Source organism: Pseudomonas sp. BNK-45 (assembly GCF_047456255.1).
Lineage (GTDB): Bacteria > Pseudomonadota > Gammaproteobacteria > Pseudomonadales > Pseudomonadaceae > Aquipseudomonas.
In genome coordinates this window covers 2880509-2938179 of the sequence record NZ_CP179909.1, presented here as the reverse complement: position 1 = coordinate 2938179, position 57671 = coordinate 2880509, and the positions used below count along the sequence as shown (strand labels likewise).

Genomic DNA, 57671 nt, shown 5'->3' with positions numbered 1-57671 from the left:
TGGGCAGCCGGCGCTTCCGCCGCCCGGGGCCGTTCGCCCTGGCCGCCGCCGAGGTCGAGCACTGGCCCCAGGCCCTGGATCACCTGTTGCGCGGGGTGATCGTCACCTGGGCCGAACAGGCCGGGGTGTCCGCCCGGCACCTGGCCGGCCTGCGCCAGGTGGCCCAGCACCCGGAGCTGGAAGACGACACCCGGCTGATGCTGGCACTGAAGCTGCTGAACCCGGAAATGCCGCTGATCCTGGGCGGCGAGATCGTCACCCCGGGCTGGCTGCTGGAACATCCCCTGGACGGCTACCGGTTGATCAGCGGCCCGGCCCCGGACCTGCTGGAACGCCTGGAGAGCGACCACTGGCTGCTGCGGCTCAAGCTGCGGGCCGAGCAGGTGCGCCAGCGCGCCCAGCACCAGGCCATCGAACTGGACGAGGAGCAGTTGCGCATCTACCTGCTCTCCAGTTCCCGCGCCCGTCTGGCCGCGCAATGGGAGGAACGCCAACGCCTGCTGCCGGACAGCGAGCACCACGGCATCCTGTCCCTGGCCGACCGGCGCACCATCAGCGAAGAAGACCTGATCGTGCTGCTGAGCGCCGCCATCGGTCAGTTCCGCGCGGTGGACGCGATCCTCGAAGAAGCCGCCACCCTGGCCCGCGAAGCCGTGGTCCTGAGTTTCGACACCGACAGCGCGCGCACTCTCCTGGGGTTGCCGCGCCCGACCCTGTATCGGGAGATCGACGAACGCATCAGCGGCTTCGCCCGCTGCGGCGTGCCGAGCGTCGATGAGTGGGCCGAGCAGTTCCGCCTGGAACGGCGCATGCCCCTGGCCAGGGCCCTGGTGCTGCTGGCCATCGCTGCCGAACAGTGGCTGGAGCCGCAAAAGCAGCATTACGTTGCGCAGATCCTCGACTTCTTCGAGAAGAAGGTCGCCAGCGGCGTGCTGCGCGGCCCGCTGGTGCGCATGAGCATCGGCAAGACCACCGCCCGGGTCGACCTCAACGAATTGCACTCCGAACGCAGCCCGGCCCCGGCGCTGCTGGATCACCTGGTGGCACGCAACGCCCAGCCCATCCACCTCGACCCGGCGTGTTTTGCCGAGCATCCACTGCTGGATGCGCGGCTCAACAGCCTGTACCGCCAGAGTTCGCTGTACCAGCGCGACACCGGGATCGACGGCCTGTACCTGGGCTTCCCCTTCCTCCTGACCCGGGACCCGCGAGGCACCACCCGCACCCGCATCGCGCCGTTGCTGCTGTGGCCGGTCAAGCTGCTGCTGGAAGTCGGCAGCCGCGGCAAGGTGGCCCTGGTCTTCGACAGCGAGCGTGAAGAGGTGCGCCTCAACCCGGGCCTCGACACCCTGCTGGGCATCGAGGCCGCCAAGCGCTGGCGCAAGGCCGCCGACGAGTTGCTGGGACGCTCGGCGCTCAAGGCCGCCGATGTCATGGACGCCTTCGGCATGCTGGCCACGCCGGGCTCCCGAGTACTGGGCAACCTGCCGCCGGCCAGCACCGAAGTGCCGCCCTACCAGGATCAACTGGCCTGCGCCGCCGTGCTGTTCCATGTCGCCTTCATGGGCCAGGCCATTGGCGAAGACCTGCGCCAGCTCAAGGCCCTGCCGCCCGGCGGCACCGGGCTGGAAACCGCCCTGCGCCTGAACCCGACGGAGCAGGACAGCGGCGACAGCGCGGCGGTTGCGCCCGCACCGGAGCTGCAACGCTTCTTTACCGTGGCCAGCGACCCGTCCCAGGAAGCCGCGGTGCTCCAGGCGCGCCAGGCCCCCGGGCTGCTGGTGGAGGGGCCTCCCGGCACCGGCAAGAGCCAGACCATCGTCAACATGGTGGCCGACGCCATCGGTCGCCAGCGCAGCCTGCTGATCGTCTGCCAGAAGCACGCGGCCCTGGAAGTGGTGCACAAGCGCCTGGTGGCCGAGGGCCTGGGCAACCGGGTGGTGATGCTCAACGACATCAACCGTGACCGCGAACCGGTGATCCGCAGTGTCCGCGAACAGCTCGAAGCCCTGTTCAAGGACGATGCCGCCCCGCAGCCCTGGCTGCACCAGCGCGAACGCCTGGCGGCGCGCATCGAGGCCCTGGAGGGCGAGCTGGATCGTTTCCACCAGAGCCTGCACCGCGTCGATGAACACTGTGGCCTGAGCTACCGCCAGTTGATCGGTGAGCTGATCGGCCTGGAACAGGGGCCTGCGGCACTGGACGTCCCGGTATTGCGCCAGCACCTGGCGGCCCTGGACATCGCCGACCTGACGCGCCTGGAAGAAGCCTGCGCGCCACTGATCCGTCTGTGGCTGCCGGCCCGCTATGAACAGAGCGCCCTGGCCCAGCTCCAGCCGTTTCCCACCGATGCCGCCACCCTGCAAGCCTTCAACGACGGCTTCGAACGCCTGTGGCGCTGCGAGGAGCAGCGCCTGGAAACCCTGCAGGCGCACCCGGCCGACTTTGAAGTGGACGACCCGGCGCCCTACCGCGCCTGGCTCGAACAGCACGTGCACAGCCTGCTGGGCCTGGACGATGAACGCCGCCAACGGCTGGCCCGCTGGCTGCCGCTGTTCCGTGGCCACCCCGGGCAGGCGGCGCAAGGCGACGGGCTGATCCAGACCCTGCAGGCCCTGGCTCAGCAACTGGAGCAATGCGACGCGGCGGCCCATCAGGCCGATCTGGCGCCAGGCCTCAGCGCCCTGCCCGCGGCCCAGCTGCGCACCCTTCAGCACCGCGCCCGCGCCGTGATCCAGGGCCGCTCCTGGCTGGCGCGCCTCAACCCGCTGCGCCTGATCCGCCAGCGCCAGTTGCTGGCCTTCCTTGCCGAACAGGGCGCCGCGGCCGAGCCGCAGCGCCTGCCGGAACTGCTGGCGGCGGCCCTGCTGGAAAGCCAGTGGCGGCCCTTGCGCAACCAGTTGCAGCAACTGCATCAACAACTGGGCCTCGCGCAAGTCGCCGACGATTGCGGCCCGGGCCTGCTGCCGCAGGTGCGCCAGGACCTCGGGCAACTGCAAGAGATGTGCGCCCTGGCGCTGGCCCTGGCCCAGGCTCCCCGGGTGGAACAGCTGGACGCGGTGGTCCTGACCGGCCAGCGGCAATCGTTGGACAGCCTGCTGGCCGGTTACGACGCCGCCTTTATCCGTCACAGCGTGCGCCAGGACAGCCTGACTGCCCTGCAACGCCTGAATCAGTGGCTGCAACCCGAGCTGCTGGACCAGCTGCGGCAGCGCGTGGAGCTCAACCAGAGCAATCAGTTGCCCCTCAACCGCCTGCGCGAAGCCTTGCCGACCCTGAGTGCCTACCAGGCGTTCCGCGCCCGGGCCGGCCAGCTGTCACCGGCCGACCTGCAATGGCTGGCCATCCTGCGCGATTACCAGGACGCCCTCGACGCCATTCCCGCCGAGCAGCTGGAAGCCGTGGTCCGGCGTATGCTCAACCGCGAAGCGCGGCTGGGCTGGAAGCGCCAGATGGAACAGCGCCAGCCCGAGCTGATGCTGGAGCACAGTGAAACCGCAGCGAAGATCGCCAGCCTCGGACAGGCCGACACCCAGATGCGCAACCTCAACCGCCAACTGCTCAGCGAAGGCATCGACCTCTCACGCCTGGGCACCCGCAAACAATGGGAAGACGTGACCCGCCTCACCGGACGGCGTTCGCGCCGCTTGCGCGAATTCATGGAAATGGGCGCCGGCCTGGGGCTGATGAGCCTGCGCCCGGTGTGGCTGATGAACCCGGACGTGGCCAGCCGGGTGCTGCCGCTCAAGCCCGGGCTGTTCGATATCGTGATCTACGACGAAGCCTCGCAGATGCCGGTGGAATTCGCCCTGCCGACCCTGTACCGGGGCCGGGTCACGGTGGTCAGCGGCGACGAGAAGCAGATGCCGCCCACCGCCTTCTTCTCCAGCCGCGTGGAAAGCGACGAGGCCGAACTGTTCGAGGGCGAGCAGCCCGATGCCGACGCCGACGAAGAGCAACGCGAGGCCTTCGAGGACACCTGGAACCGCCGCGAAATCAAGGACTGCCCGGACCTGCTGCAACTGGCCCGCAGCGCCTTGCCCGCCACCACCCTGCAGATCCACTACCGCTCGGCCTACCGCGAGCTGATCGGTTTTTCCAACGCTTCGTTCTATGGCAACCGGCTGAGCATTCCGGTGCGTCACCCAGAGGCCAATATCCTCGCCATCAAGCCGCTGGAGCTGATCCGCGTGGACGGCGTCTACCAGCAGCAGGTCAACCCTGACGAAGCGCAACGGGTGGTCGACTACCTGGCCGAGCTGTGGCGGACGCCCTACGCCGAACGGCCTTCGGTGGGGGTGGTGACCTTCAACCGCAAGCAGGCCGACCTGATCGAGGAACGCCTGGAACTGCGAGCCGAGCAGGACCCGCTGTTTCGCGCCGCCTACAGCGAGGAACGCGAACGCAGCGAGGACGGCGAAGACATGTCGGTGTTCGTCAAGAACGTCGAGAACGTCCAGGGCGACGAGCGCGACATCATCGTGTTTTCCTCGACCTTCGGGCGTAACAGCCAGGGCAGCTTCCGGCGCAACTTCGGGGTGCTGGGGCAGACCGGCGGCGAACGCCGGCTCAACGTGGCGGTGACCCGGGCCCGGCGCAAAGTGGTGATGATCACCTCGATGCCGATTGCCGATATCTCCGACATGCTCACCACCCAGCGCCCGCCCGCCAGCCCGCGGGACTACCTGCAAGGCTACCTGGAGTACGCCCGCGCCCTGTCGTCCGGGGAGTTCGCCAGCGGCCACAACCTGCTGCAGCGCCTGGTTACCGAGCGCCAGGACGCCCGGGCCCGGCCCACCGCCCACAGCGACGGTTTCACCCAGGCGGTGGCGGCGTTCATCCGCTCCCTGGGCTGGAGCCCGGTCAGCGCCAACGAAGGGGATGCCTTCGGCCTGGACTTTGCCATCGAGCACCCCGATACCGGGCTCTATGCCCTGGGCATCGAATGCGACACCCCGCGCCACGGGCTGCTGGCCCGCGCCCGCTCCCGGGAGATCTGGCGCCCGTCGGTGCTGCGCCGGGCCATTCCCCACCTGCACCGGGTCTCGTCCCAGGCCTGGTACCAGGACCCCCACAGCGAACGCGCACGCCTGCAGGCCGCCATCGAGCAGGCCCTGCAACCGTTGGCCGGCAGCGCAGCGCCAACGCCACCTCAAACCCTGGCTGACACGGAGCAAACCCCATGAGCGGCCCGAAAGTGGTGCGAATCGTCACCCGCGAAGAAATCCTCGACATCTGCGCCGGCCACCTGCGGCGCCTGGAGCAGGCGATCGCCCGCTGGGAAGCACAGGCGCAACGCCTGGGGCAACTGAGCGAAGAGGAACGAGCCGCGACCCACGGCCGTTTTCAACAGTTGCGCCAGTTGATCGAAGCCGATCGTCTGCTGGATCTGCAGAAACAGGTGCCGATCGAAATCGACTTCCTCAAGGACGATCTGCAACAACGGGAACACCGCGCCGTGCAGCAGGTCGCGCAACAGCGCCAACTGGCCCGCCGTCAGCGGGAAAACGCCGCCACCCTGCTGGGCGCGCTGCAAGGCAAAGCCCTTCCAGCCGAGTGGCTGCAACAGTTGCAGGCGATTGCCGAAGGCCAGCCCGTGGCGGCGGTCGAGTCGATCCTGGCCCAGGGTTTCGCCAGCCTCGGTGCCGCAGCCGAAGAACAGGGCCTGAGCGAGACACAGCGGCAACTGGCCCAACGCCTGCAAGGCGACAGTCCCTCCCAGACCCTGGCCCAATGGCGCGCCGCCCATGAACAAAAGGAACCCAGGCTGGAACGCATCGAGCAGCACATTGCCCAGTTGCTGACCCTCGATGATCAGGCCAGCGCCGAACCCTACCTGGCCACCTTGCGCCTGATCGACGCCGAAACCCGCGAGCCACGGCGCAACCTGCTGCTGGACAGCCTGGTGCTGGAACTGGCCCAGGCCACCCGCGACAGCCAGGAGCGCCGCGCGCGCCTGGCGCACCTCCAGGCACTGGCCAGCGAAGTGGCGAGCGTGTGCCCCGCTGCCGCCGAGGAAGAACTGTCCCGGGCCGAACAATGCAGCCTGGCCAACATGGCGCCAGTGGATGAGCTGATTGCCCGCTTCAGCGCGCTGATCGAAGCCGAACTGCAACAGCGCGCCGCCCTGGCCCGTCGTCAGGCGGTGCTCGAAGGCCTGGCTGGCCTGGGCTACGAAGTCCGCGAGGGCATGGCCACCGCCTGGGCCAAGGATGGCCGGGTGGTGCTGCGCAAGAGCGCCACGCCGGGGTACGGCGTGGAAGTCGGGGGCAACGCCGACAACGGCCGCCTGCAGGTGCGAGCGGTCGCCCTCAGCGCCCAGCGCGATACCCGGCGCGACAAGGACATCGAGACCATCTGGTGCGGTGAGTTCCAGCGGCTGCAAGCCCTGCTGGCCACCCAGGGCGACGACCTGAGCATCGAAAAGGCCCTGGCCGTCGGCGCCGTGCCGCTCAAGGAAGTGCTGCTGGACGACGCCCAGCAGGAATACCGGGAGCAGGCGCAACAGCGCACCTGACCCGCCGCGCCCTGTGGGGACCGGCTTGCCGACGAAGGCGATCTCGCGCGCCTTTTCGCTGGCAAGCCAGCTCCTACAATCCGCCTCTTCGTAGCAACCGGGGATCGGGCGGTGGTCAGAAGCCGGGGGCGATCTGGCCCTTGTAGCGAGTCAGGATGAATTGGCGCACGGCGTCGGAGTTCAGCGCCTTGGCCAGTTTCTGGATCCGCGGGTCGTCGCGGTTGTCCGCACGGGCCACCAAAAACTCGATGTACAGGTCCTTGCCCTTCTCCACGATCAGCGCGCTGTTGGTGTCGATCCCGGCCTCCAGGGCGTAGTTGGCGAAGACGAACGCCAGGTCCACCTGGCTCACCGAACGGGCCAGCAAGGCGCCTTCCAGCTCACGGATCTTCAGGTGCTTGGGGTTGTCGAGGATGTCGCGCTGGGTGGCCAGGGTGTTGCTCGGGTCCTTGAGCTTGATCAGCCCGGCTTCGTGCAGCAGCACCAGGGCGCGGCCGGTGTTCACCGGGTCGTTGGGAATCGACACCGTGGCGCCGTCCTTGAGCTCGGCAATGGTCTTGATCTTGGTGGAATAGGCGCCGAAGGGCTCGATGTGCACCCCCACCACCGGCACCAGGTCGGTGTGCCGGGTCTTGTTGAAATCATCGAGGAACGGCCGGTACTGGTAGTAGTTGGCGTCGAGGTTCTTCAGGGCCAGTTGCTGGTTGGGCTGGATGAAGTCGGTGAAGACCTTGATGTCCAGGTCCACGCCTTCCTTGGCCAACTCGGGTTTGACGAATTCGAGGATCTCGGCGTGGGGCACCGGGGTGGCCCCCACCACCAGCTTCTCGTTGGCGTGGACACTCAAGGACAGTACGGCGGCCAGGATGGCCAGGATCTTGTTCATGGGTTGCTCCTAAGGCAGATACGGACAGCCGTCGTGGGGTGCACGTGAGGCCGGTTTTTTCAGGTTGTGAATACGTCGGGTCAACGTCGGCTGTAGTGCGCCACCAGGCGGTCGCCGGTCATCTGCAGGCCCTGCACCAGCACCAGGAGCAGGATCACGGTGACCAGCATCACGTCGGTCTGGAAGCGCTGGTAGCCGTAACGGATCGCCAGGTCGCCAAGGCCGCCGCCACCGATCACCCCGGCCATGGCGGTGTAGTCCACCAGCACGATGGCGGTCACCGTGACCGCCGCCAGCAGGCCGCCCCGGGCTTCGGGCAACAGGGTGTGGCGGATGATCTGCCAGGTGCTGCCGCCCATGGCCTGGGTCGCTTCCACCACCCCGTGGTCCACTTCCCGCAGGGCGGTTTCCACCAGCCGGGCGAAGAACGGCGTGCAGCCCACCACCAGCGGCGGGATGGTCCCCGGCACGCCGAGGGAGGTGCCCACCAGCAGGGTGGTCAGGGGAATCAGCACGATCAGCAGGATGATGAAGGGCAAGGAGCGCAGCACGTTGACGATCAACGACAGCAGCCGATACAGGCCAGGGGTTTCGTGCAGCTGGCGCTTGCCGGTGAGAAACAGCAACACCCCCAGGGGCAGCCCCAGCAACACGGTGAAGCCCAGGGCCGCCCCGAGCATGCTCAGGGTGTCGAGACAGGCCTGGGCGATGTCGGCCCAGTAGAGGTGCTTGAACCATTCGGCCATGGCGTCAGGACCAGTCGTGACGCGGCGGCTTGATGCCGTTGAGCAGCCAGTTGCCCACCACGTGGTACTTCCAGCGCACCGGGTCATGCAGGGTGTGGACCCGGGCATTGCGCCAGTGGCGGTCGAAGTTGTGGCGCTTGAGGGTCGAGCGGGTGCCGCCCAGTTCGAACAGCTTGTTGCTGGCCTCGATGGCGATCTCGGTGGTCAGCACCTTGGCCCGGGCCACCGCTACGGAAGCCAGGGCGACATTGTCTTCATCGGGGGCCGGACGCGCCGCGTCCAGGGCCAGACCAGCGCGCTCCAGCAAGGCTTCGGCGGCCTCCAGGCGAATGTCCAGGGCCCCCACCTGAATGATGGTCAGCGGATCGTCGCCGGCCTTGTCCACCCCGGCATCGATCCATGGCCGGGCGTGCTCGGTGACGAAGTCGACGGTGTCGCGCAGCGCCGCCCGGGCAATCCCGGCGTCGATGGCCGCCGTGGTCAGTTGGGCGAAGGGCCCGGCCAGGGTCGGACGCTCATAGGAGCGGTAAGTGGGGAACACATTGAAGGCCGGCACCTTGAGGTCTTGTGCCAGCACCGTGCCGCTGGAGGTGGTGCGCTGGCCGATGCTGTCCCAGTCGTCGAGCACCGCCAGCCCCGCGCTGCCCCGGGGCACGAAGGCCAGCTGACCCCGGCCCTGTTCATCCAGGGCCAGCACCGCCAGCCAGTGGGCATACAGCGAGCCGGTGCAGTAGCCCTTGCGGCCGTTGATCACATAACCGTCACCTGAACGACGGATGCTGGCCTGGATGTCCTGCACGTTCTTGCCGCCGGTTTCCGACAGCGCATTGGCAAAGCGATGGCCTTGCAGGGCCAGGGCGAAAAAGTGCGCCTGCTGCTCCGGGGTGCCCTGCAGGCGGATGTCTTCCAGCAGGCAGTAATGGTTCTGCGGGATCTGCCCCAGGGACGGATCGGCGGCGGAAATGATCGCGATCACCTCGGCCAGTACCGCGTAGGACACCTGGGCGCCGCCGAACTCCCGCGGCACGCTGATGCCCCACAGGCCACTGTTGGAATACAGGTCAAGCAGTTCCACCGGCACCTGGCGACTGCGGTCGCGTTCGGCGTCCTGCTCCAGCAGGACCGCCGCCACTTGCCGGGCCACGGCCAGGGCCTCGGCGCCATCGCGGATCACCTGGGCGGCGGGAGTGTGCAGGGGATAAAAGGCGGATTCAGGCAAAGAAGACATACAGCGCTCTCGGGCGGATGAAGGTTGCGGGCTGTCATTGCAGCTTCTGTGCCGAAAGATCGGGCCTTTGAATTCAAGGGTTTACCGGCCGTAGCAGGGGATTGCCCAGCGGGCCACCGGACAAATTGCTGGAGCACTGTTGCCGGGCCAACAGTGAAATGCTGTTGCCCGGACGACACCTCGTCGGTCCATGCCAGTGCCGGGGATACCCGGGTATAGAGTGAAAGCGGCTCGATCCGGCGACGGACCGGTTTGCCCCAGACAACATCAAGGAGAACCCCAGATGAGCGTCAAACCCATTCCCGAAGGCTTCAGCGGCGTCACGCCGTACCTGGGCATCAAGCGCGCCGCCGAGGCCATCGAGTTCTACAAGCAGGCCTTCGGCGCCGAGGAAAGCATGCGCCTGGACATGCCCGACGGTAGCGTTGGCCATGCCGAACTGCGCATCGGCGGCTCGGCCATCATGCTCGGCAGCCCCTGCGAACAAACCCCGATGGACAGCCCGGACACCCACAAGACCTCGGTCGGACTGCACCTGTATGTGGAAGATGTCGACAGCAGCTTCGCCCGGGCGATTGCCGCCGGCGGCACCGAGGTGTCGGCGGTCAAGGACCAGTTCTACGGCGACCGCAGCGGCAGCCTGCGCGATCCGTTCGGCCATGTGTGGTTCCTGGCCAGCCGCAAGGAAACGCTGAGCGCCGAGGAAATCGCCCGGCGGGCGCGGGAGATGTTCCAGCAACAGGCCGGCTGAGCCTTCCAGCCAGCCAAGGCCTGTAGGAGCCGGCTTGCCGGCGAAGGCGCCCTTGCGGGCCACTTCGCGGACAAGCCCGCTCCTACAGGGCCACGGGCATTGGCCAAATCGGTAAAACAGCGGCTTTCACCAGGTTTTCCCAGCTTCGTAACATTTACTTTCATATCGCCTTTCAGGATTCACGATTCTCATTCGTCTTAATTAGATGCAGCAGGCCGCGTTGGCCACGGCTATGCCCCGGGTGTTTTGCCCCGGGGCCGGCCGAAGGTTCCAGTGCCGCTCCACTCCTCGAATCAAGACGCCCACTCCATGTCGAAGAAGTCCCGTTCAAAAATCTGGTTTCTGGTGCACAGCTGGCTGGCCCTGCCCATCTGGTTCTTTGTGCTGATCGTCTGTGTCACCGGCACCCTGGCGGTGGTCAGCCAGGAGATCGTGTGGCTGGCCAATCCGGATATCCGAGCCAGTAAACGCAGCGATGATGCCCAGCCGCTCAATTACGACCAGATCGTGGCGGCCATCAAGCAGGCCGACCCCAGCACCCGCATCGATACCATCGTGACCCCGGACGAAAGCCATTTCGCCCTGAGTGTCAGCGTCAGCTACCCGGACGGCCGGTCCCCAACGCTGTACGTCAACCCCTACACCGGGGCGATCCAGGGCACCAGCCCAGTGTTCGACTTCCAGGGCTTCACCCGGGCCCTGCATGGCTGGTGGCTGGTGCCCTTCACCAACGGCTACAGCTGGGGTTGGTACCTGGTGTCGTTCCTCGGCCTGCCGCTGCTGATTTCGTTGATCACCGGGCTGGTGGTCTACAAGAAGTTCTGGAAGGGCTTTCTCAAGCCGACCCTGCGCCTGCGCCATGGGGCACGGATCTTCTGGGGCGACTTCCACCGCCTGAGCGGCATCTGGTCCATCTGGTTTATCACGGTGATCTCGATCACCGGCATCTGGTTCCTGATCGAGGCCGTGCTCGCCGACAACCACATCAGCATTTCCAGCCAACCCATTGTTCCGGTCATCGCCCGGGAGCAGGTGCCGACCACCACCGACGGCAGCCCCGCGCCGATGATCGGCCTGGACCAGGCCATCGGCATCGCCACCCAGAAGATCCCCGGTTTCGACATCAGCTTCGTCAGCCTGCCAAGCAATGCCTACAGCCACCTGTACGTAGGCGGTCGTGGCTGGTACCCGCTGATGTACCAGACCGCCAACATCAACCCCTACACCGGCTCCCTGGACACCTCTCACCTGCTGGGGGACCGCAACACCCTGGAGTTCGTCACCGAGTCCATGCGCCCGCTGCACACCGGAGATTTTGGCGGGATCTGGGTCAAGCTGATCTGGTTCTTCTTCGGCCTGGTGCTGAGCATGATGGTCCTCAGCGGGCTGTTGATCTGGACCAAGCGCACCGCCCTGGCCACCGCCAACGCCCTCAAGCGTGAGGAGAAGGCCGCCCGGGCGCGTCCCGCGAGCAAACCCGTACCGACGCCCACCCCGGCCATGAGCATCGAAACTTCGGAGAGCCACCCGTGAGCCAGACCCACAGCGCAACCGCGCCTTCGCAGCTGAGCCGGCTTTGGCATAAATGGCGCTTTCACCTGAACATCCTGCTGTTGCTGATCCCCCTGGGCTTCATGCCCAAGTACCTCGCCGATGCCTCGTTGTTTCGCGGCGACAGCGGCCTGGGGGAACGGGAGATCGGTGAAATCCAGGTCGGCCCCTGGAGCCTGCGTCTGGCCGAGATGCGCAACGAAGCGCCCCGCAGCGATGGCCCCGCCGGCTACCTGAAAAGCTTCAACGCCGCCCTGTGCCAGGCCTGCATCGAACCGGTCAAGGCGACCTACCTGCGCATCGGCAAGCCCCGCAGCCTGCGGGCCGCCGGGGTGATCTTCTTCGGCAGCCCGTACCGCATGGGCGCCAGCCTGCCGATTCCGGAAAAGACCAAAGCCGACGCCGAGCTGTGGATCACCCTGGAAGGCTGGGACGGCAGCATGCACCAGGCATCCATTCCCCTGAGCCAGGCCTCGCCCGCCACCGTGGCCTGGCTCGAAAAACAAGGAGGCACACGATGACCCGCGCAGTCCCCCCCGGCGCCTTGGCGCCCTGGCCCTGTTGCTGCTGGCCGGCGCCTTCAGCCACAGCGCCCTGGCCCACAACCCGATGTGCGAATGCAAGGCCATCGACGCCGAGCAGATCCGCTGCACCGGCGGTTTTTCCGATGGCAGCGGCGCGCCGGGAGTGACCCTGGACGTGATCGGCTACGACGAAACCATCCTCGTGCCGGGCAAGCTAGGCAGCGACTCGACCCTGACCTTCAAGAAGCCATCGAGCGAGTTCTACGTGCTGTTCGATGCAGGCCCCGGCCACGTGGTCGAGATCGACCAAGCGGATATCGAGGCCCCATGACTCCTGCCACCACCCAGGTCGTGCGCCCCGCCGGCGCCGGCCACGAAACCCTCTACGTCCTGTTGCTGTGCCTGCTGATTCTGTGTGTCGCCGGCAGCGTGGTGCTGTGGCGCGGCGAAACAGTCGAAACCGCCAGCGTCGCCAGCCACCAACTGGACGCCCGTCGCGACCTCAGCGCCGGCGAGCAAGGGATCTATGCCGACCTGCGGGTGACCCTCGACGAGATCCACCTGCTGCACGCCGAACACCAGAGCCTGCCGACGCCCGAGGAACTGGCCGCGGAAGGCTTCGCCCCCTTCGCCCAGGACGCCAGTTCGATCAGCCGTGGCGGCCACGCCTGGCAATTGCACGAACAGGCCTACCTGGGCCTGAGCCAGAACCCGCAAGTGGCCGGCTCCTTCCTGATGCGCCTGGATACCGAGAATCAGGCCAAGGTGGACATCTGGCTCAACCGCAACCCGTCCGTCCCCCTGCCTGTCGATCTCAGCGACGCCAGGCTGGCCGCCGCCGGCTGGCAACAGGTGGTCGCGCAATTCGATGCCGGAGTGACCCGCCAGCATCGCCACTGAACCCATTCCGAGAGAAGAACGCTTGCCCATGTCCATTTCATCGCAACGCCGTCCCTTTCTGCGGGGGCTGCTGATCGGCCTGCTGGCCCTGACGCTCAGCCCGCTGGTCAGCGCCGATCCAGCCAAACGCCTGCGCATCGGCATCACCCTGCATCCCTACTACAGCTACGTGACGAACATCGTCGGCGACAAGGCCGAGGTGGTGCCGCTGATTCCCGCCGGCTTCAACCCCCACGCCTACGAGCCTCGGGCCGAGGACATCAAGCGCATCGGCAGCCTGGACGTGATCGTCCTCAACGGCGTGGGCCACGATGACTTCGCCGATCGCATGATCGCCGCCAGCGAGCGCCCGAACATCCCACTGATCGAAGCCAACGAGAACGTGCCGCTGCTGGCCGCCACCGGGGTCGCCGCCCGGGGCGCCGGCAAGGTGGTCAACCCGCACACCTTTCTCTCCATCAGCGCGTCCATCGCCCAGGTCAACAACATCGCCCGCGAGCTGGGCAAGCTGGACCCGGCCAACGCCAAGACCTACACCCAGAACGCCCGGGCCTACGGCAAGCGCCTGCGCCAGTTGCGCGCCGACGCCCTGGCCAAGCTGACCCAGGCGCCCAACGCCGACCTGCGGGTGGCCACGGTGCACGCCGCCTACGACTACCTGCTGCGCGAGTTCGGCCTGCAAGTCACCGCGGTGGTGGAACCGGCCCACGGCATCGAGCCCAGCCCCAGCCAGTTGAAGAAGACCATCGACCAACTGCGCGAGCTGGACGTCAAGGTGATCTTCTCGGAGATGGACTTCCCCTCCACCTACGTCGACACCATCCAGCGTGAGTCCGGGGTCAAGCTCTACCCGCTGTCGCACATTTCCTACGGCGACTACAGCGCCGACAAGTACGAGAAGGAAATGCAGGGCAACCTCGACACCGTGGTCCGGGCCATCCAGGAGGCCGGGGCATGACCGCCATCGAAACCCTGCTGCGCGGTCCGGCCGTCGAGTTCAACCAGGTCGGCCTGACCCTGGGCCGCACCACCATCCTCGACCGCGTGACCTTCCAGGTGCAGCCCGGCAGCGTGCACGCGCTGGTGGGCCCCAACGGCGGCGGCAAGAGCTCGCTGATCAAGACCCTGCTGGGGCAGATGCCGCACCAGGGCCAACTGCGCCTGCAATGGCCCGGCGCTCCCGGCACCATCGGCTACGTGCCCCAGGCCCTGGAATTCGACCGTGGCCTGCCGATGACCGTGGACGACTTCATGGCCGCCATGTGCCAGCGGCGCCCGGCCTTCCTCGGCCTGAGCCGGCATTTCGCCCAGGCGATTGGCGACGCCCTGGAACGGGTCGGCATGCAGGACAAGCGCAAGCGACGCATGGGCGCCCTGTCCGGCGGTGAACGCCAGCGGGTGCTGCTGGCCCAGGGGCTGATCCCGGCCCCGCAACTGCTGGTGCTGGACGAACCGATGTCGGCCTTGGACGAGGCCGGGATCCAGGTCTTCGAACGCCTGCTCCACGACTGGCGCCAGAGCGGTATCACCCTGCTGTGGATCGAGCACGACCTGGAAGCCGTGGGCCGCCTGGCAGTCCGGGTCACCGGCCTCAACCGCCGGGTGCTGTTCGACGGCCCAGCGCAACAGACCCTGACCCCGGAGCGCCTGCTCAGTCTGTTCTCCACCCATCCACGAGCCGCCGGGAGCGCTGCCTGATGACCTATGAAGCTTTTCGCCTGATGGTCCAGGGCTGGGCCTCGGCCGGCTACCTGCCCGAAGCCCTGGCCTACGGGTTCGTGGTCAATGCGCTGCTGGCCGGCCTGCTGATCGGGCCGGTGCTCGGTGGCCTGGGGACCCTGGTGGTGGTCAAGCGCTTCGCCTTCTTCTCCGAAGCCGTGGGCCACGCGGCACTGACCGGGGTGGCCATCGGCATCCTGCTGGGCGAGCCCTACACCGGTCCCTACGGCAGCCTGTTCGGTTACTGCCTGCTGTTCGGCATCCTCCTCAACTACCTGCGCAACCGCACCGGGCTGGCCCCGGACACCCTGATCGGGGTGTTTCTCTCGGTGTCCCTGGCCCTGGGCGCCAGCCTGCTGCTGATCTTGGCCGGCAAAATCAACGTGCACATCCTGGAGAACGTGCTGTTCGGCTCGGTGCTCACGGTCAACGGCAACGATCTTTTGGTGCTGTTGATCGTCGGCGCCCTGGTGCTGGGCCTGAGCCTGCCGCTGTACAACCGCATCATGCTGGCCAGCTTCAACCCGCAGCTGGCGGCGGTGCGCGGGGTGGCGGTGAAGACCCTGGACTACCTGTTCGTGATCCTGGTGACCCTGATCACTGTGGCGGCGGTCAAGGTCATCGGCGCGATCCTGGTGGGCGCGCTGCTGGTGATTCCGGCCGCTGCCGCCCGCCTGCTCAGCCAGTCGCTCAAGGGCTTTTTCTGGATCTCGGTGAGCATCGCCACTGTCAGCACCCTGTGCGGCATCCTGCTGCCGATCGTCTTCGACCTGCCGGTGCCCTCCGGCGCGGCCATCATCCTGGTGGCCGGCGTGGCCTTCGCCCTGGCCGCCATCGCCCGCGGCACCGTCCCCAGCCTGAAAGGGAATATCGGATAAATGCACAGTTCACTGCGTCACTTGTCATTGCGTCAGCTGAGCCTGGCCCTGATCCTCGGCGGCCTGATCAGCACCCCGGCCCTGGCCGAGCGCGACCACTTCGAACCAATGCGCGTGGTCGCCAGCCATGGCATGGGCAATACCGCGCTGCACAGCGCCGCCTCGCAGAAACCGCTGACGGTGCTGGCCTCGCTGCCGGTGACCTTCGGCCTGGGGCAGATCCTGCTGCAAGGCACCCCCATCAAGCTGGAGCGGGCGGCCCCGGCCAACCTCCCCGGCTCGCGGCAGACCGCCTATTTCACCGGGCGCGGCGCCCCGGCCCTGAGCAAGCTGGCGCTGGATGCCGACGCGGTGATCGGCTTGCGCTCGATCTGGCCGGACGACCCGCTGTACCCCAACGCCCGGCGCAGCAACATCCGCATCGTCGAGATCGATGCCGCCCGCCCGGTGGATGGCGCCCTGCCCGGGGTGGCCCTGCAACCGGGCAAGAGCGACGGGCTCAACGCCCAGCCCTGGCTGTCCAGCAACAACCTGGGGCGCATGGCGGATGTGCTCGCCGCCGACCTGGCACGCCTGGCCCCCGAAGCCAAGCCCCAGATCGAGCGCAACCTGGCGGGGCTGAAACAACGCCTGCTGAAACTCAGCGCCGACAGCGAAGCGCGCCTGGCCGAGGCCGACAACCTCAGCGTGCTGAGCCTCTCCGAGCACTTTGGCTATCTGGTCAGCGGCCTGAACCTGGAGCTGGTGGAAGTCGACGCCCGCGCCGACAACGAATGGACGCCCGAAGCCCTGCAGAAGCTGCAAGCCCGGCTCAAGGACAACGACGTGGCACTGGTCCTGCACCACCGCCAGCCGTCCGAGGCACTGAAAGCCGCCATCAGCGCCGGTGGCAGCCAGTTGCTGGTGCTGGAAACCGACAGCGCCGACCCGCTCGGCGAACTGGAAGGCAACCTGCAAAAAGTCACCCAGGCCCTGGCCTTGTAGCCGCTGCCGCAGGCCGCGAACGGCCCGCAGGGACGCGGCGTTCGGCGGGCGATAGCCAGGCAAGGTCCTGCGGATCTTTGCGCAGCTTCGCCATGGCTCAGCAGCGGCTACAGCATCCATCTCGATCCGGGCTGTTGTAGCCGCTGCCGCAGGCTGCGAACGGCCTGGGCGGCACTCCGGCGCAGGGACGCGGCGCTCGACAGACAATCGCCAGGCAAGGTCCTGCGGACCTTTGCGCAGCTTCGCCATGGCTCTGCAGCGGCTACCGCCGCATCAGGGGCCGCTTACATATTTGCTCAAGATTGTGCTCATTGCCCGGTGCTAGTCTGCGCTTCGCAAAAATGCCCAGACAGGACACCCACGCCATGAGCGAATACCTGACACTCAACAAGACCAATTGGGACGAACGCGCGCCCTTGCACGCCGCCTCGGCGGATTACGCGGTGCAGCGCTTCGTCGATGACCCGCAGTTTCTCTCCGACGTGGTGCAGTTCGACCGCCCCCTGCTGGGCGACATCCAGGGCCTGCGCGGTGTGCATCTGCAATGCCATATCGGCACCGACACCCTGTCCCTGGCCCGCCTCGGCGCGCAGATGAGCGGGTTGGATTTTTCCTCGGCGTCCCTGGCTGAAGCCCGGACCCTGGCCCAGCGCTGCCATACACCCATCGACTACCACGAGTCGGACGTGTTCCTGGCCGCCGAGGTGTTGCCAAAGGGCAGCTTCGATCTGGTCTACACCGGCATCGGCGCGCTGTGCTGGCTGCCGAGCATCGAGCGCTGGGCACAGACCGTCGGCGCCCTGCTCAAGCCCGGTGGCCGGCTGTTTATCCGCGAAGGGCACCCGATGCTCTGGGCCCTGAATGAAGATCACAGCGACTCGCTGCGGGTGGAATACCCCTACTTCGAACGCAGCGAGCCGCTGGTCTGGGAAGACGAAAACACCTACGTGCAAACCGAAAGCAGCCTCAAGGCCACGGTGACCCACGAATGGAACCACGGCCTGGGGGAAATCATCAGCGCCTTGCTGGCCCAGGGCCTGGAAATCACCGGGCTGGTGGAGCACCAGAGCATTCCCTGGGAGGCCCTGCCCGGGCAGATGGTGGTGGATGAACGCGGCGAATGGCGACTCAAGCAAGCGCCATGGCGCCTGCCACTGAGCTACACCCTACAGGCCGTCAAGCGCAGTGCCTGATCGCCGGGCATGAAAACCCCGTCAAGCTCAAGACGCCAGCGCCTTTGTAGCCGCTGCCGAAGGCTGCGAACGACTCCGTAGGAGGCGCTGCTCTTGAGATCGCTGAAGGGCCTGCGGCCCTTTGCGCAGCTTCGCCGTGGCTCAGCAGCGGCTACAGCAACAATCTCGATCCGGGTTTTGTAGCCGCTGCCGCAGGCTGCGAACGGCTCCGTAGGAGGCGCCGCTCTTGAGAACGCTGAAGGGCCTGCGGCCCTTTGCGCAGCTTCGCCGTGGCTCAGCAGCGGCTACAGCAATAATCTCGATCCGGATTTCTGTAGCCGCTGCCGCAGGCTGCGAACGACTCCGCAGGAGGCGCTGCTCTTGAGAACGCAAAAGGGCCTGCGGCCCTTTGCGCAGCTTCGCCGTGGCTCAGCAGCGGCTACAGATCAGCCGGCCACGGGCTGCTGGTCCATCTTCTGGCGCAGGCTCAGGGGGCGCATGTCGGTCCAGACTTCTTCGATGTAGGCCAGGCACTCCTTCTTGAAACCGCTCTTGCCCACGGTGCGCCAGCCTTGCGGCACGGCCTTGTAGTCGGGCCAGATCGAGTATTGCTCTTCGTGGTTGACCACCACCTGGAACAGGATGTCCTCGCGGTCGAATACGGAAGTCATTGCTTGTCTCCATCGCTGATTAGGGACGCCGCACCCCAGGCGCGGCGGTTGTGTAGAAGGAACGAATCAGGGCCAAAAAAAATTAGAGGCTGGCCACCGCGGCGGCCACTGCCTTGCTGAAGATGTCCGCCACCTGATCGATCTGCGCCGCGCTGATGATCAGCGGCGGCAGGAAGCGCACCACGCTGCCATGGCGCCCGCCCAGCTCGAGGATCAGGCCGCGCTTGAGGCATTCACGCTGCACCAGGGGAGCCAGGCGCAAATGCTGTGGCGGATGGCCCTGGGCGTCCGGCGCGCCGGCCGGGTCCACCAGTTCCACGCCGAGCATCAGGCCACGGCCACGGACATCCCCCAGTTGCGGGTAGTCGCGCTGCAGGATCAGCAGGTGCTCGCGCAAACGCTGCCCCATGGCCGCCGCGTGTTCGGGCAGCCGCTGTTCCTTGAGGTAGCGCATCACCGCGGAACCGGTGGCCATGGCCATCTGATTGCCGCGGAAGGTGCCCGCGTGCGCCCCCGGCTGCCAGGTGTCGAGCCAGTCGCGATAGACCATCACCGCCAGCGGCAGGCTGCCGCCGATGGCCTTGGACATCACCACCACATCGGGAATGATCCCGGCGTGCTCGAAGGCGAACATCTTGCCGGTGCGACCGAAGCCGCTCTGGATTTCATCGACGATCAGCGCCACCCCGGCCTGCTCGGTGATACGCCGCAACCCTCGCAGCCAGTCCAGGTCCGCCGGGATCACCCCGCCCTCGCCCTGCACCGCCTCGACGATCACCGCCGCCGGCAGGGCCACGCCCGCTTCAGGATCGTTCAGCAGGTTTTCCAGGTAATGCAGGTTGACCTTGACCCCCTCGGCGCCACCGAGCCCGAACGGGCAACGGTAGTCGTAGGGGAACGGCAGAAACTGCACACCGTTGTTGAGCAAGCCGGCCAGGGCCCGCTTGGGCCCCAGGCTGCCCATCAGGCTCAGCGCGCCCTGGCTCATGCCGTGGTAACCGCCCTGGAACGACAGCACGGTGCTGCGCCCGGTGGCGGTGCGCACCAGTTTCAACGCGGCTTCCACGGCGTCGGTGCCGGTGGGGCCGCAGAACTGGATCCTGGCTTCGGTGGCCAGGGCCTCGGGCAACAGGCCGAACAGGTCCTGGACGAACTGGTCCTTGACCGGGGTGGTCAGGTCCAGGGTCAACAGCGGCAGTTCATCGGCCAGTACCTGCCGGATCGCGGCGATCACCACCGGGTGGTTGTGGCCCAGGGCCAGGGTCCCGGCACCGGCCAGGCAATCGATGAAACGCCGGCCTTCGACATCCTCGACATGAATGCCACTGGCCCGCTTCAGGGCCAGGGGGATGCGCCGTGGGTAGCTGCGGGCATTGGATTCCTGACGGTTCTGACGGGCCAGCAGGGGCGACTCGTCGAACTGGTAAAGCGTCTCGGCCGGGATGGCGGCAAGGGCCACCGGCTGATCGTCCATAAGGCTGGTAACGGCTGACATGTCTCGAACCCTCGCGCTGCAATTTGAGCAAAACGGCCACCGGCCGAATGCGCAGCCCAAGCGCGGGTGCACACTGACAGGTTTTCCTGTTCTAAAAACGCACCAGCGATGTCGGGATTTACACCCCAGGGCGAGGAAATTGCACATACCGCCCCGTAGGAGCCAGCTTGCTGGCGAAGGCGATCTCAAGGGCCTCTTCGCTGGCAAGCCAGCTCCTACGGTGGACAGGCGGAACGTACAAGGCCCTGTAGGAGCCAGCTTGCTGGCGAAGGCGGTCTCAAGGGCCCCTTCGCTGGCAAGCCAGCTCCTACGGTGGGCAGGCGGAACGTACAAGGCCCCGTAGGAGCCAGCTTGCTGGCGAAGTCGGTCTCACGGGCCCCTTCGCTGGCAAGCCAGCTCCTACGGTGGGCAGGCGGGACGTAAAAGGCCCTGTAGGAGCCAGCTTGCTGGCGAAGGCGGTCTCAAGGGCCTCTTCGCTGGCAAGCCAGCTCCTACGGTGGGCAGGCGGAACGTACAAGGCCCTGTAGGAGCCAGCTTGCTGGCGAAAACGGTCTCACGGGCCCCTTCGCTGGCAAGCCAGCGCCTGCGGCGGGCGGTGATGGGTCAGGCGGGGTGGGCAGGCAGGGTCAGTTCGACCCGCAGGCCGTCAGGACGGCTGTCGAAGTTCAGCTCGCAGCCGCAGCGCTGGACGATGGCCTGGACAATCGCCAGGCCCAGTCCGCACCCCGTGCTCTGGCTGTTGCGCCAGAAGCGCTGGGTCAGGTGCTGCAGGTCTTCCTGGGCAATCCCCGGGCCATGGTCACGCACCTGGAAACGCAGGCGACCGGCCACCAGCTCCAGGTTCAACTCCACCGGGCAGTCTTGCGGGGTGTGGCGCAGGGCGTTGTCCAACAGGTTGCGCAAGGCGGCAATCGCCAGGGTCGAGGGCATGGCCACCGGGGCCTCGGCGGCGTGCTCTCCCAGGTGCACCTTGACCCGCTGCCGGGCGCCCACGGCGGCATCCTGGATTGCCAGGCGAACCACTTGCTCGGCATTGCAGTGCACGCCGTCATCAAACGACAGGCTGCCCTCGACCCGAGCCAGCAACAGCAGTTGTTCCAGGGTCCGATGCAGGCGGTCGGCGCCCTCCTCGGCCCGGGCCAGGGATTGATCCCGGGCCGCACCGTCGGTCATGCGCGCCACCTGCAGGTGGGTCTTGATCGCGGTCAGCGGGCTGCGCAATTCATGGGCGGCATCACCAGTCAGCCGGCGTTCGCGCTCGATGGTCTTGGCGATGCGCTGGAACAGCTGGTTCTGGGTGTCCACCAGCGGCCGCAATTCGCTGGGCATGGGCCGGATCTGCAACGGTTCCAGGGAATCGGCGCTACGGCGCATCAGCGCGTCGCGAATCCGGTTCAGCGGCGCCAGGCTCTGGCCGATGCCCAGCCACAACAGCCACAGACAGCCCAGCAAGGCCACCCCCACCGGCACCGAAGCGGCCAGCAGCACCGACATGTTCAGGGCTTCGCGTTCCACCTGGCGGTCGGCGGTGGTGATGCGCAGATCACCGCGCACCAGGGTGAAGGTGCGCCAGGGCGCGCCGTCGATCATCTGGTCGTGAAAGCCCAGCTTCTCGGCTTCCAGGGTGTGTTCAGGCGTGCTGTGGCTGCGGGCCAGGACCTGCCCGCGCAGGGAGCTGACCTGACAGGCCATGCCCCCGGGAATGGTCAAGGCCGCGCTGGCAATGGGATGGGCGTGGGTGTCGGAAGGCAGCGCCGGCATCTGTTCCAGCAGGCCGGCCACCATGCGCGCCGAGGCCACCAGGCGTTGGTCCAGGGAAAACATCATCTGATTGCGCAGATCGCTGAGCATCCAGGCCGCGGCCAGGGTCCAGATCAGAATGAAGGCGGCGCCCAGGGTCACGCTCAGGCGCAGGCGCAGGCTCCTCACTTATGACTTCTCCTGGCTATCGGCCGGCCCTAGGCGATAGCCCAGGCCGCGCACCGTCTCGACGATGCCGTTGCCGAGTTTGCGCCGCAGGTGGTGGATGTGCACGTTGAGGGCGTTGCTTTCCAGCTCATCGTTGAACCCGTAGACGCTGTCCTTGAGCTGTTCGCTGGACAGCACCCGGCCGCGGTTGTGCAGCAGGGCCTGGAGCAGCGCCTGTTCGCGCCGGGACAGGTCCACCGGTTCGCCGCCCAGGCGGGTTTCCCGGGTGCTGGGGTCGTAGGTCAGGCGCCCGTGCTCGATCAGGTTGACGCTGCGCCCCGCCACCCGACGCAACAGGGTGTGCAGGCGCGCCGCCAGTTCCCGCAGGTCGAAGGGCTTGAGCAGGTAATCGTCGGCCCCGGCCTGCAGGCCGTCGACCCGATCGGTCACCGAGTCGCGGGCGGTGAGGATCAGCACCGGAATCTCCAGGCCCTGCTGGCGCTGTTGCTTGAGCAACTTCAAACCATCTTCATCCGGCAGGCCCAAGTCCAGTACCATCACGTCGAAATCGGCCACGCCGAGCATCGCCCGTGCCGCTGAGGCAGAGGCCACATGCTCGACCGTCAGGCCCTGGGCCGTGAGGCCGGCGACTATTCCGCTGGCAATCAGCTCATCATCTTCACAGACAAGTACGTGCATGGTCGGTCCTGTAACGAAAGGCGTTGATTAGGCAGGCAGCGGATTAAGCGGACATTATGCCCGGCGCCGCCCTGCAACAACCCAAGTATGGTTAATCATCGGTTAATCAGGACCCGCCATTGTGCTTCCCACTTGCACCGGTTTAAGGCTTGACCATGCGTCGATTGCTCATCTTGCTGTTTATGCTGTTCACCACCCTGGCAGAAGCCGGCAACAATCCGTTCGAGGTCAAGCCTGACTTCCTGCCGGTGGACAAGGCCTTCACCTTCACCTCCGAGCGCCTGCCTTCCGGGGAAACCCAGCTGTTCTGGCAGATTGCCGACGGCTACTACCTGTACCAGAAACGCCTGAAGTTCGACGGCCTGGCCCAGGACCATCAGCCGGCCCTGCCGGACGGCGAACACCACAGCGACGAGTTCTTCGGCGAACAGACGGTGTATCGCCAGGGCCTGGAAGTGAAGCTGCCGGCAGCCGCCAGCGGCAAGGTCAAGCTGGGCTGGCAGGGCTGCGCCGACGCCGGCCTGTGCTACCCGCCACAGACCCTGGAAGTCAACCTGGGGGGCGCCCCCGCCGTTGCTGCCGGCAACAGCGCCGCAACCGGCAACGGCACGGCCCAGGACCAACTGCTGGCCAACGACCTGCAACAAAAATCCTGGGGCCTGGGCCTGCTGGCCTTCTTCGGCTTCGGCCTGCTGCTGGCCTTCGCCCCTTGCTCACTGCCGATGCTGCCGATCCTCGCGGGGATCGTGGTCGGCAGCGGCGCCAGCCCGCGTCGGGGCCTGGCCCTGGCCTCCAGCTACGTGCTGTGCATGGCCCTGGTGTATGCCGGCATGGGGGTGATCGCCGCCCTGCTGGGCAGCAACCTGCAGGCCTGGTTGCAACAGCCCTGGGTGCTGGGCAGCTTCGCCGCGCTGTTCGTGCTGCTGGCGCTGCCGATGTTCGGCTTCTTTGAACTGCAAATGCCGGCGTTTCTGCGCGACCGCCTGGAGGGCGCCAGCCGCCAGCGCCAGGGCGGCAGCCTGATCGGCTGTGGCGCTCTCGGCGCCCTGTCGGCGCTGTTGGTGGGCCCGTGCATGACCGCGCCCCTGGCCGGTGGCCTGCTGTACATCGCCCAGACCGGCAATGCCCTGTTTGGCGGCCTGGCGCTGTTCGCCCTGGGCCTGGGCATTGGCCTGCCGCTACTGTTGCTGGTGACCCTGGGCAACCGCTTCCTGCCCAAGCCGGGGCCCTGGATGAACCTGCTCAAGGGTGTGTTCGGCTTCCTGTTCCTGGGCACCGCTATCTATATGTTGCGCCCGGTGCTCGACACCAGCCTGTGGATCGGTCTGTGGGGCGCCCTGGCCCTGGTACTGGCCTATTGCGCCTGGCAGCAACGGGCCATCGCCGGGCGCCTGCTGCACCTGTTCGGCGCCGCCGCCGTGCTGTTCGGCCTGTGGGGCAGCGTGCTGCTGGTGGGCGCCGCCGGTGGCAGCGATGACCTGTGGCGACCGCTGAAGGTCTACAGCGGTGGCAGCGTGGCCAGCAGCGCCACCGCCCACGATGCCTTCACCACCGTCAAGTCGCCCGGCGAGCTGCAACGTGCCCTGGACAGCGCCCAGGCCCAGGGCCAATGGGTGCTGCTGGACTACTACGCCGACTGGTGCGTGTCCTGCAAGATCATGGAGAAAACCGTGTTCGACCAGCCCCAAGTCCTCGACGCCCTGAAGGACGTGCGCCTGCTGCGCCTGGACGTGACCCTGGACAACGCCGACGGCCGCGAACTGCTGGGCCGCTACAAGGTGCCGGGGCCACCGAGCATGCTGTGGATCGGCCCGGACGGCAGCGAACGCCGCAGCCAGCGCATCACCGGTGAAGTGGATGCCAACACCTTCCTGCAACGCTGGACCCAGACCCGGGAAGCCCGTTGATGCTGACCTTTACCATCGGCACCTTCGCCATCGCCCTCAACCACCTGCTGCTGATCAGTGCCCTGGCCCTGGCCACCCTGGTGGGCTGGCGGGTGGCCAAGCGCGGCGGCGACAACCCGGAATCGGTACTGTTCATGCTGTTCCTGCTGGGCATGCTCGCGGCGCGGATCTGCTTCGTCATCGCTTACTGGAAGCACTACCAGCACAACCTGTGGCTGATCATCGACCTGCGCGACGGCGGCTTCCTGGCCTGGCCGGGGGTCATCTTCATGCTCCTGGCGGCCCTGGCCTGGGGCTGGAAACGCCCACCGCTGCGCCGCCCGCTGGGCGCCGGTATCGCCAGCGGCCTGGCCTTCTGGCTGCTGGCCAGCCTGTCCCTGACGCTCTACGACCAGGGCACCCGCCTGCCGGAAATGCCCCTGCGCAATGCCACCGGCGACACCGTGCAACTCACCGACTACCAGGGTGGGCCACTGGTGATCAACCTCTGGGCCACCTGGTGCCCGCCGTGCCGGCGAGAAATGCCGGTCCTGGAGCGCGCCCAGCAGCAACGTCCGGACCTGACCTTCCTGTTCGTCAACCAGGGCGAAAGCATGCAAAGCGTGGCCACCTTCCTCGCCACCCAGGAACTCAACCTGGACAACGTACTCTTCGACAGCGGCGGCCGCCTGGGCCAGGCCGTGGGCTCCATGGCCCTGCCCACTACACTGTTCTACAGCGCCGACGGCCGCCTGCTGAGCAGTCACCTGGGTGAACTCTCGGAAGCCAGCCTGGCCCGCGCCCTGGAAAACTTCGACGACGCCCATCCGACCCCGGTCGCCCCTGCAAGGAAACTGCCATGCCCTTCATCCGCCACCTGCTGAGCCTGTCCCTGGGCGCAGCCCTGCTCAACGCGCCGCTGCTGCAGGCCGAAGAACTGCCCGCACCGATCCGCAAGATCGAAGAAAAAGGCGCCAAGATCATCGGCAGCTTCGATGCCCCGGATGGCCTCAAGGGCTACGCCGCGCAGTACCAGAACCGTGGCATGACCCTGTACCTGACCCCGGACGGCAAGCACGTGCTGCTGGGCAACCTGTACGACGCCGACGGCAAGGACCTGAGCGCCGAACCCTTGCAGAAGCTGGTCTACGCACCGATGGCCAAGGAAGTCTGGAACAAGCTGGACAAAAGCAACTGGATCGCCGATGGCAAGGACGACGCACCGCGCATCGTCTACCTGTTCAGCGACCCCAACTGCCCCTACTGCAACATGTTCTGGGAGCAGGCCCGGCCCTGGGTCAAAGCCGGCAAGGTGCAGCTGCGGCATATCATGGTGGGCATCATCCGCGAAGACAGCCCGGGCAAATCCGCCGCCCTGCTGGCCGCCAAGGACCCGCAACAGGCCCTGCAAGAGCATGAGAAAGCCGGCAAGGGCAGCGCCCTGAAACCCCTGGCGAGCATTCCCGCGGCCGTGCAGGCCAAGCTCGACGCCAACATGAAACTGATGGAAGAACTGGAGCTGTCGGCGACCCCGGCGATCTTCTACCTCGACGACAAGGGCGACTTGCAACAACAGCAGGGCGCCCCGGCCCCGAGCAAGCTGACGCAGATCCTCGGCCCGAAATAAATCCCCGCCCCTGTAGGAGCCGGCTTGCCGGCGAAAGCGTCCTTGCGACGGGCGCCTGGCTTGCGGGCTCCTTCGCTGGCAAGCCAGCGCCTACGACAGCAGGTGAACACCTCGCCATTGGGCAGCCTCTGTAGGAGCCGGCCTGCCGGCGAAAGCGTCCTTGCGATGGGCGCCTGACTTGCGGGCCCCTTCGCTGGCAAGCCAGCTCCTACGACAGCAGGTGAACACCTCGCCATTGTGCAGCCTCTGTGGAGCCGGCTTGCCGGCGAAAGCGTCCTTGCGATGGGCGCCTGACTTGCGGGCCCCTTCGCTGGCAAGCCAGCTCCTACGACAGCAGGTGAACACCTCGCCATTGTGCAGCCTCTGTAGGAGCCGGCTTGCCGGCGAAAGCGTCCTTGCGATGGCCGCCTGGCTTGCGGGCTCCTTCGCTGGCAAGCCAGCTCCTACGAGGGAAGAATCGGGCTTCAACCGTGGCGCTGTAAAAACGCCAGCAAGGCTCGGGTCACGAATTCCGGATTCTCACGGCTGGAAATATGCCCGGCCTCGGGCACCAGCTGGTAAGGGCAGCCGATGCGTTCGGCCATCTCGATGGTTTCCGCCGGCGGCCGCGGCTGGTCCTGGTCGCCACACAGCAGCAAGGTGTTCGGCCCATCCAGGTGCTGCAGCTGATCCAGCACATCCGCCCGGCTGAAGGTGATGCGCCCCATGGGTATCACGCTCTGGCGCAGGCGCTCGGCCGGCAGTGCGGCGAGGCTGGCGCGAAAATCCTGATACAACGCCGACTGCCGATCGATACCTGGGCGGAAGAAGATCGGCACCACGATATCCAGCAGCGCTTCGGCGATCAGGCCGCTGTCCTCGATCTGCTGGAACAGGGAAAAGTAGTATTGCCGGGTCGGCTCCGGCTCAGCCCCCAGGTAGGTGTCCATCAGCACCAGACCGTCGATGCGCTGCGGCGCCGCCAGGGCCAGACGTGCACCCCACATGCCGCCCACCGACAAGCCCACCAACGTCACCCGCTCAATGTGCAGATGATCGAGCAAGGCCAGCATCTGCCGCGCCACATCGTCCAGCGACGCGGTGCCTTGCGGCAACGGCCCGGACTGGCCATGGCCCCACAGGTCCACCGCAATCACCCGGTACTGCGCCGACAACGCCTCGATCTGCGGCGCCCACATGCTGGTGTCCCACAAATAACTGCCGGCCAGGAACACCACCGGCCCCTGGCCCTGGTCAAGGTAGTGCAACGGTTGTCCATCGAGGGTCACGAAAGGCATCGGCTAGCTCCTGTAGGGAATGACGAAAAAGGTCCGACAGACTGTGCCGTGAACCAGGCTCAGTCAATCGGACCGGGGCGACAAAAACGTATCAGGAAATGCCCGGATTCAGGGCTCGCGCTGGCCGTCGAGCAAGGCCTCCACCACCGCGCGGGCCATCTCCACCGAATGCACCATGGACCAGATCAGCCCGCGCTCCAGGCCGCTGCCCTGCTGGGTGATTTCATCGCAGACCTCTTCGGCGCATTTGAGCAACAACGCCACATGCACCAGGGCCTCTTCGGCGCTGACGCCTTCGCGCACGCTGAACAGCGAGTCGGGGGAAACGGCTTTGGCTTGGGTTGTGAGCTGGAACAGAGCGGAGTCCAGCGGTTGCTGAGCCAGGGCCACGCGCAGGGTGGCGTTGGCGGCCTTGAGTTCGGGATCGCGATAGGACGTGGGGGGATCGGGGACGAGCTTTTTCATGGTCAAACTCCTGGTAATGACAAGGAGCTGACACCGTTCGCTTGCACACGAATAAGGTGGCAGCCGTACGCGGGTGTGCAAGACCGAGTTACCAGAACCCCGGCAGATCCGAAGATCTCCCGCGCACGGCCGCCATAACACGGCGAACATGAAATCGCTCAGGCATGACTGAGCGCTTATGCGTCTGGTAACGGTCGGACTTGCACATCCGAGCCATCGATTGGGCGATGGCTCCGGAACCCTAGCCCGCCCACCAGGCGCATTCAAGCGGCCCGCAGTTTCTCGGATTTGCCTTACAAAAGAAAGCGACTAAACACCGTTCCAGCGACCTTCCAGCCCGTTTCCGAAACCACCTTGCCCCGATCGGCATTGGCCTGTGGACCTATGGAATTGTTGCCCTGTGGCCGCTGCTGAGCCTTGGCGAAGCTGCGAAAAGGCCCGCAGGACCCTGCTTGGCGATCTCCCGTCAAAGACCTGAGGCGGCCTTGAAATCGCCGCGTCTGCTGCGCAGCCGTACGCAGCCTGCGGCAGCGGCTACAAAAAACCGATTGGCATCAGCCGCAAGCATGACTCAGCGGTATTCTTCCGGCGCCTCGCGTTCGAGGATTTCCTCCAGATCGCTCAGGCCTCCGCGCGCCTTGAGGATGCCGCTGACCTGTTCGATCCACTCCTGCTCCGAAGCAATCCCCGCCCACGACTGGCTGCCGAAGCCGTGATACGGCCGATCGTCGAAGGTGCTGATCAGCAACTGGTTGAAGCGCCTGGTGTCCAGGTTGTTGCGCTGGACCTGCACTTGTAGCGCCCCCAGCACTTTCTGCTGCTCTTGCGGGTTGGGGCGATAGTGGTAGAGCCGCGGCGTGCTGAGCACCAGGAACTCCGGTGGCAGGTTTTCATCGATGGCCGCCTGCAGGCGGTAATGACCGTCGAGGATCAGGTGGCAGTTCAGGCCGCTGACGTACCACAGCAGGATCGGCGGCAAGCTGCCTTCGCGGGCTTTTTTGCGCCACCATTTCAAGCGTCCGGAATGGGGGTCCACGGCATGCAGGCCGACCACCGCCCCGCCGCCCTCGTACAACTCGACCCAGCGCGCCGAGCCGGGCTGCTGGTTGTCGAGGATGTTGCGGCCGTAGATCGCCCACTGCGGCATATGGCTCTGGGCGTCTTCGCCGCCCTTGAAGTACCAGGCTTCGGTGCCGCTGAGCAGCGGCCGCATGGGTTTCTGGGACGCCGGGCGCAAGGCCCGCACCAGCCAGGAGCCGGGGTAGAAGAAGTCCGGCTGGTGCTGCATCAGTTGCTCGACGAAGAAGCGGCTCCAGGCCTTGAGGCGCAGGGCCGGGTCGAGGCGCGCCTGTTGTTCAACCTGAGGCGACTCGATGGGGCCCACCAGGGTTTGCGGCAGTTGCTCCGCCAGGTCATTGCGCACCAGCCACACGCCATAGCGGCAGTGCGACATGGTGCCCCAGAGCAGGGCCTGGTCCCCCAGCACCAGCTGCATGCGGCGGTTGTTGCCACTGAGCAGGCACAGGTTGGGCTTGCCGCTGGCCGGGCGTTTGACGTCCACGCCGAGGCCGTTCCACTGGCCGGCCAAATCCTCGATATCACGCCAGAAAAGCTGTTCCACGATTGTCCCTAATCCTTTTTCAATGACCGGCCCTGCGGCGGGCGGGCGCGAATATAGCAGAGTGTTTGGGGACCTGTTCGCCGGCAAGCCGGCTCCTACAAGCAGCCCCCCCTGTAGGAGCCGGCTTGCCAGCGAACACGGCCAGCGCCCTATCCACGCCGGGCAATCACCGCCTCCATCTGGTCCTCCAGCCCTTGCCCGCTAAGGCACTGGAGCACCTCGTCACACCACTGCGATTGCGGCTCGTTGCCGGCCCAGGCCGGGGTAGCGCTGCGGTATTGCGGCCGGTCATCGAACGCCTGGATCAGCACCCGGTTGAGGTGCTCGGTGCTCAGGGCCGGGTTTCGCGGCACCGCGTCGCCGCGCTTGCGCAGTGAATCCATGACCCGCTGCTGATGCTCCAGGCTCGGCGTGAAGTCGCGCTCGCGGGTGGCGCTGAGGACGATGAATGATGGCGCGAGGTTTTCCGCGATGGCCGCCTGCAAGCGGTAATGCCCATCGATGACCACATAGGAGGCCAGCCCGCCGACGTACCACAGCAGAATCGGCGGCAGGCTGCCTTCCCGGGCCTTCTTGCGCCACCATTTCAAGCGCCCCGCTTGGGGATCGACCCGGTGCAGGCCGATGAGCTTGCCGCCGCCGTGCCACCAGTCGATCCACTCCAGGGTCTGGGGTTGCAGGTTGTCGAGAAAATCCTCGCCGTACAGGTGCCAGCTGGGCACGTGGGTCAAAGGATCGATCACCGAGGTGAAGCGCCAGTGGTCCAGGCCGTTCGCGGTGCTGGAGGGCTCCGGCAGCAGGCTCTGGGCCAGCCAGAAACCGGGGGTGAGGAAGTGCCGGGCGCTTTCGCTGAGGCGGCTGACGAAATAGCGGCTCCAGGCCTTGATCCGTAGCTCAGGCGCCAGGGCTGCGTACTGTTGGACTGTGGGTGAATCGATGGGGGCCAGCATTCGGCATTCGGCGCCTTCCGCCAGCGGGTTGCGCACCAGCCAGACGCCGCCGTGATCCCAGGCGAAGGTGGCCCAGAACAGTGGCGTGTCGCGGTGCATCAGCTTGATCCGGGCATTGTTGCCGGTGCGCAGGTGCAGCGGCGGCCTGTCCGAGGCACCCGCTTCGACCTCGACACCGAGGCCACTCCAGTTGCCCAGGGTGTCTTCGATGTCGTGCCAGTAAAGCTGTTCTGCCATGGTTCCGGTCCTTGAACTGTCTGAAACGACAAAGCCCGACAGGGCTGCTGTCGGGCAATGCGCGGCGGACTATAGCAAGGATCAGCGGACAGGCCGAAGCCACCTTGTGGCGAGGGAGCTTGCTCCCGCTCGGGCGCGCAGCGGCCGTAAAGCCTGAATCCGCGAGCTTCCTGGAGCAAGGAGGTGGCAGCCATTGGGGCGGCTGCGCCACCCAGCGGGAGCAAGCTCCCTCGCCACAGGAAGGCATTACGACCGCTCGGTTGTGCAGCGGCCGTAAAGCCTGAATCCGCGAGCTTCCTGGTGCAACGAGGTGGCAGGCTTTGGGGTGGCTGCGCCACCCAGCGGGAGCAAGCTCCCTCGCCACAAAAGCTTACAAGCCCTCCAACTCGGCCATCAGGTCACTCAGGCGGTCGACCTTCTCCTCGCTGATTGCATTGGCGCCCAGTCCTTCGATGTACGCGGCCAACTCCTGCACCGTGCTGCATTCGAACATGGCCCGCAGCGGTACGTTGCGTTGCAGGGTTTTCTGTACCCGCGAGGCGATCTGCGTGGCCAGCAGGGAATGCCCGCCCAACTCGAAGAAGTTGTCGCGCACGCCCACCCGTTCGACCTTGAGCACCTCGGCCCAGATATCGGCCAGGGTCTGCTCCAGCTCGCTGCCCGGGGCTTGGTAGTCCTGGCTCTGCAACTGGCCGATCTCCAGGGCCGGTAGGGCCTTGCGATCAAGCTTGCCGTTGGCGTTGAGGGGCAGGCGCGCAAGCCACAGCCAGTGCAGCGGCACCATGTATTCCGGCAGTTCGGCGCGTAGACGCGGTTTGATCCGCTCCAGGCATTCGCTCGGGCTCAGGCTTGAGTCACTGGCCACCAGGTAGCCCACCAGGTGCTTGCCGTTGACCCCTTCCTGCACCGCCACGGCGGCATCGCGCAGTTCCGGCTGTTCGTGCAGGCGCGCTTCGACCTCCCCCAGCTCGATGCGGTAGCCGCGGATCTTCACTTGATGGTCGATCCGGCCGACGTATTCCAGTACGCCGTCGCTGCGCCGGCGTGCCAGGTCGCCGGTGCGGTACAGGCGTTCGCCCGCCGCACCGAACGGATGGGGCACGAAGGCCAGCGCGGTGCGCAACGGGTCGCCGACGTAACCGCGGCCGACCCCGGTGCCGGCCACGCACAACTCGCCGACCGCGCCCAGGGGCACCAGCGCCTGGGCTTCGTCCATCAGGTACAGGCGGTTGTTATCGGTGGGCGTGCCGATGGGCAGATAGGTACCCCGGGTCGAAGCCAGGTCCACGCGGAAGAAGGCCACGTCATCGGAACATTCCGCCGGACCGTAGGCGTTGACCAAACCGATCTGTGGATAACGCAGCAGCCATTGGTGCGCCAGTTCCGGCGGCATGGCCTCGCCGGTGGGCAGCATCCAGCGCAGGCCATCCAGGGCGATGGCGTCCTGGGCGAGCATGCCCTGGATCAGCGACGGCACGCTCTCCAGCACGGTGATGCCCTGCTCCTGGACGTGAGCCAACAGGCCCTGGGGATCGTGAGCGATGGCGTTGGGCACGATGTCGACCCGAGCACCGAACAGCGGCGCGGCAAGGAACTGCCAGACCGAAATGTCGAAGCTCTGGGACGCGGTCTGGGCGATCACGTCAGCCTCGCTCAAGTGCAGGTACGGCACCTTGCTCAGCTGGTTGTTGAGCATGCCGCGCTGCTCCACCATCACGCCCTTGGGCAGGCCGGTGGAACCGGAGGTGTAGATCACGTAGGCCAGGTTGTCCGGCGCGCTGTAGCGGCCCGGGTTGCTCTCGGCATGCCCGGCGCCTTGCAGTTCTTCCCAGACCAGCAACCGCGGCCGTGCGGCACAGGCAAACTCGTCCAGCAGGGCCTGGGCCTGTTCGCGGCAGGCCGCGGTGCAGACCAGGATCGGCGTGCGGCTGAGCTCGATGATGCGCCCCAGGCGCTGGCTCGGCAGGCCCGGGTCCAGAGGCAGGTAGCCGGCCCCGGCCTTGAAGCTGCCGATGATCATGCCCAAGAGTTCCAGGCCGCGCTCGGCCAGCAAGGCCACCGGTTGGTCAAAGCCCACGCCGTTGGCAATCAAGGCATGGCCCAGGCGGTTACTGCATTGGTTCAACTCGGCATAGCTGTAGCGCCGCTCCAGGCAACTGGCGGCGATGCGCTGCGGATGGGCCGCCACCCGGGCCTCGAACAGCTCCACGTAGCTGCGCTCCAGCGGGTACTCATGCTGGCTCTGGTTGCAGCCGGCCAGCAGGAAATCCTGCTCCTCTTCACCCAGCAGCGGCAGGTCGGCCATGTCGCCATGCAAGCCCTGCATCAGCGCCAGCAGCAGGCGCTTGAACTCGCCGAGCAGGCGCTCGATGGTCGCCTGCTCGAAGTAGCGCTGGTCGTAGGACAGGTGCAGGCCCAGGTCATCCCCCGGGTAGCACACGGCGGTGATCGGAAAGTTGGTGTGGGTACGGCCGGAATCCGAACTGGCGTTCAGGCTCTGGGCGCGGTCCAGCACCGAGACTTCCACCGGGGCGTTTTCGAACACGAACAGGCTGTCGAACAGCGGCTGGCCCTTGGGCAGCTCGCTGCATTCCTGAATCGCCACCAGCGGCAGGTATTCGTATTCACGCAGTTGCATGTTGCGGTCGAGCAGGTCGCCGAGCCACTGGCGCACGCTGCAACGCTGGCCCTCCTCGGGCAGCTTGACCCGCAGCGCGATGCTGTTGATGAACAGGCCGACGGTGCGTTGCATCTCCGGCATCTGCACCGGGCGCCCAGCCACGGTGACCCCGAACAATACGTCGCGATCGCCGCTCATGCGCCGCAGCACCAGGGCCCAGGCCGCCTGGGCGAAGGTGTTGACGGTCAGCTGATGCTGCTGCGCCAGCTCGCGCAGTTGCGCGCCGTCCCGGGCATCCAGGCGGGTGTAGCAATCGCCGACGATCATGCCGCCGCTGTCACCGGCGTGTTCGCGCAGGAACGGCCGGTCGCTGGGGATCGGCGTGGTGCGTTCAAAACCTTCAAGGTTCTGCCGCCACCACTGCCGCGCCTCCGACAGGCTCTGGTGTTGCAGCCAGCCGATGTAGTCGCGGTAGCGCGGTGGCACCGCCAGTTGCGCCTCGCGGCCTTCGCCCAGGGCGGTGTAGATCTCGAAGAAGTCGTTCATCAACAGCGAGCGGCACCAGGCATCGATGAGGATGTGGTGGTTGCTCATCATGAACCAGTAGCGCGCGGCGCCGACCCGGATCAGCCGCAGGTGGAACGGCGCCTGGTTGAGCAGATCGAAACCGGCCTCGCGCTCGGCTTTATGCAGGGCCTGGAGCTTGGGTTCCTGCTCGGCCTCGGGCACCGCGCTCCAGTCGAGAAACTCGATCGGGGTGCGGCCCGGTTTGTGGATAACCTGCAGCATGTCTTCGCCGACGTTCCAGCAGAACGACGCGCGCAGAGCCTCGTGGCGCGCCACCACCGCCTGCCAGGCCTGGGCGAAACGCTCCGGGTCCAGTTCGCTGTTGATGCGGTAGCGGTCCTGCATGTAATACAAGCCGGTGCCCGGCTCCAGCAGGGTGTGCAGCAGCATGCCTTCCTGCATCGGGGTCAGCGGGTAGACGTCTTCGATCTGCCCAGCCGGCACCGGCAGGCCATCGAGCTGGGCCTGGGTCAGGCGCGCCAGGGGGAAGTCCGACGGCGTCAGGCCACCGGCATCGTCCTTCAGGCAATGCTCGATCAGGCCCTGCAGCTCGCCCAGGTAGGCGTCCGCCAGTTCACCGATCAGTTCGGCGGCGAAGCGTTCGCTGCTGTAGGTCCAGCGCAGCACCAACTCGCCGCCATAAACCTGACTGTCGATGCTCAGCTCGTTGGGCAGCGGCGCTTCGGGAGCGTGGGCCGGACCGACGGACTCATCCAGCGGACGCAGCAAGGCATCGGCGCCAAAACTCTGGTCGAACTGCCCCAGGTAGTTGAAGGTCACCGGCGCCAGCGGCAGCGCCGCCAGGGCCTCGCGGCAGGCGTCATCGGCCAGGTAGCGCAGCACGCCGTAACCCAGGCCCTTGTGCGGCACGGCCCGCAGTTGTTCCTTGATGGCCTTGATCGAGGCGCCCTGCCCGGCCGCTTCTTCCACTTGCAACGGGGTCAGGCGCAGCGGATAGGCGCTGGTGAACCAGCCGACGCTGCGGGTCAGGTCGATCTCGTCGAACAGCGCCTCGCGGCCGTGGCCTTCCAGTTGCACCAGGGCCGAAGGCTGCCCGCTCCAGCGGCACAGCACCCGGGCCAGGGCGGTCAGCAGCAGGTCGTTGACCTGGGTACGGTAGGCCGCCGGGGCCTGTTGCAGCAGTTGGCGGGTGCGCTCGGCATCCAGGGTCACACTGTGGCAGCGAGCCTGCTGATGCTGCTGGCTACCGGCGGCATTCAAGCCCGGCAGTTGCGCGGCCGGGCCGGCCAGTTGCTGCTGCCACCAGCCGAGTTCTTCACGCAGGGATTCGCTGCCGGCATAGGCCTGCAGGCGGCTCGACCAGTCCCGCAGGGCGCTGGTCTTGGCCGGCAGCTTGAGGCTCTGTCCGGCTTGCAACTGACGGTAGGCGTTCTGCAAATCCTCCAGCAGCACGCGCCAGGACACGCCATCCACCACCAAATGGTGGATCGCCAGCAGCAGGCGTTGCTCGCCTTCCGGCCCGTCCACCAGCACCGCCCGCAGCAGCGGCCCGTGTTCCAGGTCGAGGCTGCGCTGGGCATCGGCGAACAGTGCCTCGCAGGTGGCCATGGACGGCACCCGCACTTGCCACAGCACAGGCGCGTCGGACAGCGGCAGGTACTCGGCGCGCCACTGCCCATCCACCGGTTTGAAACGCAGGCGCAGGGCGTCGTGCTGCTCCAGCACCGCCAGCAGCGCCTGTTCCAGCGTCTGGGCATCGAGCAGGCCCAGCGGCTCCAGCAGCAACGCCTGGTTCCAGTGCTGTGGCTGGGGAATGCGGCTGTCGAAGAACCAGTGCTGGATCGGCGTCAGCGGCGCTTCGCCACTGAGCGGGCCCTGCTCGGCGCTGATGCGCTGGGTATGGCTGGCGACCCGGGCCAGGGTCTGCACGGTCTGGTGCTGGAACAGGTCCCGCGGGGTGAAGTGCAGCCCCAACTGGCGGGCGCGGCTGACCACCTGGATCGACAGGATCGAGTCGCCCCCCAGTTCGAAGAAGTTGTCGTTGAGGCCCACTTGCCGCACGTTCAGCACTTCGCCCCAGACCTTGGCCAGGGTCTGTTCCAGCTCGTTGCTCGGCGCCACGTACTGCTGGCGGTTGAGCTCCGGGTCCGGCATCGGCAGGGCCCGGCGGTCGAGCTTGCCGTTGGCGGTCAGCGGCATGCTGTCGAGCAGGATCAGGTGGGTCGGCACCATGTAGTCCGGCAGCTGGGTTTTCAGCTGCTGCTTGAGGGCTTCCCGCAGGTTGGCCTGCTGCACCTCGTTGTGCTCGGCCACCTCGGTCACCAGATAAGCGGCCAGCTGTTTGCCCGCCAGGGTGTCCAGGGCCAGCACCACCGCTTCACGCACGGCCGGATGATCCAGCAGACGGGTTTCGATCTCTCCCAGCTCGATGCGGAAACCGCGAATCTTCACCTGATGGTCGACCCGGCCGATGTACTCCAGCTGACCGTCGGCGCACTGGCGCACCAGATCCCCGGTGCGGTACAGGCGCCCGCCATCGCCGGAGAACGGATCGGCCACGAAACGCTCGGCGCTCATCCCCGGACGACGGTGATACCCCTGGGCCAGGCCGGCGCCGCCGACATACAGCTCACCGGTGGCGCCTTGGGGCACCAGCGCCAGATCGGCATCGAGAATGTAAGCCACCCGCGCCCCGACAATGCGGCCGATGGGCACGCTGGCCACGCCTTCGGCCAAGTGCTCCGGCGCCAGGCTGGCCAGGGGCATGACCACGGTTTCAGTGGGGCCGTAGGCGTTGAAGAACAGGCTCGGCTGGAACGCCGCGCGAATGCGCTGCAGGTGTTCGCCGGTCAGGGCCTCGCCGCCGGTGATGCACATGCGCACCGGCAGGGTCTGCTGCTGGGTGGCCAGGTGCTGGGCCAGCTGGCTGCCGTAGCTGGGGGTGAAGCCGAGGATGCTGATGCGATGCTGGCGAATCAGCTGGCAGATCTCTTCGGCATCCCACTGGCCCTGGGCCCGCAGCACCACCTGGGCGCCGCTGAGCAGCGGTGCCAGTAGACGCTCGGTGGCGGCGTCGAAGTTGATGGAATAGAAGTGCAGCTCGCAGTCGTCCGGGCGCATGCCGAAACGGCGGATCACCGCCTGGCAGTGCATGGCGATTTCCCCGTGGGACACCACCACGCCCTTGGGCTGGCCGGTGGAGCCGGAGGTGTAGATCAGGTACGCCTGATGCTGGGGCAGGCTGATGAAGGGCAGCTCGCTGGCCGGGTAGTCGGCCAGCAACGCGCCGTCCTCCTCCAGGCACCAACGACCAACACTCGCCGGCAACTCACCCAGGGCGGCGAACATCCGTGCATCGCTGAGCAGCAGGCCGAGGCCGCTGTCTTCGATCATGTAGTGCAGGCGATCCAGGGGGTATTCCGGGTCCAGGGGCACGTAGGCGCCACCGGCCTTGAGGATCGCCAGCAGGCCGACGACCATGTCCAGGGAACGTTCCAGGGCCAGGCCGACCCGCACCTGCGGGCCCACGCCACGCTCGCGGAGCATCCAGGCCAGGCGGTTGGCGCGGCTGTCCAGTTCGCTGTAGCTCAGGGTCTGCCCGGCGAAGGTCAGGGCCGGGGCGTCGCGACGGGCCAGGGCCTGCTCGCTGAACAGGTGATGGATGCACTGATCCAGGCGGTGCTCGCCGGGCTCGACGCTCAGGCTGTCCAGCAGCTGTTGCTGTTCCTCGGCGTGCAGCAGCGGCAGTTCGCACAAGCGCCGCTGCGGATCGTCAATCAGAGCCTGCAGCAGGTTGCGCCAATGGCCGGCCATGCGCGCGATGCGCGGCTCATCGAACAGGTCGGTGCTGTAGGTCAGGCAGCAACCCAGGCGCTGATCCAGGTCGGTGACTTCCAGGTTGAGGTCGAACTTGGTGGCCCGGGCATCGTTGACCAGGTAGTCCACGGTCATGCCCGCCAGTTGCCGGCTTTGCTGGAACTCCCAGCGCTGGACGTTGCACATCACCTGGAACAGCGGGTTGTAGGCGGCGCTGCGCGGCGGCTGCAAGGCTTCCACCAGATGGTCGAACGGCAGGTCCTGGTGCGACTGGCCCTCGATCACCGTATGGCGCACCTGCTCCAGCAACTGGCCGACGCTCATCTGCCCGTCGAGCTGGCAACGCAGCACCTGGGTGTTGAGGAAGGCGCCGATCAGCCCTTCGCTTTCCGGGCGGATGCGGTTGGCCACCGGCGCGCCGATGCGCAGGTCGGTCTGGCCGCTGTAGCGATAGAGCAGCACCGACAGGGCCGCGGTCATGGTCATGAACAGGGTCAGGCCGTGTTCGGCATTGAAAGCCCGCACCCGGGCCGCCAGCTCGTCGCTCAGGTCGAAGCGGTACAGCTCGCCCTGGTGGCTTTGCACCGCCGGCCGTGGCCGGTCGCTGGGCAGTTCCAGCAGCGGGTGTTCGCGGCCCAGTTGCCCGGTCCAGTAATCCAGCTGGCGCTGGCGCTCGCCGGATTCCAGCCACTGGCGCTGCCACACGCTGTAGTCCAGGTACTGCACCGGCAAGGGTTGCAGTGGCGATTCGCGGTCGTCGAGGAAGGCTTCGTACAGCGCGCTCAGTTCGCGGGCGAAGATGTCCATGGCCCAGCCTTCGGTGACGATGTGGTGCAGGGTCAGGACGAAGTAGTGCTCCTGCTCGCCGGCCTTGACCAGGCAGGCGCGCAGCAAGGGGCCGGTTTCCAGGTCGAAGGGCTGGTGCGCTTCGCTGTCCGCCAGCTGTTGCAGGCGTTGTTGCCGGGCCTCCGGGGCCAGGGCCGAGAAATCCTTCCAGGCCATGCGCAGGCCGGTGTCGGCGTGTAGCTGCTGATGGGCCACGCCGTTGATGCTGGGGAAGGTGGTGCGCAGGGTTTCGTGGCGCAGGATCAACGCCTGCAACGCGGCCTCGAAGCGCCCCACGTCCAGCACCCCGGACAGCCGCGCCATGCCGCCGACGTTGTAGGCCGGGCTGTCGGGCTCCATCTGCCAGAGGAACCACATGCGCTGCTGGGAGTAGGACAGCGGCACCGGCTGGCTGCGGTCGACCCGGGCAATCGGCGGCTGCTGGTTGCGCGCGCCGGACTGCTGGATCAGCCGCACCTGTTCGGCAAAGTCTCCCAACTCGCTGGCTTCGAACAGCGCCCGCAGCGGCAGCTCGACATCGCAGGCCTGACGGGTGCGGGAAATGATCTGGGTGGCCAGCAGCGAATGCCCGCCCAGGGCGAAGAAGTCGTCCTTGAGGCCGATCCGTGGCTGGCCCAGCACTTCGCGCCAGATCTGGGCGATCTGCCGTTCCAGATCGGTGCTCGGTTCAACGTGTTCGCGCACCTGCCACTGCGGCTCCGGCAAGGCGCGGCGGTCGAGCTTGCCGCTGGGGCTCAGGGGCATGGCCTCCAGGCGCAGCAGTTGCGCCGGCACCATGTACTCCGGCAACTCGGCGGCCAGGGCGGCGGTCAGCCGGGCGCTGTGTGTGCTTTCATCTTCGTCGCTGGCAGGGGCGGTGTAGTAGCCGATCAACTGCGGGCCGGCGACGCTGTCGCGCACCAGCACCGCGGCCTGGGCTACGCCATCCTGGGCCAGCAGCCGTGCTTCGATTTCCTGCGGCTCGACCCGAAAACCCCGCAGCTTGACCTGCTGGTCGAGGCGGCCGAGGTATTCCAGGGCGCCGTCGGCGCACCAGCGCACCCGATCACCGGTGCGGTACAGGCGTGCGCCCTCCTCACTCAGCGGGTCGACCACAAAGCGTTCGGCGGTGAGCGCCGGGCGTCCCAGGTAACCCCGGGCCAGGCCCTGGCCGCTGATGCACAGCTCGCCCGGAACCCCGGCGGGCAGCAGGTTGAGCTCGGCATCCAGCACCCGGCACAGCACATTGCCCAGGGGGCGACCGATGGGCGAGCGCTCGCCGTCCTCCACCGAGCACTGCCAGTGGGTGACGTTGATCGCGGTTTCGGTGGGGCCGTAACGGTTGTGCAGTTGCGCGTTCGGCAACTGCTCCAACAGCCGGTTGCGCAGTTCGGCGGGCAAGGCTTCGCCACCGGAGAACACCCGGCGCAGGCTGTGGCATTCGGCGCTCAGCGGTTCATCGACAAACAGCTGCAACAGCGGCGGCACGAAGTGCAGCGTGGTCACGCCGAACTCCTGAACCAGTTGGGCGATGCGGTGCGGGTCGCGGTGCTCGCCGGGGGCGGCGAGCAGCAGGCGGCAGCCAGTGATCAATGGCCAGAAGCATTCCCAGACCGACACGTCGAAGCTGATGGGGGCCTTCTGCATCAGCACATCGTCGGCCTGCAATTGATAGCTGTCCTGCATCCATTGCAGGCGCTCCATCAAGGCGCGATGGGTGTTGCCCACGCCCTTGGGCTGGCCGGTGGAGCCGGAGGTGTAGATCACATAGGCCAGCTGGTCGCCGTCCAAGTGCAGGCCCGGGGCCTGGCTCGGCCAGCTGTCGAGCTTGAGGCCGTCCATGGCGATGGTGCTGACGCCCGGGGCTTCGGGCATCTGGCCGAGCAGCTGGGTCTGGGTCAGCAGCAGTTGCACGCCGCTGTCGGCGAGCATGTAGGCCAGGCGCTCGGCGGGGTAATCCGGGTCCAGGGGCACGTAGGCGCCGCCAGCCTTGATGATCGCCAACAGGCCGATCAGCAGTTGTGGCGAACGCTCGGCGGCGATGGCCACGCACACGTCCGGGCCGACGCCCTTGTCCCGCAGGTAATGGGCCAGGCGGTTGGCCTGGGCGTGCAGTTCGGCAAAGCTCAGTTGCCCGCCGTCCCACACCAGCGCGGTGCGCTCCGCGGTCTGCTGCAGTTGTTCCTGCAGGCGCTCCGGCAACCAACGCTCGGCGCGCGCGCAGGGGGCCATGCTCCATTGCTGCAATTGCGCCGCTTCGACCTTGCCGAGCAACGGCAAATCGCCCAGGGCGCTGTCCGGCTGCTGGCAGGCCTGCTCCAGCAGGCTGATGAAGTGCCCGGCCAGACGCTCGATGGTCGCGGCATCGAACAGCTCGTCGGCATAGTCGAAGGCCAGGCTCAGGCGGCCGTTGCGGTCTTCCTCGCTGTGCAGTTGCAGGTCGAACTTGGCCTCGCGGCTGTGCCACGGCAGCTCTTCGGCCAGCAGCCCCGGCAGACGGCGCAAGGCGCTGAGGTCACGCTGCTGGTGGTTGAACATGACCTGGAACAGGCCTTGCTCGCGAGCGTCGGGGAAGGCTTCGAGCAGTTGTTCGAAGGGCAGGTCCTGATGCGCCTGGGCCTCAAGGACGGTGCGGCGGGTCTGTTGCAGCAACTCGGCGAAGGTCTGGCGCGCCTCCAGTTGGCCGCGCAGCACCTGAGTGTTGATGAAGAAGCCCAGCAGGCCCTGGGTTTCCAGGCGCGGACGGTTGGCGTTGGGCACGCCGATGCGGATCTCGGTCTGCCCGCTGTAGCGGTGCAGCAGGGTCTGGAAGGTGGCCAGCAACAGCATGAACGGCGTGACCTGCCAGGCCTGGGCGGTCTGACGCACAGCCTCACTGAGAGCCACACTCAAGCGCTGGCTGTGGCGCGCGGCGCTGTGGCGGACCTGGGCCGAACGCGGGTGGTCGGTGGCCAGGCTGAGTACCGGGGCCTCATCGGCCAGTTGCTGCTTCCAGTAGTCCAGCTGGCGCTGGCCTTCGCCCTGGGCCAGCCACTGGCGCTGCCAGCTGCCGTAGTCGGCGTATTGCAGGGCCAGGGGCGCCAGCTCCAGGCGCTGGCCCTGGGCCGCGGCGGCGTAGAGCCGGGAGAATTCGTCGATCAGCACAGTCAGCGACCAGCCGTCGGCGATGATGTGGTGCAGGGTCAGCAGCAGTTGATGTTCTTCGTCGTCCAGGCGGATCAGGGTCGCCCAGTACAACGGGCCCTTTTCCAGGTCGAACTGGGTGCGCGCCTCGTCTTCGCGAATCTGCTGCGCCCGGGCTTCACGCTCGGCCACAGGCAGATCGCTGATGTCGATCACCTGCAGGTTGAACTCACCGGCCGCGTCCACCTGTTGCAGGGCCTGGCCGTCGCGCTCGAAGAACCGCGTGCGCAGCGCTTCGTGACGCTGCAGCAGGTGCTGGAAGCTGGCGCGCAGGGCGTCTTCGTCCAGCTCGCCGCGCAGGCGCAGGCCACCGGGAATGTTGTAGGCGCTGCTGTGGGGGTCCAGTTGCCAGGTGATCCACAGGCGGTTCTGTGCCAGGGATTGTGGCAGCGGCTGCTGGCGCGACAGGGCCTGGATGCTGCCCTGGGCCACGCCGCCGTCCTGTTGCTGACGCGCCACGGCGGCGGTGAAGGCGCCCAGGGTCGGCGCTTCGAACAACAGCCGCAGGCTCAGTTCCAGGCCCAGTTCCTCGCGCAGGCGGGCCGTGACCTGGGTGGCGGCGATCGAGTTGCCCCCAAGGAGGAAGAAATGATCGTCGGCGGCCACGGCGGCGCATTGCAGCTGTTCCTGCCAGATCCGCCCGATCAGGTTTTGCAGCGCGTCGTCGGACGCATCCTGAACGCCAGCGGGTGCAGCCTCGGCCTGGGGGAACAGCGCGTAGTGATCCAGGCTGCCATCGGCCAGCCGGGTGCGACAGGCGGAGCGCTGCAACTTGCCGCTGGAGGTCTTCGGCAGGGCCCCGGGGTTGAGCAATACCACCACGCTGGGCGCTTCCTGGCAGGCTTCGGCCACCGCCTGGCGGATGGCCTTGATCAGCGCTTCGGGGGGCAGGATCTTCTGCACGCTGCGGCTGATTTCCGCGGCGATGCCGATGCCTTCCTGGCCCTGGTCGCTGACCGCGAACGCCGCCACCCGGCCCTTGCGCACCACTTCCACTTCGCGCTCGATGGTCTTTTCGATGTCCTGGGGATACAGGTTGTGCCCGCGCACGATCAGCAGGTCCTTCAGGCGCCCGGTGATGAACAGCTCGCCGTCGCGCATGAAGCCCAGGTCGCCGGTGCGCAGCCAGGTGCGGCCGGCATGCTGGACGAAGGTCTTGGCCGTGGCTTCGGGATTGCGCCAGTAGCCATGGGCGATGCTCGGCCCGCTGGCCCAGACTTCGCCGATGCGGTTGTCAGGCAATTCCGTGAGCTGCTGCGGATCCATCAGCAGCACGGCGTGCTCAGGCTGGCTGAAGCCGCAGCTCATCATGGCGCTGCCCTGCCCCGGCTCGGCGCGGTTCTGCGCCAGGGCCTGGTCGTCCAGGTGCAGGGCCGGGATGCCCTGGCCGCGCACGCCCCCGGCGACGAACAGGGTGGCTTCGGCCAGGCCGTAGGAAGCGAGGAAATTGTCGGCACTGAAACCGCAGGAGGCGAAGGTTTCGGCAAAGCGCTCCAGGGTGTCGAGGCGGATCGGCTCGGAACCGGAATAGGCCACGCGCCAGCGACTGAGGTCGAGACGCTCCAGGGCCGATTCGCTGACCCGCTCGCTGCACAGGCGGTAGGCGAAATCCGGGCCGCCGCTGATGGTGCCGCCGTATTCGCTGATCGCTTCCAGCCAGCGCACGGGGCGGGCCAGGAAGTAGGCCGGCGACATCAGCACGCAGGGCACGCCGCTGAAGATCGGCTGCAGCAGGCCGCCGATCAGGCCCATGTCGTGGTACAGCGGCAGCCAGCTGACGATCACGTCGTCCGGGTTGAGGTCGATGCCAAAACCGCGCCGGATCAGAAGTTCGTTGGCCACCAGGTTGCCATGGCTGACCTGCACGCCCTTGGGCAGCGCAGTGGAACCGGAGGTGTACTGCAGGAAGGCGATGTCCTGGTCCTTGAGCTCCACCGCCTGCCAGTCCTGCGCCAGCGCGGGGTCCAGGGTGTCGACGCAGAGCAGCTGCGGCGCCCCGGCGGCCTGCAGTTCGTCCATCTGCAACAGTGAGTCGCGCAGCCCGGCGCTGGTCAGCAGCAACCGTGGCTCGGCGTCGGCCAGGATCGAGAGCAGCCGCTCCTGGTGATGGTGCCGGGTCGACTCCGGCGGGTAGGCCGGCACCGCGATCACCCCGGCGTACAGGCAACCGAAGAACGCTGCGACGTAGTCCGGGCCACTGGGGAACAGCAGCACCGCGCGGTCGCCGAATTCAGCGTTGGCTTGCAGGGCCGCGGCAATGGTCCGCGCGCGAAGATCCAGGTCCCGGTAGCTGAGCACCACGCTCTGCTCCTGCTCTTGGGCGAGGAACCGCAACGCCACTTGATCAGGGGCCAGGACCGCCCGGCGTTGAAGGGCTTGGGCCAGGGTGCTGGGGAGTTCGAACGCGTCCGTCATGGGGTTTCCTGCCAGGAGTGTGCTTGCGATGGAGAGCGGCCCCTGCCCTGCCATGCCCCTGGCAAACCACCGAAAATCAACGGCTTGGCAACAGGTCACAGGCATCCGCGAGGCGCCGCGCCCGGGCTTGCTGCCCGGAATCTTTCTCCCATGGGAACGGATGGCCTCGGCAAATAATTAGTCCCCACGGGCCCTGGCAGGACCCGCTTCGCCCCCTGAATGAGCCGCTGTTCTCAATCTGCACCGCTAGAGAGCATTAGTTCTTTTTCTCAATTGACAATCATTATCATTCAGCCTAATTTGTCGCTCGATGTGTAGGACGGCTCAGACTTTTCTGACGTCCCACTAACTTCTTTGCAACAAGGTGATTTCCATGACGGAACAAGTATCCACAAGCAGGTGCGATTCACCGTTACTCCAGGCTTTTGTCGACAACCGTCTGATTCTGGTCAAGATCGCAGCGCGGATTACCGGCTGCCGGTCCCGGGCTGAGGACGTGGTCCAGGACGCCTTTTTCCGCCTGCAGTCGGCCCCGCAAATCACCTCCTCGTTCAAGGCTCAGCTCAGCTACCTGTTCCAGATCGTGCGCAATCTGGCCATCGACCATTACCGCAAGCAGGCGCTGGAGCAGAAGTATTCAGGCACCGAAGAGGAAGGCTTGAATGTGGTGATTCATGGCGCTTCGCCCGAAACCTCGCACATGAACTTTTCCACCCTGGAACACATTGCCGATGCCCTGACCGAGCTGCCCAGCCGCACCCGCTATGCCTTCGAGATGTATCGCCTGCACGGCGTGCCGCAAAAGGACATCGCCAAGGAGCTGGGCGTCTCGCCGACCCTGGTCAATTTCATGATTCGCGATGCCCTGGTGCATTGCCGCAAAGTCTCGGGCAATCGCCCCGATACCTTCGCCCGGCGCTGAGCGCCGAACGCCGCTTATCCCTCCAGCAGGCCACTGCGCCCCAGCACCAGCAACGCGGCACGTTTGTGCAAGAGATCGAAGTCCTGCCGGCAGTACCGACAACGGTTTTGCCCGGCACAGGCATCGGCGTGGGCGGGTGGCGGCGTGCCCGGCGGGTCCAGGTACAGCGCATGCACCTGGGCCGACAGCCAGAATGCCAACTGCTCCTGCCGCTCGGCCCGGGCATCCGGCGCTGCGGACTCCTGGCCCTGGCTGCGCCATGCCGGGAACAACCGATGCCGGGCGCCGACCTCATCGATGCCCGATAGCACAGCCGCCGACAGGGTCTCGACACTCAGCGGACTTACAAGGGACATGGCAGGCCTCACCGTCAAAGGGCATTCAAGCAAGTGACGTGGACCGGCGGGAGAAATTTAGGTGCCCCTCGGGGAGCCGGGCGGCTCCCTGGGCTCAGGCGTGGGGCACGGGCATCACGACGATGCGGTAGGGATCGAAGATTTTGCGCATCTGGCCGTTGTCCCGCAGTTTTTGCAGCAGCCCGGCAAAGTCCTCGGCGCTGATCGGTGCTTGAGGGCGGATCAGGCTGTAGTGGTGGTAGACCTGGTCGATGCGCTGGGACACCAGAAACTGGACGTTGTCCTCGGCATTGCGGGCCAGAAAATCGCTGAGGTAGGAGCGGGTCACCAGGGCAATGTCCGCCCTGCCCCGCAGAACCATCAGCAGGTTGCTGTCGTGGGAATAGGTGAGCGTGGCGTTGAAGGTGTCGGCCAGGTACTTGGGGTCGGCGTTGAATTGGGCAAAGGCGTAGTGATAGCCGCTGAACAGCGCCAGGCGCTTGCCCTTGAGGTCGGCGAAATATTCCTGGCCGCGATTGGGCTGGCGCTGGGCGACGAAGATCTCCGCATCCTCAAGGCCCATGTCGACACTGGTGTGGTCAATGTCCTTCCAGCCCCAGGCCGGGTTCTCGAAGATCGCCAGGTCGACCCGGCCTTGTTCGAAATCGCGGAAACGCCGGGGAATCGAGGTCGGCACCAGGACGAACTGGTACTTGCTCTGGGACTGGTTCAGGGCCTCCACCAGTTGCGGCAGCAGGCCGGTGTCGGCGCCGGTTTCGGGACGGACGGTATAGGGCGGAAAATGCGCCGCCGCGACCCGCACCAGTTGCGCCGAGGAGACCGGGCAGACCCAAAGGGTTGCCAGTGCCAGCAGGAGCATTCGCAAGGCTGATCGCAGCGGCAAGGACATCAAGGCAACCTACCTCGGACAAAAGAAAAATGATGCTCTAAAGCTAGGCGCTTTAAGGCTCTTCGACAATGTTGCACTGCTGAATCAGTCGGCGTCCGAATGATCCTTGAGCACCAGCAGCAGGGCCTCCTCGGCCAACTGCTCCAGGGTCATGCTGCCCTGGGCACGAAACCAGGTGGTGGTCCAGGACAAGGCGCCCGTGAGAAAGCGCCGGGTGATGAACACGTCGCCCTTGATAAACCCGGCGGCCTTGGCCTCACCCAGCACCTGGAGCCAGATCTGTTCATAGATGTCGCGCAGGGCCAGCACCTCGGCCTGACCTTGTGCGGACAGCGAACGCCATTCGTACACCAGCACCGCCATGGCTTCGCCGCTGCCGCCCATGATCGATTGCAGTTCGCAGCGGATCAGCGCCAGCACCCGCTCGCGCACGCTGCCGGCCTCGGCCAGCTCGGCGCGCATCAGGGCGGTGTTGTAGTGGATGGTTTCCTGCATCACCGCCCGCAGGATGTCGTCCTTGCTCTTGAAGTGGTGAAAGATGCTGCCGGACTGGATGCCCACCGCGCTGGCCAGGTCACGCACCGTGGTGCGTTCGTAGCCCTTGTTGCGAAACAGATGGGCGGCGGTCTGCAACAGTTTGCCCCGGGCACTGTCGGGATCGGTCACTTGCCCGCTGGCAATCAGCTCGCGTACCACCTGCAAGGCTTTTTGCTCGTCCACCGGTGTTCTCCTAGCGTCACTTCATCAAGAGCCCAGCCTGAAACCGGCTGTAGCGCGCGCAATTTAAGCCCCCCGGGATCACCAAGCAAGCGCTTGGGCAGAAGAATCCATCGGCCCATTTACAAACCAAGCGCTTGCTTGGTAGCCTCCTCGCAGTTCTTTTTCCGAGAGCCCTGCCATGACCAAGACTGTACGAATCGGCTGCGCCAGCGCCTTCTGGGGCGACACCAGCAGTGCCGCCGCGCAACTGGTGCAAGGCGCACGCCTGGACTACCTGGTGTTCGACTACCTGGCCGAGATCACGCTGTCGATCATGGCCGGGGCACGCATGAAGGACCCGAACGCCGGTTACGCCACGGACTTCGTTGAGGTGCTCACGCCCTTGCTGGGCTCGATCCATGCACAGAAGATCCGCGTCATCAGCAATGCCGGCGGGGTCAATCCCCACGCCTGCGCCCAGGCCTTGCGCGCCGCCTGCGAGCAGGCCGGGGTGCCGCTGAAGATCGCCGTGCTGCTGGGCGACGACCTGCAGCCACAGTTCAAGCAACTGGCCGGCGCCGGGATCAAGGAGATGTTCAGCGGCGCGCCCCTGCCGCCGATGTGTGTCTCCATCAATGCCTACCTTGGCGCCCCGGGCATCGTCGAGGCCCTGGGTCTGGGGGCGGATATCGTGATCACCGGGCGCGGCGTCGACAGCGCGGTGGTCAGTGCGGCCCTGGTCCACGAATTCAACTGGTCGTGGCAGGACTACGACCGCCTGGCCCAGGCCGCCCTGGCCGGGCACATCATCGAATGCGGCGCCCAATGCACCGGCGGCAACTTCACCGATTGGCGCGACGTGCCGGACTACGAGCACATCGGCTTTCCCATCGTGGAAGTCGGCGCCGACGGCCGGTTCGTGGTCAGCAAGGCGCCGGGCAGCGGCGGACTGATCAGCCCGCTGACGGTTGGCGAACAACTGCTGTACGAAATCGGCAATCCACAGGCTTACCTGCTTCCGGATGTGGTGTGCGATTTCTCCGAGGTGCAACTGCATCAGCAAGCGCCAAATGCCGTGGCGGTGCAGGGAGCCAAGGGCCTGCCCCCCAGCCATCAGTACAAGGTCAGCGCCACCTACCCGGACGGCTTCCGCTGCACCGCCAGTTGCCTGATGGCCGGGATCGATGCGGTGGCCAAGGCGCGCCGGGTCAGCCAGGCGATCATCGACAAGACCCGCGAGATGTTTGCCCAGCGCGGCTGGCCGGACTACAGCGAAGTCAATATCGAGCTGCTGGGCAGCGAAGCCACCTACGGTCCCCACGGCCGCCGCCAGGACAGCCGCGAAGTGGTGATCAAGCTGGCGGTGCGTCACCCGCACAAGGCGGCGCTGGTGCTGTTCTCCCGGGAAATCGCCCAGGCCGCCACCGGCATGGCCCCAGGCCTGACCGGAATTGTCGGCGGCCGGCCCACGGTCTATCCGGTCATCCGACTGTTCTCGTTCCTGCTGGACAAGGACGCCTGCCAGCTGCACATCGACTTTGCCGGCCAGCAGTATCCCTGTGCCCTGCCCCGCACCGAACCTCTGGACCCCGGCGCCCTGCCCGTCGCCCATGCCCTGCCCGTGCCCCGGGGACGGGCCGATGCCAGCGTGCCCCTGGTCAAGCTGGCGGTGGCGCGCTCCGGCGACAAGGGCAATCACAGCAACATCGGGGTCATGGCGCGCGATCCCGACTACCTGCCGTGGATCGCCGAAGCCCTGAGCCCGCAAGTGCTGGCGGACTGGATGGGGCACGTGCTGGACCCGGTCCACGGCCGCGTGCAGCGCTGGTACCTGCCGGGCACTCACAGCCTCAACTTCCTGCTGGAAAACGCCCTGGGCGGCGGCGGTGTCGCCAGCCTGCGCATCGACCCGCAAGGCAAGGCCTTCGCCCAGCAGTTGCTGGAGATCCAGATCCCGGTGCCGCAGCGCATCGCCGACGCCGTCAATTAAAGGAGTGGCCGTGGTGTACGACTCGATTTTCAAAGACCGATTGTTTGCCGGCCAGACCGTCATCGTCACCGGCGGCGGCAGCGGTATCGGCCGCTGCACCGCCCATGAACTGGCGGCCCTCGGCGCCCGGGTGCTGCTGGTGGGACGCAAGGCGGAGAAACTGCAGCAGGTTGCCGGGGAGATTGCCGAGGACGGCAGCCAGGCCCACTGGCAGGCCTGTGACATTCGCGACGAGGACGCGGTCAAGGCCCTGGTAGGGCAGTGGGTCGAGCGCTTTGGTCCGATCCATGGCCTGGTGAACAATGCCGGCGGCCAATACCCGGCGCCGCTGGCGTCGATCAATCAGAAGGGCTTCGAGACCGTGCTGCGCACCAATCTGGTGGGCGGTTTCCTCATGGCCCGGGAAGTGTTCAACCAGTCCATGAGCCGCCACGGCGGGAGCATCGTCAACATGCTCGCCGACATGTGGGGCGGCATGCCGGGCATGGGCCACTCCGGCGCGGCGCGCTCGGGGATGGACAACTTCACCAAGACCGCAGCCTATGAATGGGGCCATGCCGGGGTTCGGGTCAATGCGGTGGCCCCGGGCTGGATCGCCTCCAGCGGCATGGACACTTACGAAGGCGCGTTCAAGGCGGTGATTCCGACCCTGCGCGAGCACGTGCCGCTCAAGCGTATTGGCACGGAGTCGGAAGTCAGCGCGGCCATTGTCTTTCTGCTCAGCCCCGGCGCGGCCTTTATCAGCGGCAGCACCCTGCGCATCGACGGTGCCGCCAGCCTCGGCAGCCGTGCCTGGCCGCTGAACAAGGCGCGCAACAGTGAGTCGTACAACGGTTTTCACCGGGCCTACCTGCCCGATGTGCTCAAGGGCGAGGAATAACTCATGCCGGTGATCCAGTCCCAGCTCGATCCCCACAGCCCGTCGTTCGCCGAGAACCGCGAAGCGATGCTGACGGGCCTGCAACAGGTGCAGCAGTTGCAGCAGGACCTGCTGAACAAGGCGGCCGAGGCCAAGGCCAGGTTCGACCAGCGCGGCCAGTTGCTGCCCCGCGAGCGCCTCAACCTGCTGCTGGACCCGGGGGCGCCCTTTCTCGAACTGGCCAGCCTGGCCGGTTACAAGCTGCACGATGACAAGGACGGCAGCCAGGCCGGCGGCGGGCTGATCGCCGGTATCGGCTATGTGTGCGGGGTGCGCATGCTGGTGGTGGCCAACAACAGTGCGATCAAGGGCGGGACCATTTCCCCCAGTGGCCTGAAGAAGTCCCTGCGCCTGCAACAGATCGCCATGGAGAACAAGCTGCCGGTGGTGACCCTGGCGGAAAGCGGGGGCGCCAACCTCAACTACGCCGCGGAAATCTTCGTCGAAGGCGCGCGCAGTTTCGCCAATCAGGCACGGATGTCGGCCATGGGCCTGCCGCAGATCACCGTGGTCCACGGCTCGGCCACCGCCGGCGGCGCCTATCAGCCCGGGCTCTCGGATTACGTGGTGGTGGTGCGCGGCAAGGCCAAGCTGTTTCTCGCCGGGCCGCCGCTGCTCAAGGCCGCCACCGGTGAAGTGGCCACCGATGAAGAACTGGGGGGCGCCGAGATGCACGCCCAGGTCGCCGGCACCGCCGAGTACCTGGCGCAGAACGATGCCGATGGCATCCGCATCGTCCGCGAGATCGTCAGCCTACTGCCGTGGAATGCCCAATTGCCGGTGCAGCCGGCGCGGACCTGGAGCGAGCCGCTGTACCCCATCGACGAATTGCTGGGGCTGATTCCCTCTGACCCGAAAAAGCCCTACGACGCCCGGGAAATCGTCGCCCGCCTGGCGGACGGCTCGCAGTTCCTGGAGTTCAAGGGCGAGTTCGATGCCCAGACCCTGTGCGGCCATTTGCAGATCCAGGGCCGGGCCTGCGGCTTTATCGGCAACAACGGCCCGATCACGCCCCAGGGCGCGAGCAAGGCCGCGCAGTTCATCCAGCTGTGCGACCAGAGCCGCACGCCGCTGCTGTTCTTCCACAACACCACCGGGTTCATGGTGGGCACCGAATCCGAACAGCAAGGGGTGATCAAGCACGGGGCGAAGATGATCCAGGCGGTGGCCAATGCCCGGGTGCCAAAACTGACCATCGTCGTCGGCGGCTCCTACGGCGCCGGCAACTACGCCATGTGCGGCCGCGGCCTGGACCCGCGCTTCATCTTCGCCTGGCCCAACAGCCGCACGGCGGTGATGGGCGGCGCCCAGGCCGGCAAGGTGCTGCGCATCGTCACCGAGGCCAAGCAGGCGAAGAACGGCCAGGAAGCCGACCCGAAGATGCTCGACATGCTGGAGCAGGTCACCGCGCAGAAGCTCGACAGCCAGTCCACCGCCTTGTATGGCAGCGCCAACCTGTGGGACGACGGGCTGATCGACCCGCGGGATACCCGCACCCTGCTGGGCTACCTGCTGGATATCTGCCATGAGGCGGACGCCCGCCCCTTGCAGCCCAACAGTTTCGGTGTGGCACGGTTTTGATAGGGCATTTCGCGGTCTGACCCCACTTGAGGAGAACAACGATGATCTTCACCCAGGAACACGAAGAGCTGCGGCGCACGGTGCGCCATTTTGTCGACCGCGAGATCAATCCCCATGTCGAGGAATGGGAGAAAGCCGGGCGCTTTCCCATCCACGAGATTTTCCGCAAGGCCGGCGAGCTGGGGCTGCTGGGTATCTCCAAGCCGGAAAAATTCGGCGGCATGGGCCTGGACTACAGCTACTCCATCGTCGCCGCCGAGGAGTTCGGCACCATCCATTGCGGCGGCATTCCCATGTCCATTGGCGTGCAGACCGACATGTGCACCCCGGCCCTGGCGCGCTTCGGCTCCGATGAGCTGCGCGACGAATTCCTGCGCCCGGCCATCAGCGGCGAGCAGGTGGGCTGCATCGGCGTCTCCGAAGTCGGCGCCGGCTCCGATGTCGCCGGGCTCAAGACCCATGCGCGCAAGGACGGTGACGACTACGTGATCAACGGCAGCAAGATGTGGATCACCAACTCCCCCAGCGCCGATTTCATCTGTCTGCTGGCCAACACCTCGGACGACAAGCCCCACGTTAACAAGTCGCTGATCATGGTGCCGATGAACACCCCGGGCATCAGCCTCAGTTCGCACCTGGACAAGCTCGGCATGCGCAGCTCGGAAACCGCCCAGGTGTTCTTCGACAATGTGCGGGTGCCCCAGCGCAACCGCATCGGCCACGAAGGCGCGGGTTTCATGATGCAGATGCTGCAGTTCCAGGAGGAGCGGCTGTTCGGCGCGGCGAACATGATCAAGGGCCTGGAATACTGCGTCGACAGCACCATCGAATACTGCAGGGAGCGCCGCACCTTCGGCAGCCCGCTGATCGACAACCAGGTGATCCACTTCCGCCTGGCCGAACTGTCCACCGAGATCGAGTGCCTGCGGGCCCTGGTCTACCAGGCCACCGAGCAGTACGTGCGCGGCCAGGACGTGACCCGCCTGGCGTCCATGGCCAAGCTCAAGGCCGGGCGCCTGGGCCGCGAGGTCAGCGACAGCTGCCTGCAGTACTGGGGCGGCATGGGCTTCATGTGGGACAACCCGGTGGCCCGGGCCTATCGCGACGTGCGCCTGGTGTCGATCGGCGGTGGTGCCGACGAGATCATGCTGGGGATCATCTGCAAACTCATGGGCATCCTGCCGGGGAAAAAGAAATGAGCCCGCTTCCTGCCTGCCAGACGCTGTTGCTGGAGTCGCGCAACGGCGTGCTGTTCATCCGCCTCAACCGCCCGGAAAGCCGCAACGCCATGAGCCTGCAGATGGTCGCCGAACTGCGCACGGTGATGGTCGCGATCCGTGATCGGCGCAGCGTCCGCGCCCTGGTCCTGCGTGGCGCTGGCGAGCACTTCTGCGCCGGCGGCGACCTCAAGGACATGGCCGGCGCCCGAGCCCACGGCAGCAGCGCCTACCGGGACTTGAACCGGGCCTTCGGCGCCCTGCTGGAAGAGGCGCAACAGCTGCCTCAGGTGCTGGTCTGCGTGCTGCAAGGCGCGGTGCTGGGAGGCGGCTTCGGCCTGGCCTGTGTCAGCGACATCGCCATCACCGAGCAATCGGCGCAGTTCGGCATGCCGGAAACCAGCCTGGGCCTGCTGCCGGCCCAGATTGCCCCGTTCGTGGTGCAGCGCATCGGCCTGACCCAGGCCCGGCGCCTGACCCTGACCGCCGCCCGCTTCGACGGTACCGAGGCCCAGCGCCTGGGGCTGGTGCACTTTGTCGAGCCCGATGCCCAGGCCCTGCAGGCACGCCTTGAGCAGCAACTGGCCCAGGTGCTGCGCTGCGCTCCCGGGGCCAATGCGGCGACCAAGGCCCTGCTGCTGGCCAGTGTCGAGCAGCCCCGGGGCCCGTTGCTGGACCAGGCCGCCAGCGACTTCGCCAACGCAGTCATGGGCGAAGAAGGCGTCGAGGGCACCCTGGCCTTCGTGCAGAAACGCCAACCGGCCTGGGCCGGTTGAGCGCCTGGTAGACGCCGGTTCGCCGGCGAATGCCCCACCCACCGATTCCCGGGAGCCTGTATGCCCCTCTTCAACAAGATCCTGATCGCCAATCGCGGCGAAATCGCCTGCCGCATCCAGCGCACCGCCCAGGCCCTGGGCTATCGCACCGTGGCCGTGTACAGCGACGCCGACGCCGAGGCCCTGCACGTGCACATGGCCGACGAAGCCCTGCACATCGGCCCATCCCCGGTGCAGCAGTCCTACCTCAACAGCGAGGCGATCCTCGACGCTGCCCGTCGCAGCGGCGCCGACGCCATCCACCCGGGCTATGGCTTCCTCTCGGAAAACCACCAATTCGCCGCCGCCTGCGCCGCCGCCGGCATCACCTTCATCGGCCCCAGCGCCGCCGCCATTGAGTTGATGGGCAGCAAGCGCCGCTCGAAAATCGCCATGCTCGAAGCCGGTGTGCCCTGTATCCAGGGCTATCAGGGCGAGGACCAGGCTGACGCGACCCTGCAGCGCGAGGCCCAGCGCATCGGTTACCCGCTGATGATCAAGGCCAGCGCTGGCGGTGGCGGGCGCGGCATGCGCCTGGTGCAGCGGCACGAGGATCTGCTGGAACAGATCCGCACTGCGCGCTCGGAAGCCCTGCACGCCTTCGGCAGCGACGAGCTGATTCTGGAACAGGCGCTGATCGAGCCCCGGCACGTGGAAATGCAAGTGTTCGGCGATCACCACGGTCATCTGATCTACCTGGGAGAGCGGGATTGCTCGATCCAGCGCCGCCATCAGAAAGTCATCGAGGAAGCCCCTTGCCCGGTGATGACCGAGGAACTGCGGCGGGCCATGGGCGAGGCGGCGCTCAAGGCCGGGCGCGCGGTGAACTATGTGGGGGCCGGCACCGTGGAGTTCCTGCTGGACGCAGGCGGCCGGTTCTATTTCCTGGAAATGAACACCCGCTTGCAGGTCGAGCATCCGGTGACCGAACTGGTGACCGGCCTGGATCTGGTGGCCCTGCAACTGCAAGTGGCCGCCGGCGAGCCGCTGCCCCTGAGCCAGGAGCAGGTGCAGCTCAAGGGACACGCCATCGAAGTGCGGCTGTACGCCGAGGACCCGGCGCAGAACTTCCTGCCGCAGACCGGCCAGATCCTGCGCTGGGAGCCGGCGCCGGGGCTGCGCACCGACCATGGTTTGCAGGAAGGCCAGTGGATAAGCCCGTTCTACGACCCGATGCTGGGCAAGCTGATCGCCCACGGCGCCACCCGCGAGGAAGCCCGGCGCAAGCTCTTGCGCGGAGTCGAAGACTGCGTGCTGCTGGGACTTGAGAGCAATCGCCGGCTGCTCGCCGGTCTGCTCCGGCATCCGCTGTTCGCCAGCGGCCGGTTCAGCACCGCGTTTATCGCCGAACACTTCGCGCAGGACCCGAGCCTGCAACCCCAGGTGCCCGGCAACGAGGAGCTGGCGATTGCCGCGGCACTGTTCTATCAGCACAGCGCCAGCCACCACGGCGCGGCCCTTCGCGCCTGGCGCAATCAGGCCGGTGTGCCGCTGCTCTATCGCCTGGGCCTGGGTGAGCAGCAGTGGTCGCTGCAACTGAGCGCCTCGGCAACCGGTCGGTTGCAGGTGCGGCAGGCGCAGGTGCTGCACGAGGTGAGAATCTGCACCGCCGATGGCCGCCGGGCCAGCCTGGAGGTCAATGGCATCCGGCGCCACTACGCCTACCGTCTGCAGGACGGCGAGCTGTGGCTGGGCAGCGCCAGCGCCAGCCTGCGCCTGCAGGACCTGAGCCATGCGCCGGTGCAGGGCCTGTCGGACGCCCATGGCGGCACCGTCAAGGCCCCCATGGACGGAGCCATCGTCGATGTGCAGGTCACCGAGGGCATGCGCGTCAGCAAGGGCCAACTGCTGCTGGTGCTGGAGGCGATGAAGATGGAACACCCGCTCAAGGCCGGAATCGATGGGGTGATCACCCGGCTTCAGGTCAACCTTGGGGATCAGGTGAAGAACCGGCAAATCCTTCTGGAGGTGCAAGCGCTCGGCAGCGCCCCGGAAATGGAGCACTAGGCGGATGCCGCAGCTTTGGCTACGCTCAAGCCTCATCAGGATGTTGAAGGCTGGAATTTGCGATGCCCCACTGGCTGGTAATAGATCTGGAAGCCACGACGGATGAAGGGGGCTGGCCGGTGAGCGAGATGGAAATCATCGAAATCGGCGCCACCCTGGTCAACCGCCAAGGCCGGGAACAAGACCACTTCCAGCGTTTCGTCCGCCCCTTGCGACGCCCTCGGCTGACGCCGTTCTGTCGCGAACTGACCCATATCACCCAGGCCAACATCGACAGCGCCGCGCCGCTGAGCGAGGTCTGGAACCTGTTCGAGCGCTGGCTGGGCCAGCATCGGCCGCGCCTGGAGGGCTGGGCCAGCTGGGGCGACTACGACCGCAAGCAGTTGCAGCTGGAATGGCACAACCAGCAGTTGCACAGCCTGTTGAATGAAGTGCCGCACATGAACCTCAAGCAGCGCTTCGCCAAGGCCCGGCGCCTGGAGCGCCCTCTGGGCCTGAATGCGGCCCTGCAACTGGCCGGCATGCAGTTCAACGGCCAACAGCATCGGGCCCTGGAAGATGCGCGCAATACCGCGCGCCTGTTGCCCCTGATTCTTCCTTGATGGCGGCAGGTGACGGCCCTTGAGGCCTTGTGCATACTGGCCAGCCTTTTTGACCCTTTCTTGAGGAATCGCCCATGTTTAAAGTCAACGAGTACTTCGACGGCACCGTCAAGTCGATTGCCTTCGGCACGGCCGAAGGCCCAGCCACCATTGGCGTCATGGCCCCGGGCGAATACGAGTTCGGTACGGCACAACGGGAAATCATGCACGTGGTGTCCGGCGCGCTGACCGTGCGCCTGCCCGACAGTGCCGATTGGGAAACCTTCCCTGCCGGCAGCCAGTTCAACGTACCGGCCAACAGCAAGTTCCAGCTGAAAGTCGCGGTGGACACCGCTTATCTGTGCGAGTACCGCGGCTGATCGAGCCGCTGCGGCTTTATCACCGATAAAAAATGCCCGTCTGCGCAACAGACGGGCATTTTTCTTGGGGCCGGCGAAAGGTTATTCCAGCACCGTGACCGGCATCCCCACCTGCAGACGACCCGGGCCGTCGTTGACCAGGTTCTGCCCGAACATCGCCCCGTCGGCCTGGGCCCGATACTTCTGCAAGGTCGCCAGGGGTTCGCGGTCGGCGCTGCGCTCGCCGGTCTGGGGGTCGATGGTGGTCAGGATGCAGCGCGAGCACGGCTTGACCACGCGAAACTCGAGGTCGCCAATCCGTATGCGCCGCCACTGGTCCTCGGCAAAGGCCTGGCTGCCCTCGATCACCAGATTGGGGCGAAAACGCAGCATCTCCAGAGGCCGCCCGACCCGGCTGGACAGATCGTCAAGGGACGCCTGGCCAATCAGCAACAGCGGAAAGCCGTCGGCAAACGCCACTTGATCATCGTCCCTGCCGTAGCCGGCGGCGGTGCTCCGCGCCCGTTCCAGCGGCACCTGCACCAGGCGGGTAGGCTTGCCGACGAACTCACTGACCCAGGCAGCCGCCTCATCCCCGGCATCGGGAACCCGCAGGCTGTCCTGCCAGATGGTCACCCCACGCAAGGCCGCCGCGGCATCGGGCAGGGGTACTTCAAGGCTGGCAAACCCGGCAGCACTGAGGGTCAGGCCGCCCTGGTCGTTGTACAAGGCCGAGAGTTGACTCATGCGCGCCACCGCACGCTGGGTGAGAAAACGCCCGTTGGCTTCATCCACCAGCATCCAGCGGCGATCCCCTTGCAGCCCGAGCTTGTCCAGGCCGATCTGTTGCAGGGTTTCGCCCCGGGCGGATTTCAACGGGTATCGATAAAGCGCGCTAAGACGCATGTCCAGCTCCCTGTGTGAGCAAAAAAGCTCACCCTATACCAGCGCTCAGAGCAAACAAAGGCACAGGGAGAGCGGCTGTCTACACCGGCCTGGGTTCAGGCGCTGACTTCGTCCAGCATCAGGCGCTGACGGACCACGTCCACCAGCTTGTCCGGCTGGAACTTGGAGAGGAAGTTGTCGCAACCGACCTTCTTGACCATCGATTCGTTGAAACTGCCGGACAAGGAGGTGTGCAGCACCACATACAGCCCACGCAGACGAGGGTCGTTGCGAATTTCGGTGGTCAGGCGGTAGCCGTCCATTTCCGGCATTTCCGCATCGGTGAACACCATCAGCAGTTTGTCGGTCATC

The 57671-nt window shown here is 66.4% G+C and carries 41 protein-coding genes (2 of these 41 running past the window's edge); 24 read left to right on the top strand and 17 right to left on the bottom strand.

Features of this window, described 5'->3' with window-relative positions; translation table 11 throughout:
* Positions 1-5186, top strand: the 3' portion of a protein-coding gene (locus tag ACMGG8_RS13770; protein WP_414159726.1) for an AAA domain-containing protein. It extends 1135 nt beyond the left edge of the window; the window shows 5186 of its 6321 coding nt (coding positions 1136-6321); the start codon falls outside the window, past its left edge; it ends in the stop codon at positions 5184-5186.
* A complete protein-coding gene (locus ACMGG8_RS13765; protein WP_414159725.1) occupies positions 5183-6517 on the top strand; it encodes a hypothetical protein in 1335 nt (444 codons plus the stop codon). The genes ACMGG8_RS13770 and ACMGG8_RS13765 overlap by 4 nt, the downstream gene beginning before the upstream one ends.
* Before the next feature lie 115 nt (positions 6518-6632).
* Here ACMGG8_RS13765 and ACMGG8_RS13760 read toward each other — a convergent pair whose 3' ends face one another.
* The 3 genes from ACMGG8_RS13760 to ACMGG8_RS13750 all read right to left on the bottom strand — a co-directional run bounded on the left by ACMGG8_RS13760 (position 6633) and on the right by ACMGG8_RS13750 (position 9377).
* The gene (locus ACMGG8_RS13760; protein ID WP_060844238.1) at positions 6633-7403 is read right to left on the bottom strand and encodes a MetQ/NlpA family ABC transporter substrate-binding protein; all 771 of its coding nucleotides are present in this window, start codon (positions 7401-7403) and stop codon (positions 6633-6635) included.
* An 80-nt stretch (positions 7404-7483) separates the two neighbouring features.
* Positions 7484-8149: a methionine ABC transporter permease gene (locus ACMGG8_RS13755; RefSeq protein WP_060844239.1), complete on the bottom strand. Its 666-nt coding sequence runs from the start codon at positions 8147-8149 to the stop codon at positions 7484-7486.
* 4 nt (positions 8150-8153) lie between these two features.
* Positions 8154-9377 carry an SfnB family sulfur acquisition oxidoreductase gene (locus ACMGG8_RS13750; RefSeq protein ID WP_414159724.1) on the bottom strand — a complete coding sequence of 408 codons (1224 nt, stop codon included), beginning with the start codon at positions 9375-9377 and terminating at the stop codon, positions 8154-8156.
* 283 nt (positions 9378-9660) lie between these two features.
* On the opposite strand from ACMGG8_RS13750, the gene ACMGG8_RS13745 reads away from it, so the two are divergent.
* The 10 genes from ACMGG8_RS13745 (at position 9661) to ACMGG8_RS13700 (ending at position 17877) form a co-directional block, all read left to right on the top strand.
* The gene (locus tag ACMGG8_RS13745; protein ID WP_414159723.1) at positions 9661-10128 is read left to right on the top strand and encodes a VOC family protein; all 468 of its coding nucleotides are present in this window, start codon (positions 9661-9663) and stop codon (positions 10126-10128) included.
* A gap of 309 nt (positions 10129-10437) precedes the next feature.
* Positions 10438-11661: a PepSY-associated TM helix domain-containing protein gene (locus tag ACMGG8_RS13740; protein WP_414159722.1), complete on the top strand. Its 1224-nt coding sequence runs from the start codon at positions 10438-10440 to the stop codon at positions 11659-11661.
* Positions 11658-12200: a thiamine pyrophosphate-binding protein gene (locus ACMGG8_RS13735; RefSeq protein ID WP_414159721.1), complete on the top strand. Its 543-nt coding sequence runs from the start codon at positions 11658-11660 to the stop codon at positions 12198-12200. The genes ACMGG8_RS13740 and ACMGG8_RS13735 overlap by 4 nt, the downstream gene beginning before the upstream one ends.
* Positions 12201-12231: 31 nt before the next feature.
* A complete protein-coding gene (locus ACMGG8_RS13730; RefSeq protein WP_414159938.1) occupies positions 12232-12534 on the top strand; it encodes a hypothetical protein in 303 nt (100 codons plus the stop codon).
* Positions 12531-13103, top strand: a complete 573-nt coding sequence (locus tag ACMGG8_RS13725) for a DUF6162 family protein (RefSeq protein WP_414159720.1) — start codon at positions 12531-12533, stop codon at positions 13101-13103. The genes ACMGG8_RS13730 and ACMGG8_RS13725 overlap by 4 nt, the downstream gene beginning before the upstream one ends.
* A gap of 28 nt (positions 13104-13131) precedes the next feature.
* A complete protein-coding gene (locus tag ACMGG8_RS13720; protein WP_414159719.1) occupies positions 13132-14061 on the top strand; it encodes a metal ABC transporter substrate-binding protein in 930 nt (309 codons plus the stop codon).
* Positions 14058-14801, top strand: coding sequence for a metal ABC transporter ATP-binding protein (locus ACMGG8_RS13715; RefSeq protein WP_414159718.1), 744 nt, complete (start codon positions 14058-14060; stop codon positions 14799-14801). Before ACMGG8_RS13720 ends, ACMGG8_RS13715 begins: the two co-directional genes overlap by 4 nt.
* Positions 14801-15700: a metal ABC transporter permease gene (locus ACMGG8_RS13710; RefSeq protein WP_011062450.1), complete on the top strand. Its 900-nt coding sequence runs from the start codon at positions 14801-14803 to the stop codon at positions 15698-15700. Before ACMGG8_RS13715 ends, ACMGG8_RS13710 begins: the two co-directional genes overlap by 1 nt.
* Positions 15701-16684, top strand: a complete 984-nt coding sequence (locus ACMGG8_RS13705; protein WP_414159717.1) for a metal ABC transporter solute-binding protein, Zn/Mn family — start codon at positions 15701-15703, stop codon at positions 16682-16684.
* Between the two features lie 365 nt (positions 16685-17049).
* Positions 17050-17877 (top strand): class I SAM-dependent methyltransferase, encoded by an 828-nt coding sequence (locus ACMGG8_RS13700; RefSeq protein ID WP_060844249.1) that lies wholly within the window; start codon positions 17050-17052, stop codon positions 17875-17877.
* Positions 17878-18302: 425 nt separating this feature from the next.
* Here the strand turns inward: ACMGG8_RS13700 and ACMGG8_RS13695 are convergent, their stop codons facing one another.
* From ACMGG8_RS13695 to ACMGG8_RS13680, 4 genes are all read right to left on the bottom strand, one after another.
* Positions 18303-18527: an MbtH family protein gene (locus ACMGG8_RS13695; RefSeq protein WP_060840354.1), complete on the bottom strand. Its 225-nt coding sequence runs from the start codon at positions 18525-18527 to the stop codon at positions 18303-18305.
* A gap of 82 nt (positions 18528-18609) precedes the next feature.
* Positions 18610-20022 (bottom strand): aspartate aminotransferase family protein, encoded by a 1413-nt coding sequence (locus tag ACMGG8_RS13690; protein WP_060840355.1) that lies wholly within the window; start codon positions 20020-20022, stop codon positions 18610-18612.
* Between the two features lie 603 nt (positions 20023-20625).
* Positions 20626-21951: an ATP-binding protein gene (locus tag ACMGG8_RS13685; RefSeq protein WP_115580608.1), complete on the bottom strand. Its 1326-nt coding sequence runs from the start codon at positions 21949-21951 to the stop codon at positions 20626-20628.
* Positions 21952-22629: a response regulator gene (locus ACMGG8_RS13680; RefSeq protein WP_060840357.1), complete on the bottom strand. Its 678-nt coding sequence runs from the start codon at positions 22627-22629 to the stop codon at positions 21952-21954.
* Between the two features lie 155 nt (positions 22630-22784).
* Here ACMGG8_RS13680 and dsbD point away from each other — a divergent pair, with 155 nt between their 5' ends.
* Genes dsbD through dsbG form a run of 3 tightly spaced genes read left to right on the top strand, consistent with a single transcriptional unit; the run spans position 22785 to position 26142 of the window.
* Positions 22785-24536 carry a protein-disulfide reductase DsbD gene (gene dsbD, locus ACMGG8_RS13675; protein WP_414159716.1) on the top strand — a complete coding sequence of 584 codons (1752 nt, stop codon included), beginning with the start codon at positions 22785-22787 and terminating at the stop codon, positions 24534-24536.
* A complete protein-coding gene (locus ACMGG8_RS13670; protein ID WP_060840359.1) occupies positions 24536-25399 on the top strand; it encodes a TlpA disulfide reductase family protein in 864 nt (287 codons plus the stop codon). Before dsbD ends, ACMGG8_RS13670 begins: the two co-directional genes overlap by 1 nt.
* Entirely contained in the window at positions 25375-26142 is a 768-nt protein-coding gene (gene dsbG / locus ACMGG8_RS13665; protein ID WP_060844253.1) for a thiol:disulfide interchange protein DsbG, read from the top strand. Before ACMGG8_RS13670 ends, dsbG begins: the two co-directional genes overlap by 25 nt.
* A gap of 464 nt (positions 26143-26606) precedes the next feature.
* Here the strand turns inward: dsbG and ACMGG8_RS13660 are convergent, their stop codons facing one another.
* The 5 genes from ACMGG8_RS13660 to ACMGG8_RS13640 all read right to left on the bottom strand — a co-directional run bounded on the left by ACMGG8_RS13660 (position 26607) and on the right by ACMGG8_RS13640 (position 44079).
* Positions 26607-27419, bottom strand: coding sequence for an alpha/beta fold hydrolase (locus ACMGG8_RS13660; RefSeq protein ID WP_414159715.1), 813 nt, complete (start codon positions 27417-27419; stop codon positions 26607-26609).
* Positions 27420-27527: 108 nt separating this feature from the next.
* Positions 27528-27884, bottom strand: a complete 357-nt coding sequence (locus ACMGG8_RS13655; RefSeq protein ID WP_414159714.1) for a DUF6124 family protein — start codon at positions 27882-27884, stop codon at positions 27528-27530.
* A gap of 571 nt (positions 27885-28455) precedes the next feature.
* Positions 28456-29505, bottom strand: coding sequence for a hypothetical protein (locus tag ACMGG8_RS13650; RefSeq protein ID WP_414159713.1), 1050 nt, complete (start codon positions 29503-29505; stop codon positions 28456-28458).
* 149 nt (positions 29506-29654) lie between these two features.
* On the bottom strand, positions 29655-30692 hold the full coding sequence (locus tag ACMGG8_RS13645; RefSeq protein ID WP_414159712.1) for a ParB/Srx family N-terminal domain-containing protein: 1038 nt from the start codon (positions 30690-30692) through the stop codon (positions 29655-29657).
* A 370-nt stretch (positions 30693-31062) separates the two neighbouring features.
* Positions 31063-44079, bottom strand: coding sequence for a non-ribosomal peptide synthetase (locus ACMGG8_RS13640; RefSeq protein WP_414159711.1), 13017 nt, complete (start codon positions 44077-44079; stop codon positions 31063-31065).
* A 373-nt stretch (positions 44080-44452) separates the two neighbouring features.
* Here ACMGG8_RS13640 and ACMGG8_RS13635 point away from each other — a divergent pair, with 373 nt between their 5' ends.
* On the top strand, positions 44453-45001 hold the full coding sequence (locus ACMGG8_RS13635; RefSeq protein WP_060840367.1) for an RNA polymerase factor sigma-70: 549 nt from the start codon (positions 44453-44455) through the stop codon (positions 44999-45001).
* 14 nt (positions 45002-45015) lie between these two features.
* Here the strand turns inward: ACMGG8_RS13635 and ACMGG8_RS13630 are convergent, their stop codons facing one another.
* From ACMGG8_RS13630 to ACMGG8_RS13620, 3 genes are all read right to left on the bottom strand, one after another.
* Positions 45016-45357 (bottom strand): hypothetical protein, encoded by a 342-nt coding sequence (locus tag ACMGG8_RS13630; RefSeq protein ID WP_060840368.1) that lies wholly within the window; start codon positions 45355-45357, stop codon positions 45016-45018.
* A 94-nt stretch (positions 45358-45451) separates the two neighbouring features.
* Positions 45452-46246, bottom strand: coding sequence for a substrate-binding periplasmic protein (locus tag ACMGG8_RS13625; protein WP_060840369.1), 795 nt, complete (start codon positions 46244-46246; stop codon positions 45452-45454).
* An 84-nt stretch (positions 46247-46330) separates the two neighbouring features.
* Positions 46331-46966: a TetR/AcrR family transcriptional regulator gene (locus tag ACMGG8_RS13620; protein ID WP_060840370.1), complete on the bottom strand. Its 636-nt coding sequence runs from the start codon at positions 46964-46966 to the stop codon at positions 46331-46333.
* Between the two features lie 178 nt (positions 46967-47144).
* On the opposite strand from ACMGG8_RS13620, the gene ACMGG8_RS13615 reads away from it, so the two are divergent.
* The 8 genes from ACMGG8_RS13615 to ACMGG8_RS13580 all read left to right on the top strand — a co-directional run bounded on the left by ACMGG8_RS13615 (position 47145) and on the right by ACMGG8_RS13580 (position 56435).
* On the top strand, positions 47145-48935 hold the full coding sequence (locus tag ACMGG8_RS13615) for an acyclic terpene utilization AtuA family protein (RefSeq protein WP_060844259.1): 1791 nt from the start codon (positions 47145-47147) through the stop codon (positions 48933-48935).
* Positions 48936-48945: 10 nt separating this feature from the next.
* Positions 48946-49815: an SDR family oxidoreductase gene (locus tag ACMGG8_RS13610; RefSeq protein ID WP_414159710.1), complete on the top strand. Its 870-nt coding sequence runs from the start codon at positions 48946-48948 to the stop codon at positions 49813-49815.
* 3 nt (positions 49816-49818) lie between these two features.
* Positions 49819-51435 (top strand): geranyl-CoA carboxylase subunit beta, encoded by a 1617-nt coding sequence (gene atuC, locus ACMGG8_RS13605; RefSeq protein ID WP_108546046.1) that lies wholly within the window; start codon positions 49819-49821, stop codon positions 51433-51435.
* Between the two features lie 41 nt (positions 51436-51476).
* Entirely contained in the window at positions 51477-52634 is a 1158-nt protein-coding gene (gene atuD / locus ACMGG8_RS13600; RefSeq protein WP_060840374.1) for a citronellyl-CoA dehydrogenase, read from the top strand.
* Positions 52631-53428: an enoyl-CoA hydratase/isomerase family protein gene (locus tag ACMGG8_RS13595; RefSeq protein WP_414159709.1), complete on the top strand. Its 798-nt coding sequence runs from the start codon at positions 52631-52633 to the stop codon at positions 53426-53428. Before atuD ends, ACMGG8_RS13595 begins: the two co-directional genes overlap by 4 nt.
* Positions 53429-53488: 60 nt before the next feature.
* The gene (locus ACMGG8_RS13590) at positions 53489-55474 is read left to right on the top strand and encodes an acetyl/propionyl/methylcrotonyl-CoA carboxylase subunit alpha (protein WP_414159708.1); all 1986 of its coding nucleotides are present in this window, start codon (positions 53489-53491) and stop codon (positions 55472-55474) included.
* A gap of 62 nt (positions 55475-55536) precedes the next feature.
* Positions 55537-56076: an exonuclease domain-containing protein gene (locus ACMGG8_RS13585; RefSeq protein ID WP_047305507.1), complete on the top strand. Its 540-nt coding sequence runs from the start codon at positions 55537-55539 to the stop codon at positions 56074-56076.
* A 74-nt stretch (positions 56077-56150) separates the two neighbouring features.
* On the top strand, positions 56151-56435 hold the full coding sequence (locus ACMGG8_RS13580; RefSeq protein WP_011062476.1) for a pyrimidine/purine nucleoside phosphorylase: 285 nt from the start codon (positions 56151-56153) through the stop codon (positions 56433-56435).
* An 81-nt stretch (positions 56436-56516) separates the two neighbouring features.
* Here the strand turns inward: ACMGG8_RS13580 and ACMGG8_RS13575 are convergent, their stop codons facing one another.
* Positions 56517-57320, bottom strand: coding sequence for an MOSC domain-containing protein (locus tag ACMGG8_RS13575; protein ID WP_060844263.1), 804 nt, complete (start codon positions 57318-57320; stop codon positions 56517-56519).
* A gap of 95 nt (positions 57321-57415) precedes the next feature.
* On the bottom strand, positions 57416-57671 hold the final stretch of the coding sequence (locus ACMGG8_RS13570) for a chemotaxis protein CheV (RefSeq protein WP_060840378.1). It continues 680 nt past the right edge of the window; only the last 256 of its 936 coding nucleotides appear in the window; its start codon lies off the right edge, out of view; it ends in the stop codon at positions 57416-57418.

Excerpts from the sequence above, each read along its gene's own strand:
- ACMGG8_RS13765 (WP_414159725.1), top strand. The coding sequence starts at position 5,183 with ATGAGCGGCCCGAAAGTGGTGCGAATCGTCACCCGCGAAGAAATCCTC.
- ACMGG8_RS13760 (WP_060844238.1), bottom strand. The coding sequence starts at position 7,403 with ATGAACAAGATCCTGGCCATCCTGGCCGCCGTACTGTCCTTGAGTGTC.
- ACMGG8_RS13755 (WP_060844239.1), bottom strand. The coding sequence starts at position 8,149 with ATGGCCGAATGGTTCAAGCACCTCTACTGGGCCGACATCGCCCAGGCC.
- ACMGG8_RS13750 (WP_414159724.1), bottom strand. The coding sequence starts at position 9,377 with ATGTCTTCTTTGCCTGAATCCGCCTTTTATCCCCTGCACACTCCCGCC.
- ACMGG8_RS13745 (WP_414159723.1), top strand. The coding sequence starts at position 9,661 with ATGAGCGTCAAACCCATTCCCGAAGGCTTCAGCGGCGTCACGCCGTAC.
- ACMGG8_RS13740 (WP_414159722.1), top strand. The coding sequence starts at position 10,438 with ATGTCGAAGAAGTCCCGTTCAAAAATCTGGTTTCTGGTGCACAGCTGG.
- ACMGG8_RS13725 (WP_414159720.1), top strand. The coding sequence starts at position 12,531 with ATGACTCCTGCCACCACCCAGGTCGTGCGCCCCGCCGGCGCCGGCCAC.
- ACMGG8_RS13720 (WP_414159719.1), top strand. The coding sequence starts at position 13,132 with ATGTCCATTTCATCGCAACGCCGTCCCTTTCTGCGGGGGCTGCTGATC.
- ACMGG8_RS13715 (WP_414159718.1), top strand. The coding sequence starts at position 14,058 with ATGACCGCCATCGAAACCCTGCTGCGCGGTCCGGCCGTCGAGTTCAAC.
- ACMGG8_RS13710 (WP_011062450.1), top strand. The coding sequence starts at position 14,801 with ATGACCTATGAAGCTTTTCGCCTGATGGTCCAGGGCTGGGCCTCGGCC.
- ACMGG8_RS13705 (WP_414159717.1), top strand. The coding sequence starts at position 15,701 with ATGCACAGTTCACTGCGTCACTTGTCATTGCGTCAGCTGAGCCTGGCC.
- ACMGG8_RS13700 (WP_060844249.1), top strand. The coding sequence starts at position 17,050 with ATGAGCGAATACCTGACACTCAACAAGACCAATTGGGACGAACGCGCG.
- ACMGG8_RS13695 (WP_060840354.1), bottom strand. The coding sequence starts at position 18,527 with ATGACTTCCGTATTCGACCGCGAGGACATCCTGTTCCAGGTGGTGGTC.
- ACMGG8_RS13690 (WP_060840355.1), bottom strand. The coding sequence starts at position 20,022 with ATGTCAGCCGTTACCAGCCTTATGGACGATCAGCCGGTGGCCCTTGCC.
- ACMGG8_RS13680 (WP_060840357.1), bottom strand. The coding sequence starts at position 22,629 with ATGCACGTACTTGTCTGTGAAGATGATGAGCTGATTGCCAGCGGAATA.
- dsbD (WP_414159716.1), top strand. The coding sequence starts at position 22,785 with ATGCGTCGATTGCTCATCTTGCTGTTTATGCTGTTCACCACCCTGGCA.
- ACMGG8_RS13670 (WP_060840359.1), top strand. The coding sequence starts at position 24,536 with ATGCTGACCTTTACCATCGGCACCTTCGCCATCGCCCTCAACCACCTG.
- dsbG (WP_060844253.1), top strand. The coding sequence starts at position 25,375 with ATGCCCTTCATCCGCCACCTGCTGAGCCTGTCCCTGGGCGCAGCCCTG.
- ACMGG8_RS13660 (WP_414159715.1), bottom strand. The coding sequence starts at position 27,419 with ATGCCTTTCGTGACCCTCGATGGACAACCGTTGCACTACCTTGACCAG.
- ACMGG8_RS13655 (WP_414159714.1), bottom strand. The coding sequence starts at position 27,884 with ATGAAAAAGCTCGTCCCCGATCCCCCCACGTCCTATCGCGATCCCGAA.
- ACMGG8_RS13645 (WP_414159712.1), bottom strand. The coding sequence starts at position 30,692 with ATGGCAGAACAGCTTTACTGGCACGACATCGAAGACACCCTGGGCAAC.
- ACMGG8_RS13640 (WP_414159711.1), bottom strand. The coding sequence starts at position 44,079 with ATGACGGACGCGTTCGAACTCCCCAGCACCCTGGCCCAAGCCCTTCAA.
- ACMGG8_RS13635 (WP_060840367.1), top strand. The coding sequence starts at position 44,453 with ATGACGGAACAAGTATCCACAAGCAGGTGCGATTCACCGTTACTCCAG.
- ACMGG8_RS13630 (WP_060840368.1), bottom strand. The coding sequence starts at position 45,357 with ATGTCCCTTGTAAGTCCGCTGAGTGTCGAGACCCTGTCGGCGGCTGTG.
- ACMGG8_RS13625 (WP_060840369.1), bottom strand. The coding sequence starts at position 46,246 with ATGTCCTTGCCGCTGCGATCAGCCTTGCGAATGCTCCTGCTGGCACTG.
- ACMGG8_RS13615 (WP_060844259.1), top strand. The coding sequence starts at position 47,145 with ATGACCAAGACTGTACGAATCGGCTGCGCCAGCGCCTTCTGGGGCGAC.
- atuC (WP_108546046.1), top strand. The coding sequence starts at position 49,819 with ATGCCGGTGATCCAGTCCCAGCTCGATCCCCACAGCCCGTCGTTCGCC.
- atuD (WP_060840374.1), top strand. The coding sequence starts at position 51,477 with ATGATCTTCACCCAGGAACACGAAGAGCTGCGGCGCACGGTGCGCCAT.
- ACMGG8_RS13595 (WP_414159709.1), top strand. The coding sequence starts at position 52,631 with ATGAGCCCGCTTCCTGCCTGCCAGACGCTGTTGCTGGAGTCGCGCAAC.
- ACMGG8_RS13590 (WP_414159708.1), top strand. The coding sequence starts at position 53,489 with ATGCCCCTCTTCAACAAGATCCTGATCGCCAATCGCGGCGAAATCGCC.
- ACMGG8_RS13585 (WP_047305507.1), top strand. The coding sequence starts at position 55,537 with ATGCCCCACTGGCTGGTAATAGATCTGGAAGCCACGACGGATGAAGGG.
- ACMGG8_RS13580 (WP_011062476.1), top strand. The coding sequence starts at position 56,151 with ATGTTTAAAGTCAACGAGTACTTCGACGGCACCGTCAAGTCGATTGCC.
- ACMGG8_RS13575 (WP_060844263.1), bottom strand. The coding sequence starts at position 57,320 with ATGCGTCTTAGCGCGCTTTATCGATACCCGTTGAAATCCGCCCGGGGC.